Genomic DNA, 56,120 nt, shown 5'->3' on the forward strand with positions numbered 1-56,120 from the left:
AAAGCGCTCGACGCGGGCTATGGCTACACCGCCGATGGCGGCGAGACTTTTCCGTTCCGTGGGCAAGGCGTGGGCGCGATTCCCTCTCTCGAGGAAGCGATGCAGGCCTCGGGCCGGGCGCAGCTGCTCTACAATTTCAAGAGCAAGGATGCGGCGGAGGCCGACCTGCTGGCGGAAAAGGTGAAAGCGGCCGATCGCGATACCGGCCCGCGCGGCGATGCCTTTTACGGCGCGCAAGCGCCGGTGGATCGCATCCGCACGCATTTCCCCGATGCCTGGGCCTTCTCGCTGGAGGAAGGCGAGCAATGCTCGCGCGATTACCTCCTGCTCGGCTGGAGCGGCTATGTGCCCGAAAGCTGCCGCAACGGCACCGCTTTCGTACCGCTGGACTACCAGTGGGCCTTCTGGGGCTGGCCCAACCGCATGATTGCGCGGATGGAATCGGTCGGCGCGCGCATCGTGGTGCTCGGCCCGCAGGGCGAAGGTCGCCCGCGCGGGCTCGACCTGCCCGAACAGCTTGGCGAAATCCCCGCGAGCTTCAACGGCTATGTCATGGTCGACGACAGCCTCGCTGTGATCCCCGCCCTGATCCAGCGCTTCGACGACCGCACGCCCGAGGAATTCGAGCGCTTGCAGGCCGGGCTGGAGCGTAGGCGGGCGCGGCGGGGCGATTGACGCTTCACCCCGGGGGCCAAATCCCCTAACGGCTCGCCTGTATGTCCGAACAGCGCGATTATAGAGACACGGTCTTCCTGCCCAAGACCGATTTCCCCATGAAGGCCGGCCTGCCGCAGAAGGAGCCGGGCATCCAGTCGCGCTGGGAGGACGAGCAGCTCTACACCCAGCTGCGCGAGGCCCGCATCGGGCGCGAGAAATTCATCTTCCACGACGGCCCGCCCTACGCCAATGGCGACATGCATATCGGCCATGCGCTAAACCATGTGCTGAAGGACATGGTCTGCCGAACGCAGAACCTGCTCGGCAAGGATGCGCCCTATGTGCCCGGCTGGGATTGTCACGGCCTGCCGATCGAATGGAAGGTCGAGGAGCAGTACCGCAAGAAGAAGCTCGACAAGAAAGCCGTGCCTCCGGCGGAATTCCGCGCCGAATGCCGCGCCTATGCACAGCACTGGGTCGATGTGCAGCGCGAGCAGCTGAAGCGCCTCGGCGTGATGGCGGACTGGGACAATCCCTATCTCACCATGCAGTTCGACAGCGAGGCGACCATCGTGGCCGAGCTGATGAAATTCGCCGAAGCGGGCAATCTCTATCGCGGCTCGAAGCCGGTGATGTGGAGCCCGGTCGAGGAAACCGCGCTGGCCGAGGCGGAGGTGGAGTATGAGGACATCGTCTCGACCCAGATCGACGTGGCGTTCGAGATCACCGAGAGCCCGATCGAAGAATTGGTCGGCGCGCATGCGGTGATCTGGACGACGACGCCGTGGACGATCCCGGTCAACCAGGCTTTGGCCTATGGGCCTGACGTTGAGTACGTGCTGGTCACTCTCGACATCAACGCGCACGGTTCGAAAGAAGCGCGAGACGCGTTCTTGCAGGATACACCTGATTTTGGTCTGGGCGCTGATCCAAAGGTTCTGATCGCCAAGCCCCTCCTCGAAGATTTTGGCAAGCGGCTCGATGCCGCGCTTAAGGCACTGACCGGTGAAGCCGACTACCGGCTCGATGACTTTGAAGACGCTCAATCCTTCAAAGGCTCCGACCTCGCCGGCACCGTTGCCCGCCATCCGATGCACCATCTCGGCGGGTTCTACGCCAAGCCGCGCCCCTTCCTACCGGGCGATTTCGTCACCACCGACAGCGGCACGGGCCTCGTCCACATGTCGCCCGACCATGGCGAGGACGACTTCCTGCTGTGCCGCGAATACGGGCTGGAGCCGCAATTCGCAGTCATGGCCGACGGGCGCTATCGCGACGACTGGCCGTGGCTGGGCGGGGACGACGATCGCCGCCGCGCGGTGATCAACAAGACGTTCAATTCGCCCGATGGCCCGATCTGCTCCGACCTGCGCGAAGCGGGCGCGCTGCTTTCGGCGAGCGACGACTACCAGCATTCCTACCCGCACAGCTGGCGCTCCAAGGCCAAGGTCATCTACCGCTGCACGCCGCAATGGTTCGTGCCGATGGACAAGCCTCTCGGTGAACCCGATGTGCCTATCCTTCGACAAGCTCAGGATGAGAGGGGAGAGGCGCAAGCGGCCAACACAAAATCCGCTCAGCCTGAGCCTGTCGAAGGCCACGCGCTGCCCTCGACACTCCGTGAGCGTGCCCTCAAAGCCATCGCCGAGACGCGCTTCGTGCCGGAGAAAGGCCGCAACCGCATCGGCTCCATGGTCGAAGGCCGCCCCGACTGGGTGCTCTCCCGCCAGCGCGCCTGGGGCGTGCCGATCACGCTGTTCGTCAAGAACGGCACCGGCGAATATCTACAGGACGCGGCCGTCAACGCGCGCGTCGTCGAGGCGGTGCGCGAGCAGGGCGTCGATGCCTGGGACGAAAGCCGCAAGGCGGAGTTCCTCGGCGCCGACCACAATCCCGACGATTACGAGATGGTTACCGACATTCTCGACGTCTGGTTCGATTCGGGCTGCACCCATGCCTTCGTGCTCGAAAGCGGGCGCTGGCCGGAAATGCAGTGGCCGGCAGACCTCTATCTCGAAGGCAGCGACCAGCATCGCGGCTGGTTCCAGTCTTCCCTGCTCGAAAGCTGCGCCACGCGCGGCCGCGCGCCCTATAACCAGATCCTGACCCACGGCTTCACCATGGATGCCAAGGGCAAGAAGATGTCGAAAAGCCTCGGCAACACCATCGATCCCTTGAAGGTGATGGAGCAATACGGCGCGGACATCATCCGCCTGTGGGCCCTCTCGGTCGATTATACCGAGGATCACCGCATCGGCGACGAGATCCTGAAGGGCGTCGCCGACCAGTATCGCAAGCTGCGCAACACCTTCCGCTATTTGCTCGGCGCGCTCGACGGTTTCGTCGGCGACATGGGTGATGCGGGCGAGGTGCCGGAGCTGGAGCTTTACGTGCTCGCCCTGCTGGCCGATCTCGACGGGAAGCTGCGCAAGGCGGTCGATGATTACGACTTCAACGCCTACACCCGCCTGCTGGTCGATTTCTGCAACGAGGACCTGTCGGCCTTCTTCTTCGATATCCGCAAGGACGTGCTCTATTGCGACGGGCCGGACAGCACGAAGCGCAACGCCTATCGCACCGTGCTCGACCTGCTGTTCCACGCGCTGGTCCGCTATGCCGCGCCGGTGCTGGTGTTCACGGCGGAAGAAGTCTGGAGCACGCGCTATCCGAATGGCGGCAGCGTCCACCTGCTCGAATGGCCGCAGGTTCCGGGCGTCACGGCCGATGGTGCGAAATGGGCCAGGCTGCGCGACTTGCGCGAAGACGTGATGGAAGCGATCGAGCCGCTGCGGCGCGAGAAGGTGATCCGCTCCGGCCTCGAGGCCGATGTCACCGTGCCTGCCGACGCGGTGCCGGACGGTTTCACTGACGAAGATCTCGCCGAACTGTTCATCACCGCGTCAGTCACGCGGGGGCAGGGCGACGCGGTGACCGTGAGCCGGACCAACGAGAACAAGTGCGGGCGCTGCTGGCGCCTGCTGCCGAGCGTGGCCGAGGACGGCGCGCTGTGCGACCGCTGCGAGGACGTCGTGGCCCGGCAGGATGCAGCCGCATGAACCCGGTTATGAAAAACCGCCTGATCGGCTGCGTCGTGGCGCTGGTTTTGTTCGCGGTCGACCAGTGGTCGAAGAATTACGTCACCAAGACGCTCGGTATTAACGAGATCGGCAAGGCGATGGAGCTGCTGCCGATCTTCGACCTGCGCTTCACGCGCAATTTCGGCGTCTCGCTCGGCATGTTCGAGGCGACCAGCCCGGAGATGCGCTGGGGCCTCGTGCTGGTCACCGGCCTCATCGCGCTGGTGGTGACGGTGTGGATGCTGCGCGAGAAGCTGCTCGGCGATATCATCGCGCTGTCCTTCATCCTCGGCGGAGCGCTGGGCAATATCAAGGATCGCTACGAACTCGGCTATGTGGTCGATTTCGCCGATCTGCATTTCGGGGATTTCCGCCCCTTCCTCATCTTCAATGTCGCCGATGCCGCCATTACTATTGGCGTCGTCATCGTCCTTGCGCGCGCCTTCTTCATGCGCGACAATGACGATAAGGAGGTCGACGACCTCATGAACACCAAGGCGGCCGATGCCGCGGAGAGCAAGTGATGACCAAATTCGCCCGTATCGCCCTCATCGCCGGGCTCGGCGCCATGACCGCAGCCTGCGGCAGCGGCGGCCTGCTCAATCGCGACCGGCCCGACGAATTCGCCGTGCAGCGGCAGGCGCCGCTGGTGGTCCCGCCCGATTTCAACCTCGAACCGCCCGCGCCCGGCGCCCCGCGCCCGGCCGAAGGCACTACGGCGGAACAGGCGCTCGACGCCCTGTTCGGCGGCCCGGCCCCGCGCTCCAGCGTGGAAACCAGCGTCCTCGACCGCGCCGGTGCAGCCGCCCCCGGTATCCGCTCCAGCGTGGGCGATCCCGGCACCGCGACGGTCGCCAAGGGCTCGGTCACCCGCGACATCATCGCCGCCCCCGAAGGCGACGGCGCAACGGCGGTCGCGGTAATACCGGGTTGATTTAGCCTCAGGCGCCGGCGGCCGCATCCGCGGCCTTAGGCTATCCTCGCTCATGCGACCTGCGGTCGCGTCGCTGCGGGCGGCCGCCCGCCCGCAGGTGCCTGACCGAGCGAAGCGAGGGAAGATCAGCGCCGAGGACGCACCGACGGATGTCGGTGCGAAAAACCAAAAATCAGAATGCACAGCGAAACCTATGTACTCCGCTCGGCCTTATCCTGCGCATTCGTCCCCTTGATCATGTCGCGCATGGCGCTCCATTCCTCGTCGCCCAGACCGTGCAGCGCGCCCCAGAAGGTGCCGCCGGTCGCCTGGTAGCCTGCTCCGTCGATGGCGATGGTCTGGCCGTTCACCCATTCCGCGCCCGGCCCCATCAGGAAGGTCGCGAGATTGGCGAGTTCGTGCATCTCGCCGTGGCGGCCCATCGGGTTCATTTCGTCGTTCGAATTGCCGCCGCGCCCGCCGGGTGAGAGCCGCGCGCTCATGCCCTTGGTCGGGAAGAGGCCGGGGGCGATCGCGTTGAAGCGCAGGCCGTAGCGGCCCCATTCGACGGCGAGGCTCTGCGTCATCGCGTTGATGCCTGCCTTGCTCATCGCGCTGGGCACCACGAAGGCGCTGCCGTTCCACACCCATGTGGTGAGGATCGCGAGGAAGCTTGCCTTCCGCTTCTCCGCGATCAACCGCTTGCCGACCTCCAGCGTGACGTAGAAGGTGCCGCGAAAAACGATGTCGCTGATCGCATTGAAGCCGTTCACCGACAGGTCTTCGGTGCGGCTCACGAAATTGCCCGCCGCATTGTTGACCACGCCGGTAAGCGGCCCGCGTTCCCAGATGTCATCGACCATCGCCTTGATCGCATCTGCATCGCGAACGTCGCAGGCATGGCCGATTACCGTGCCGCCATGCGCGTCCATCAGCGCCTGTGCGGTTTCGTCCAGCTTGCCTTGCCGCCGCCCGCAAATGTGGACCTCTGCGCCCAGCTTGAGGAAAGCCTCGGTCATGACCTTGCCGAGGCCCGTCCCGCCGCCGGTCACCAGAATGCGCTCCCCGTCCATCAGCCCGTCGCGGAACATCAGTCTGTCGATTTCCATGTCTCTCTCCTTCGCTGTCGGAGCCTAACGAAACGGACAGCGGAAACAATTGAAAGCGTGGGCTGTATTGCGTAGCTATGACGGTATGGACGACCACTCGCTCACGCCGCTCGACCCGGCCTATGCCTCCATGCTCCGCCTTCAGTTCGCGTTTGTCGCGCTCGTGCTGCTTGCCGGAGCGACGGCGGCGGAGGTCGCGATACCGGGCTATACCGGGGCGGTCTGGATCCCGGTCATCGTCTTTTCGCTCTGGCTGCTGATTCGCATGCCGATGCGCCGCTATGCCGCGCGCGGATACTCGCTGGCCGAAGAGCGGCTGCGCGTGGTGCGTGGTATCCTGTTCCGTTCGGACACGGTCGTGCCGTTCGGGCGGGTGCAGCATATCGACGTGAACCAGGGCCCGCTCGAGCGCTTGTTCCACCTCGCCACGCTCACCGTGCATACCGCCGGATCGCACAACGCTTCAGTGTCGCTGCCCGGCCTCGCGCAGGAAGACGCCGCCGCGATGCGCGAGGAAATCCGCGCTGCCATCCGGCGCGACACGCGATGACACCCGAGGCGGCCGGCAAGCCGCAGCGCACCCATCCGAAGACCTTCGCAGTCAAGGCGGCGACCATGCTGACGCAACTGGTCGTGCCCCTGGTGGTCGGTGCATTCACGATCCTGGACGATGGCGATCTGGCGGATCTGCTGACCTATTTCCTGCCGCTGATCGTGGTCGTGATCGGCATGAACTTCGTGATCGCCTACCTGCAATGGACGCGCCTCACCTACGAGGTGCGAGAAAGCGACATCCGGGTCGAAAGCGGCCTGCTGTCGCGCGCGGCGCGCTCCGTCCCCTACGAGCGCATCCAGGACGTCAGCGTCGAACAGAAGCTCATCCCGCGCCTGTTCGGCCTGGTCGAGGTGAAGTTCGAGACCGGTGCGGGCGGAGGCGGCGATCTCAAGCTCGCCTATCTCACCGAGGCCGAAGGCGACCGGCTGCGCGACACCGTCAAGGCACGGCGCGAGGGGCGCGAAGTCTCGGAAGCGGCGGTCGAGGTCGAGCGCGCCGAAGCCGACGTCCTCTTCGCCATGCCACCGCGCCGCGTGCTGACCTTCGGCCTGTTCGAGTTTTCGCTGGCAGTCGTCGCCGTAGTTTTCGGTGCGGTCCAGCAGTTGGACTTCCTGATCGATTTCGACCTGTGGGATATCGACGAATGGCAGCAGCGGCTGGCAGGGCCGGGACAATATCTCGCCGGACTCGGCCCGCTCGCCCAGTTCGTCGGCATCGCGGCAGGGGTCGCGGCGCTCCTCGCGGTGGGAGTCACGACAGGGATAGTGCGCACGGCCCTGCGCGAATGGGACTTCCTGCTGGAGCGCACCGAGACCGGACTGCGGCGCAGGCGTGGCCTCGTCACGCGGACCGATGTCGTCATGCCTATCCACCGCGTGCAGGCCCTGCGGCTGAAAACGGGCTTCGTACGGCGGCTGTTCGGCTGGTACGGGCTGGGCGTCGTCAGCCTTGCCAGCGACAGCGCATCCGCCAATCACGAGGCTGCGCCGTTCGCGAAAATGCAGGAGATCGAGCCGATTGCAGCGACCACGGGTTTCGCCCTGCCGAGCGATGACATGAGCTGGAGCAGGCGCAGCGCCAAGGCGAGCGTCGACGGCGCGCTGATCAACCTTGCCTTCATGGGCGCGATCGCCATGCCGGTGTGGCTGCTCTCTCCGCTGTGGTGGAGCGCGCTGGTGCCGCTCGGCATCGGTGTATTGGGCGCGGTGCGCGAGTATTACCTCTACCGCTTCGACCGTCATTCTCTCGGCGACCGTTTCATCTATTCCCGCCACGGCTGGCTGGCCCCGAAAACCACCATCGGCTCGAGAGTCCGCTTGCAGTCGGTCGAGATCAGGCAGGGCCCGCTCGCGAAACTACGTGGTTATGCAGTCCTGAAGCTCGGCCTTGCGGGCGGCACCTTCGAAGTCGAAGCGATGCCGGTCGAACAGGCGCGGCACTGGCGCAGCGCGATCCTCGACAGCATCGCCACCACCGATTTCTCGCAGATGCTAGAACGCGAACCCTCAGGCGCGCAGGTCTGACCACTCGGGATTGCGGCGGAAGGCGGCTTCGACATAGGAGCAGTCGGGCGCAATCTTGAAGCCTTGCTCGCGCGCATCGGCAATCAGCGCATCGACCAGCTTTCCGGCGATCCCCTTGCCGCGCATCTCGGGCGGGACGAAGGTGTGATTGGCATGGCGCACGCCGTCTTGCGTGACCCAGGTCAGTTCCGCCTGCCGTTCGACGCCCTCGAGGTCGACCGTATAGGCGCCTCGGCTTTCGTCGCCCTGCTTCTCGACGGTGATTTCGCTGCTCTGGCCCATGCATGAATTCCTTTCTGTGCAACCAATGCCTGCCTCGTTATGCGCGTTCCCATGCAGTTCCTGTCCGACAATGCCGCCAGCGTTCACCCTGCCGTGTGGGAGGCGATGCGCGCTGCCGACGAGCCGGACAGCCCCTATGACGGCGATGCGCTGAGTGGCGCGCTCGACGAAAAGCTCTCCGCGCTGTTCGAGCGCGAATGTGCGGGCCTGTGGGTAGCGACCGGTACGGCGGCCAACTGCCTCGCGCTCGCCACCATGGTGCAGCCTCATGGCGGCGTGGTCTGCCACCGCGAAGCGCATATCGAGATGGACGAAGGCGGCGCGCCCGGCTTCTTTCTCCACGGTGCGAAACTGTTGCTGGCGGAAGGCGAAGGCGCGAAGCTGACGCCCGAAAGTATCCGCGCGGTGATCGATCCGATTCGCGACGATGTGCACCAGGTCCAGCCGCACGCGATTTCGATTACGCAGGCCAGCGAATACGGCCGCAGCTACCGCGTGGACGAGGTCGCCGCGATTGCCGCGCTGGCGAAGGAGCGCGGGCTCGGCCTGCATATGGACGGCGCGCGCTTCGGCAATGCCGCGGCTTTCCTCGATTGCAGCGCCGCGGATGCCGCCGGGCCGGTCGACGCGCTCAGCTTCGGCTTCGTGAAGAACGGCGCGATGAGCGCGGAGGCGATCGTGTTCTTCGATCCAGAGGCCGCCGATATCGCGCGCTATCGCCGCAAGCGGGCAGGGCATTTGCAGTCCAAGGGCCGCTTCCTCGCCGCGCAGGTCCATGCGATGCTGCAAGACGACCGCTGGCTCGCCAATGCGCGCTCCGCCAATGCCGCCGCCGCAGAGATCGCCGGGGCGTGCGGCGAGCGCCTGATGCATCCGGTCGAGGCGAACGAACTGTTCGTGCGCTGCTCCGCTGCCGAGCGTGATGCGCTGCGCGAACAGGGCTTCGGTTTCTATGACTGGGGCGCGGATGCCGCCCGCTTCGTGACCGCCTGGAATACGCGCGAAGAAGATGCACGGGCACTGTCGAAAGCTATCGCCGAGCTATGACGCCAAGCGAGAGCCTGTTCACCCCGCGCAACTTCGGGGCCTTCCTGCTCGTCAGCGTGATCTGGGGCGGGACCTGGCTGGTCATCCGCGACCAGATTTCAAGCGTCCCGCCCGCATGGTCGATCACCTATCGCTTCATCGTCGCCGCGCTCGGCATGTTCGCGCTGGCCAAGTTGCGCGGCGAGAGCCTTCGTGTCGCAGCTGGCGGATGGCGCTGGGTTGTCGCTCTGGCGCTGTTCCAGTTCTCGCTCAATTTCGGCTTCGTCTACAATGCGGAGCGGTTCATTACTTCGGGGCTGGTCGCGGTGATGTTTGCGTTGCTGGTGGTGCCGAACGCCGTGCTGGGGCGGCTATTTCTCGGCCAGCCGATCAGCCGCGAATTCGTGCTGGGTTCGGCAATTGCCGCTGTCGGCGTGGCGATGCTGTTCGCGCAGGAATATCGCGCCTCTCCCGCCACGCTCGGCGAAGTGCTGACCGGCGCGGCGCTGACGGTCGGTGGCATCCTCGCCGCGAGCGCTGCCAATATCGTGCAGGCGATGGAGGGGGCGAAACGCCAGCCGCTGCTCACGCTATTGGCTTGGGCCATGCTGGTCGGTGTAGCGATCAATGCAGTGTTTGCGTTGGTCGTGTCGGGCCCGCCGGTGTTCGACGAACGTCCGGCCTATACGCTCGGCATCCTCTATCTCGGCCTCGCCGGATCGGTGGTGACCTTCCCGCTCTATTACGGCCTCGTTCGCAAGGTCGGCGCAGGCAAGGCGGCCTACAGCTCGGTAATCGTGCCGGTTGTGGCAATGATCCTATCGACCTTGTTCGAGGGCTTCGTTTGGGGCCCGCTCCCCGCAGCAGGTGCGGCGATCACTCTGACCGGGATGATCGTGGCCATGAGGGGTCGCGCCGCGCCTCCGCCTCGGCGTGCTACTCCCGAGCTGTAATTTGCTGGGTGCGGTCAGGACATCCGTCCTGACCTTGCTGTTCCATCCCACGCCCCCTCCCGGCCACCCATAGAATACCGTGCCGTGGGTGGCCGGGAGGGGGCGTGGGATGGAACAGGGCGCAGCGGCTGACAAAGTCAGTCGCGACTAGACGCCACAATAGAAGCGAGACCTTCCCGGAAAGTCGGGTATTCCGGCTGCCAACCCAGCACCCGTTTCGCCTTGCCGTTCGCCACCCGGCGGTTCTCGGCATAGAAACCGCGCGCCATTGACGACAGGTCGGCCTCGTCCATCGTCTGAAGCGGCGGTGGATCGACCCCGAGCAGGCGAAATGCTTCCTCGATCACTGCATTCTGGCTGGTCGGCAGATCGTCGGCGAGATTGTAGGCGCCGGGCGGTGCGTGGGTCTCGACGGCAGCGACCACGCCGCTCACGATATCGTCGACGTGTACGCGGCTGAAGACCTGCCCCGGCAGATCGATCCGGTGGGCCTTGCCATCGCCTATGCGATCGAAAGCACTGCGTCCCGGCCCGTAGATCCCCGGCAGGCGGAAGACCCGCGCGTCCATTTCCAGCCAGCGCGCATCGCAGTCGCTGCGCGCGGTTCGCCGCCCGCCGCCGGTCGGGGTTGCCTCGTCCACCCACGCGCCTTGCCAGTCGCCATAAACGCCGGTCGAGGAAAGGTAGCCCAGCCATTTGTCGCCCAGCGCAGAGCCATAGCGGTCCAGCACCGGATCGCTGCCATCGAACGGCGGGACGGAACTCACAACATGGCTCGATGCGGCCAGCGCGGAAAGCACGGCAGGCTCGTCATCGAAGGCGATCGTCCCGTCGCTTCCGGTAGCCTCGACTGACCAGCCGGCGGTGCTCAGCGCTTGCGCGATCCGTTTGGCCGTGTAGCCGAGGCCGAAGATGAACATTTGTGGCATCGGGGCGTATTACCCGAAGACACGCAAAAGCACAGGATTTCCATGGATATCGCCCGCACCCCCGCCACGCCCGAAGGCAATGTCGCAATGGCCGATGCGGCTCCCGAACCGCATGAGCCCGCGACCATCCGGCGCGAGGATTACGCGCCGTTCCCGTGGCTGGTGACCGAAACGCGGCTCGATTTCGAACTCGGGCTCGAGGGGACACGGGTAACCGCGACCCTCTCGGTAGCGCGCAATCCCGACGCCGAAGCCTCGCCCACGATTCGGCTCAACGGCGACGGGCTGGAGCTGGTTTCTCTGACCTGCGACGGTGCCGAATGCGCCGGCCACACGATGGATGGTGACGATCTGGTCGTAACGCTCGAGGGTAGCAAGCACACGATCGAGATCGTCACCGAGATCGATCCTTCGGCCAATTCGCAGCTGATGGGCCTCTACGCCTCGAACGGCATGCTCTGCACGCAATGCGAGGCCGAGGGTTTCCGCCGCATCACCTTCTTCCCCGACCGCCCCGACGTGCTCAGCACTTATACCGTTCGCATGCGCGGCTCGAAGGCGCAGTTCCCGGTGCTTCTGTGCAACGGCAACCGCGTGGACACCGGCGAGGATGGCGAGCAGCACTGGGCCGAATGGCACGATCCCTGGCCCAAGCCTTCCTACCTCTTCGCGCTGGTCGCCGGCGATCTGGTGGCGCGGACCGACAGTTTCACGACCATGGGCGGTCGCGAGGTCGAACTTAACGTCTATGTCCGCGACGGCGATCTGGAACGCACCGCGCATGCCATGGAGAGCCTCAAGCGCTCGATGAAATGGGACGAGGAGGTGTTCGGCCGTGAATACGACCTCGACCTGTTCAACATCGTCGCGGTGAGCGATTTCAACATGGGTGCGATGGAGAACAAAGGCCTCAACGTCTTCAATACGAAATACGTCCTCGCCGACCCGGAGACCGCAACCGACGGCGATTTCGACGGCATCGAAGGCGTGATCGGCCACGAGTACTTTCACAACTGGTCGGGCAATCGCATCACCTGCCGCGACTGGTTCCAGCTGAGCTTGAAGGAAGGCTTCACCGTGTTGCGCGACCAGCTGTTCAGCGCCGACATGGGCAGCGCGCCGGTCAAGCGGATCGAGGATGTGCGCATCCTGCGCAGCGTGCAGTTCCCCGAGGATTCCGGTCCGCTGGCGCACCCGATCCGCCCCGATTCCTATCGCGAGATCAACAACTTCTACACCTCGACCGTCTATAACAAGGGTGCGGAGGTCATCCGCATGATGCGGACGATGGCGGGCGAAGAGCATTTCCGGCAGGGCACCGATCTCTATTTCGAGCGCCACGACGGCGAGGCGGCGACCTGCGAAGATTTTGTCAGCTCGATCGAAGAGGGGGCCGGTCTCGATCTAAAGCAATTTCGCCTGTGGTATTCGCAGGCGGGTACTCCCAAGGTGACGGCCGAGTTGCAGCACGAGGGGCAGACGGCCAAGCTTACGCTCTCGCAGGTTGTGCCGCCGACGCCTGGCCAGCCGGACAAGCAGCCCATGCCGATCCCGCTCAAGGTCGCGCTGTTCGACCGCGAGACGGGCAAGCATTCGGGTGAGGAGCTGGTCGTGCTCGATTCGGCGAAGGCGGAGTTCGAGTTCGAAGGTTTCGAGCACAAGCCAGTGCTTTCGATCAACCGGACTTTCTCTGCGCCGGTAACAGTCGAGCGCGACATCCCGCGCGAAGATCTGGTGTTCCTCGCCGCTCATGACGACGATTCCTTCGCCCGCTACGAGGCGATGCAGGAGCTGATGACTGGCCACCTGGTCGCGGCAGCGGGCGGCGGACTGGAGGAGCAAAATCGCGAGGCGGCCGTGGCCGACATTGCCGAAGCGATGCGTGCTGTGCTGGTGGACGAAAGGCTCGACGACCTGATGCGGGGCGAGCTGATGCTGCTGCCGAGCCAGACCTATCTCGCCGAGCAAATGCTGGTTGCCGATCCGGCTCGCATCCATGCAGAGCGCGAAGAGCTCAAGCGCGAGTTGGGCAAGCGATTGCAAAGCGAAATGCACCGTCTGTACGAGCGGGCGGAGCAACTACCGTATTCGCTCGATCTGGCGGCGAAAGGTGCGCGCAAGGTCAAGACCCAAGTGCTGACCTATGCCGCTGCAAGCGATCCGGCGAAAGCGGTCGAGCTGGCGGCGCACCAGTATGACCGTGCCGACAACATGACCGACCGGCAGGGGGCGCTGATGGTGCTGGCCGGGACCGACAGCGCCGAGCGCACTGCGCGGCTGCTCGATTTCTACAACCGCTTCCAGGGCAATGCGCTGGTGATCGACAAGTGGTTCGCGCTGCAGGCCTCCTCGCTCCATCCCAATGCGATCGAGCATGTGAAGGCGCTGGCCGACCATCCCGATTTCACCCTGAAGAACCCCAACCGCGTCCGCTCGCTCTACATGGCGTTCGCAGCCAATCCACAAGCCTTCCACGCCGAAGATGGCGAAGGTTATCGCATTATCGCCGACCTGATCCTCGCACTCGACCCGATCAATCCGCAGACGGCGGCACGCTTCGTGCCGCCGCTTGGCCGTTGGCGGCGGATCGAGCCCGGACGCGCCGCGCTGATGCGCGAGCAGCTAGAGCGGATCGCCGCTGCACCCAAGTTGTCGCGGGACACATACGAGCAGGTGAGCCGCTCGCTTGGCTGAGGCCCTTCGATCGAACCTGCTGAAGGAGATTCCGCACGCCTTTTCGGCACGCGCGCCGCTCGATCTACAGGAGATTCTGCCGGACAGCGTGCTTGTGCGTGTAAAGCAGGTCCATTCGCCGGAAGCGGTGTTCGCAACGGAGGCCATGGCGGCACCGCTTGAGGCCGATGCGCTCGTCACCGACCGGCCGGGTTTGCTGCTCGGCATCGTCACCGCCGATTGCGCGCCGGTTTTGCTGGTGGACGAACAGGCGGGCATCGTCGGGGCTGCACATGTAGGCTGGCGCGGTGCAGTGTCCGGCGTACTCGAAAATACGGTAGCGGCGATGGCGCGATTGGGAAGCGATCCGGCCGATATCCGCGCTGCGATCGGGCCGACGATCGCGCAGGCCAGCTATGAGGTAGATGAAGTGTTCCGGGCGAAATTCACGGAGGCCGACGACCGATTCTTCGTGTCGGGGCGCAAGGGCCATTGGCAATTCGATCTGCCCGGTTTTGCCGCCCATCGTCTCGCTCTGGCGGGGGTCAAGCAGGTGGATGATCTGAAAGAGGACACCTACGGCCAGCCCGATCGCTTCCACTCGTTCCGCCGGGCCAGCCATCAGGGTGAGAATACGACAGGCCGACAGCTCAGTGTCATCGGCCTGCCACACTGAATGCGCCACGTGCCACGAAGCTTGCCAAAATCGCGGTTGGCAAGGCAGCGCTGACCCGCTAGAGGCCCCTCCAAACCGGCTTGCCGGGGGCTTTCGTGCAGGTATCTCTCAGACGAGCCGATCGAGCTCTCCGCAGCGCCGGAAACAATCGCAAACGCACTGTGCGGGTGACCCGCCGGTGCATCGACAAGGCAGGCAAGGCATAGCGCTGATGGCAGACACGGCTGCAACCGCAACACCCGAAACCGCAGACGAAACCGGCGACGGCATCCGTCGCCGCGATTTCATCGACATCGCTGCCGTGAGCGCCGCCGGCGTCGGCGGTCTGGCGGTGCTCTATCCGCTCATCAGCCAGATGGCGCCGTCGAAGGACGTGCTCGCTGCGAGCACGACCGAGGTCGATGTCTCGGCGATCCAGCCAGGGCAGGCGATCAAGGCCGTGTTCCGCAAGCAGCCGCTGTTCGTGCGCCGCCTGACGCCCGCCGAAGTCCAGGAAGCGAACGCCACGCCCGTCGGTGCGCTGCGTGATCCGCAGACCCTCGCCGAGCGTACGCAGGAAGGGCATCAGGACATGCTCGTGACCATGGGTGTCTGCACCCACCTCGGCTGCGTCCCGCTGGGTGCTGCCGAAGGCGAGGTCAAGGGCGAGTTCGGCGGATATTTCTGCCCCTGCCACGGGTCGCACTACGATACTGCCGGGCGCATCCGGAAGGGACCGGCGCCGACCAACCTCGAAGTGCCGGAATATACCTTCACCTCCGACACCACCATCCAGGTCGGCTGAGCCAAGAGACGAGAGATACGATCATGAGCTTTCCCTGGGCCAAGGAATATACGCCGGCCAACGGCTTCACCAAGTTCCTCGACGAGAAGCTGCCGCTGCCGCGTCTCGTCTACAACGCAGTCGGTGCCGGCTATCCGGTGCCGCGCAACCTCAGCTATTTCTGGAATTTCGGCGTTCTCGCCGGCTTCTTCCTCGTGCTGCAGATCGTCACCGGCATCATCCTCGCGATGCATTATGCCGCAAACGCCCAGGTTGCCTTCGCCACGACCGAGCACATCATGCGCAACGTCAACTGGGGCTGGCTGATGCGCTATGCCCACGCGAACGGGGCGAGCTTCTTCTTCATCGTCGTCTACCTCCATATCTTCCGCGGCTTCTACTACAGTTCGTACAAGGCCCCGCGCGAGATGATCTGGCTGCTCGGCGTCACGATCTTCCTGCTGATGATGGCGACCGCCTTCATGGGCTACGTCCTGCCCTGGGGCCAGATGAGCTTCTGGGGCGCCAAGGTCATCACCGGCTTGTTCGGCGCAATCCCGCTGGTCGGCGAACCGATCCAGATCTGGCTGCTCGGCGGCTACGCGCCCGACAATGCCGCGCTGAACCGCTTCTTCAGCCTTCACTTCCTGCTGCCCTTCGTGATCGCGGGCTGTGTCATCCTGCACATCTGGGCGCTGCATATTCCGGGCTCTTCGAACCCGACCGGCGTCGAGATCAAGAGCGAGAGCGACACGCTGCCCTTCCACCCGTATTATACGGTGAAGGACGGCTTCGGCCTCGGCGTTGCCCTGATCCTGTTCATGACCATGGTCTTCTTCCTCCCGAACGCGCTTGGTCACCCGGACAACTATATCGAGGCGAACCCCCTTTCGACGCCGGCGCATATCGTTCCGGAGTGGTACTTCTGGCCCTTCTACGCGATCCTGCGCGCCTTCACCGTCGACTTCCTGTTCATTCCGGCAAAGCTGCTGGGCGTGATCGCGATGTTCGGCTCGATCCTGCTGTGGTTCATCCTGCCGTGGCTCGACCGGTCGCCGGTGCGCAGCGGCCACTATCGCCCGCTGTTCCGCAAGTTCTTCTGGTTCGGACTGATACCGGCGATGATCGTCCTGTTCATCTGCGGCGGCGCGCCGGCGGAAGAGCCCTATGTCATGCTCAGCCAGCTGGCGACGGCATACTATTTCCTTCACTTCCTCGTGATCCTGCCGATCGTCGGCCAGATCGAGAAGCCCGAACCGCTGCCCTATTCCATCACGGAGGCCGTGCTGGGATCGGACAAGAAGGCAGTGCTCGGCGAAAACGCTTCGCCGGCCGTCTAAGCGAGTAACGAGAAAAGACATGACCAAGCTTCTCAGCATCCGCCTCGTTGCCATTCTCGCAGGGCTCGGCTTCGCACTTGTCGCGCTCTATTCCTTCGTCGTTGGCGCTTTGGCGTTCCTGACCGAAGAGACGGCCCCGCACCTTCCGTACGAGGAACCGCGCGACTTCGCCTTCTCCTTCGACGGTCCTGCCGGCAAGTGGGACGTGCAGCAGCTGCAACGCGGCCTGAAGGTCTATGACGAGGTCTGTTCGGCCTGCCACAGCCTCAAATACGTCGCCTTCCGCAACCTCTCGCAGATCGGTTACGATGAAGGCCAGGTCAAAGCCTATGCCGCCTCCAAGCAGGTCCCGGGCATCGATCCGAACACCGGCGAAGCCACGACGCGTCCGGGTCTGCCGACCGACTATTTCCCGTCGCCCTATCCCAATGCAGTCGCGGCTGCGGCGGCAAACAACAACGCAATTCCGCCCGATCTCTCGCTGATTACAAAGGCGCGTGGCGACGGAACGAACTACGTCGCTTCGCTGCTTGCAGGTTATCAGGAACCGAGTGCAGAGCTTCTGGCCGAGCATCCGGAGGCCGCACCCGGCCCGGGTCTCTACCACAATCCCTATTTCCCCAATCTCAATCTGGCGATGGCTCCGCCTCTGACGTCGACCGGACAGGTCACCTATGACGATGGCACCGAAGCGACCATCGAGCAGATGTCGATCGATGTGGCGGCCTTCCTGACCTGGACGGCAGAGCCGACCCTGGTGCAGCGCAAGCAGACCGGCTGGCCGGTGCTGATCTTCCTGCTGTTCGCCACCGTGCTGGCCTATTTGTCGAAAAACCAGATCTGGGCCGCGGTGAAGCCCAAGAAGAAGTAGGCCGACCGATCATCGCAAATATCGCAAAGCGGGCGCCCCTCCATCCAGCCGGATGCGAGGGGCGCTTTCGATTGCGGGAGAAAGAAAATGACCCCGGCTGAGTTGAAAGCGCTGGTGCGCACCATTCCGGATTTTCCCAAGCAGGGCATCCAGTTCCGCGACATAACGACCCTCATCGGGCACGGGCGGGGTTTTTCCGCGTCGGTGGACTGGCTGGCCGAGCAAGTGGAGGGAAGCGAGGCGGTTGCCGGCATGGAGGCGCGAGGCTTTATCTTCGGAGCGGCCGTGGCAGCGCGCCTCGGCCTTCCGTTCCTGCCGATCCGCAAGCCCGGGAAACTCCCCTGCCAAGTGATCGGTGTCGATTACGAACTCGAATACGGCATGGACCGGCTCGAATTCGATCCCCAATCGGTGAGCGACGGACAATCCGTTGCGATTGTCGATGACCTCTTGGCGACGGGAGGGACTGCGCGGGCCGCGACGAAGCTGTTGCGCCAGGCCGGGGCTACGGTCACCACCGCGGCATTCGTGATCGACCTTCCCGATCTGGGCGGCAGCAACAAACTGCAGGCAGAAGGCGTAGCCGTCCGCGCGCTGATAGAATTCGAAGGCGACTGATCCTCGCCGGAAATTTGGAAATATCCTCGGCTTAGGGCATTGACGTAGGAACGCAGCTGCGAAGTCCTTTCGCAGGCTCAGCCATAAATGCGAGGGGCATGGAACAGACATTAGTCATTGCGATGGTCGGCATACTGGGCATTGGCGCCCAATGGCTTGCCTGGCGGACCGGCTGGCCGGCCATCGTCCTCATGCTCGCTGCAGGTTTTCTTGCCGGGCCGGTTTTGGGGGTATTCGATCCAGAACATGCTTTCGGCAGCCTGCTTGAACCGATGGTCGCTATCGGCGTGGCCCTCATCCTTTTCGAAGGCGGGCTGAGCCTCGATTTCCGAGAACTCCGCCATACCGGCAGCGCCGTCATGCGCCTTGCGACAATCGGCGTCGTTCTCGGCTGGCTCTTCGGCGCCCTAGCCGGGATCTATATCGCCGGTCTCGCTCCCGAAGTCGCGATCCTGTTCGGCGGCATTCTGGTGGTCACCGGCCCGACCGTGGTCATTCCGCTGCTCCGGCAAAGTTCGGTCAAGTCGCGCCCCGCATCGATCCTCAAATGGGAGGCGATCGTCAACGATCCCACCGGCGCGCTCTGCGCCGTGATCGCTTACGAATACTTCCGCAAGGTCGCCGAATCGCCAGGTGCCAGCCTCTTCGAAGTCGTCCCGCCGCTCATCATCGCAGCCATCATCGCAGGGCTCATCGGTTATGTCGCGGCCGTAGCCATAGCTTGGGCCTTCCCGCGCGGGGCGGTGCCGGAATACCTCAAGGTCCCAGTGCTTCTGACGACGGTAATCTGCGTCTTCGTGATCTCGAACCTGATCGAGCATGAGGCCGGCCTCGTCGCCGTTACTGTCATGGGCGTTGCCTTGGCAAATATGAACGTCTCCAGCCTACGCAGCATTCATCCCTTCAAGGAAAATGTCGCGGTCCTGCTGGTGTCGGGCATATTCATCCTGCTTTCGGCCTCGCTTGAGCCGGCCGATGTCCGCTATTTCAACTGGTCGATCGCTGCATTCCTGCTGGCGCTGCTCTTCGTCGTGCGGCCGGCGACCATCATCCTGAGCCTGTTGGGCAGCTCGATCCCATGGAACGAGCGCCTCTTCCTCGCCTGGATCGCGCCGCGCGGGATCGTGTTGGTCGCCATTTCCGGCCTGTTCGCGCTGCGCCTGTCTGAACTGGGCTTCAGCGACGGCAATCTGCTGATCGGGCTGAGCTTCGCCGTCGTCGTGGTGACCATCGTGGCCCATGGATTCACAGTCGACATCGTTGCGCGATGGCTCGGCGTGAAGGGAGCCAGCCGCCCCGGCATCCTGTTCGTCGGCAGCACGCCTTGGACGATCGCCTTGGCCGAACAGATCCGCGACCTTAAGGCACCGGTACTGGTCGTCGATGCCAGCTGGCAACGCCTCGGCCTTGCGCGCCAGAAGGGCCTGCCGTTCTATCACGGCGAGATTCTCAACGAGGCGACCGAGCACAATCTCGAGTTGGCGCCGTACCAGAACCTCGTCGCGGCAACTGAGAACGAGGCGTACAACACGCTTGTTTGCAACGAATTCGCGCATGAAATCGGGCGCGACAAGGTCTTCCAGCTCGGTGAATCCGCCGACGAGGACGACAAGCATGCGCTTCCGATCGGTCTGCGCGGGCGTGCGCTGTTCGAATCCGGTTTCGGCGTCGAGGACGTAAACGAACGGCAGGCGCAGGGCTGGGTCTTCCGCAAGACCAAATTGTCCGACGAATTCGATTTCGAGGCAGCTCAGGAGCGTTTGCCCGAAGCGGCCAATATGCTGCTGTTGATGCGGGAGAACGGGACGATCCGTTTCTTCACCCATGCCGCGCGCCCCGAACCGCGCGCCGGCGATACCATCATCAGTTTCTCCCCGCCGCAGGAGCGCAGCCCGGAGGGCGTCGCGGCGAAACGTGCAAGCAAGAAGAAGCCGCGTGAAGGTGGCAAGGAGGCACCGGCGTGAGGCCGATAACCACTCTTAAAGCAATGTTCTCGCTGGCCGCCGGCTCGGCTCTGCTTGCCGCGTGCGGCGACCGTGAAAGCGAACCGCCCCCGCCGCCGCAACCGAGCGAGGAGCCGCGCTCCATCTTTACCGATGGCGAAACCGGCGAGGGTGCCGAGTCAGCGCCGCTCATCGCCCCGCTCGAGACGACGATCGCCTTTCCCGACGGGGCCGAGCTGACCGAAGCGGCCCGAGCCGAACTCGCGACCATCCTGCGCTCGCCCCAGATCGCGCAAGGCGGGGAAATCGTCCTGCGCGGGCATTCGGACGCAGGTGGCAGCGACGAGGCGAACATGCGCGCTTCGCAGGAGCGAGCCGAAGCGATTGCGGCGTTCCTGGTCGATGGCGGTGTGGCTGAAGACCGGATCGAGATCATCGCGTTCGGCGAGCAAAATCCAATAGCACCGAACGCGCTGCCGGATGGAACTCCCAACGAAGAGGGGCGCCGCCGAAACCGGCGCGTCGAAATCTACGTCGCCGCGCCCGATGGCCAGGAAACGTCTGCCGCACCGGAAGAGCCGACCATTGCGGAAACGCTGGCCGGCGAACTGGAAGCCGAGACCGCCGAGGCGGACGATTCTCCGCAATAGCAGTCCGACGTAGAAGCCTTGTTGACGAAAGGGCCGAAGCAGTGGCAAGGGCGCTGCTGTCGCACAGGTCATGCGCGCCGAGATCGGGCGGGTATAGCATAGTGGTAATGCTCCAGCCTTCCAAGCTGGCTAGAGGGGTTCGATTCCCCTTACCCGCTCCAGCCTCTCCTCACTCCACCGCCATATTGTCGATCAGGCGCGTGCCGCCCATGCGCGCCGCGACGAACAGCCGGGCGTTGCCATTATCGCTGTTCAGCGGCACCAAGCTGTCCGCATCGCGTAGCTCGGCATAGTCCACAGAATCGAAGCCGGAAACGCTCAGCACTTCACGCAGATTGCCGAGCGGTCTTTCGGCATCCCCACCCTCCGCCAAGACGGCAATCGCGTCTCGCATCGCTCTGGGCAGGGCCGCAGCGGCCTCCCGCTGTTCCACCGAAAGATAGGCGTTGCGGCTGCTCATCGCGAGCCCATCGCTCTCGCGCACGATGGCAACGCCATGGATCGCATCGACGTGCGGCCGGACGAGGTCGAGGTCGCGCGCCATTCGCCGGATCACGGCCAGTTGCTGCCAATCCTTTTCGCCGAAAAAGGCCATGTCGGGCCGGACCTGGTTGAACAGCTTGCACACCACCGTCGCCACGCCGTCGAAATGACCCGGGCGGTTGCCGCCGCACAGCCCCTCGCTCACGCCCGCCACCGTGATATTGGTCGCATAGCCCGGGGGATAGACTTCACCGGGAGGCGGTGCCCACAGCAGCGCTACGCCCTCGCGTTCGAGCAGTTCGGAATCTCGGGCGAGCTGGCGTGGATAGGCGTCCAGATCCTCGCCTTCCCCGAATTGCCGCGGATTGACGAAGATCGATACCGCCACATGATCCGCCGCCGCCTTAGCCGCGCGCACCAGAGTGAGGTGGCCCTCGTGGAGCGCGCCCATCGTCGGCACCAGCGCCAGCGTGCCCTCGCTTCGCAGCGTATCGGTCGCAGGGCGCAACTGGGCGAGCGTCGTAACGGTATCCAAGGCAAACTCTCCGGCGGATAGGCAGCGGATAAAGAAAGGGCGGGGCGACCGTAGCCGCACCGCCCCTCTATCGCGTCTTGGCCTGCTGGACTAGCGGGCCTCTGGCGCCGCAGCAGCCGCATCTTCCGGCAAGCCGCCCAGCTGGTAGACGAGGTCGCTATAGGCGTTGAGATAGGCAAGGACGATGATCTGCCCGATTGCCGTATTCTCGTAGCTTCCGAAACCGCCAGCAGCTCCGCCGCCACCGCCGAACAGGCCGCCGCCGGCCGCCCAGCCGAGGTCCTTCTTGCGGAAATAGCCTTCGACCAGCGCTTCCTCGACCGTGGTGCGCGCGTTAACGATCGAGAGCGTAACATTCGCCTCGCCCTTCTTGACCCGAATGCCGCCGGCCAGCGCGCCTGCGGTGCGCCCGAACAGGCCGCCGACCACGCCGCCAAGGACGCCGCCGCCACCGCCGGAGTTCGAATTGGCAGAAACGATGTCGGGCTGGAGGAAGTAATCGGCTGCCTTCACCTGGCCGCGGCCGAGGTTCGAGCCTTCCTGCAATTCGCCCTGGTCGGCCAGCGCCCGCTCCATCGCGCGGCTCTGCATGGACCGGCCGCGATTTACGAGCGTGAAGCATCCCGACCTTTGTACGAACACACGGATGATCGCTTCGGGGCTGCCGAGATTGAACTCGCGCCACCATTGATTGTCGGGCTCGACGATCGCGACCGTGCCCAGGTTGCGCGTGCAACGCGGAATCTCCATCGTGGCGCGATCCTGCGCCTTGCGCCCCGACGAGCGGCCCTGCGCATTGACCGGCTCGGCTGCCATGCTGAAGGACGCGACCACGGCCAGCGCCGCCACTGCGAACTTGTTCATTGTAAGGTTTCCCCATTCCAACTTTACGGCAGCCGGCTCTTGCCGCGACCACCGATCCATTGCGCCCCTGATGCTCGAGATACGCCAGACTTCTGCAGAAGGCTTGTATAGCAACGCCAAATCCCGATTATTCCTCGGTCGGCCGACTTCGGTGCGTTGCGGCCCGGCGGCGGGTTGGATAGGGGAAGGGCCGACAACTCGTTTTACAGGTATTCTCGCTCGATGACGTCCGCCCCCCACCGTATTGTTTTCGCCAATGAAAAGGGCGGTACGGGTAAGTCGACGACCGCCGTCCATGTCGCCGTCGCTCTGGCGTTTCGCGGCGCCCGCGTGGTCGCTTTCGACCTCGACCACCGTCAGCGCACGATGTGCCGTTATTTCGAAAACCGCGCCGATACGATGGCACGGCGGGGCATCGAGTTGCCTACCGCCGAATGTCACGTCGCCGAAGGGATGGACGAAAGCCAGTTCGAGGCTTTCGTCGGCGAGCATTCCGCGGGTGCCGACGTCGTCGTGATCGACACGCCCGGCCGCGACGATCCGCTGGCGCGCCATGCCGCGACCACGGCCGATACGCTCGTGACCCCGATGAACGACAGCTTCGTCGATTTCGACCTCATCGGCCAGGTCGAGGGCGAAAGCTTCAAGGTCAAGAAACTGTCCTTCTACGCCGAGTTGATCTGGGAAGCGCGGATCAAGCGCAGCCGCGCAGGCCTCGAACAGAACCGGCGCGAGATGGACTGGGTCATCGTGCGCAACCGCACCGGCTATACCGAGGCGCGCAACATGGCGCGCATCGAACAGGCTCTGTCAGAGATGTCGAAACGCGTGGGCTTCCGCGTCGCGAAGGGACTGTCCGAGCGTGTGATCTATCGCGAGTTGTTCCCCTCGGGCCTGACGTTGCTGGACAAGGGGCACCTGGGCGATCTCGGCACCAGCCACCTCGTCGCACGGCAGGAACTGCGCACGTTGATCGCCAATCTCCGCTTGCCCGGTGCGTCGAGTGCCCAGCCTGCCGAAAGCGCCGCCTGATGCTTCGCCTGATCGCCCTGGCCGTGCTGCTGTCGGTCGCCTGCCGGTGGATTTTCGGGCGCTGGCCATGGGAATATCTTCGCGCCCCGTACACCCGCTCACAAGCGCTGTTCAAGGCACGCAAATTGCTGGGAGTGGGCAAGCGCGCCGATGCGCGGGAAATCCGTGACGCCCATAGAAGAATGACCGCCATGATCCATCCGGATCGCGGCGGAACGAATGCCGCAATGCAGGACCTCAACGCCGCGCGCGACCTGCTTCTGGGCGACTTGCCCCACGAACCACCGGAGCAACCCGAATGAGCCATGAATTCGACCCCACCATGCTGCGCGAATACGACATTCGCGGAATCATCGGCGAAACCCTTAGCCCGGACGATGCGCGCGCCATCGGGCGGACCTTCGGATCGATGCTGCGCGAAGCGGGCGGCTCTCGCGTTGCAGTAGGTTACGACGGACGCGTGTCTTCGCCGATCCTGGAACATGCGCTTGTCGAAGGGCTGACGGCGGCGGGCTGCGATGCGGTCCGCGTCGGCATGGGGCCGACACCGATGCTATATTATGCCGAAGCATCGGACGAGGAGATCGATGGCGGCATCCAGATAACCGGCAGCCATAACCCCGCCAATTACAATGGCTTCAAGATGGTATTCCAGGGGCGTCCGTTCTTCGGCGCGGACATTCAGGAGCTGGGCCGCCGGTCTGCCGCCGGCGAATGGGTCGACGGGAGAGGCGAGGTCGAAACCCGCGACGTAATGGACGCCTATATCGCCAAGATGGTCGATGCGCTGGCCGATATCGACGGAAGGGCGCTCGAAAAACTGCGCGTCGGGTGGGACGCAGGCAATGGCGCTGCCGGGCCCGCGCTCGAGCAACTGGTCGAGCGGCTGCCGGGCGAGCATCACCTGCTGTTTACCGAAGTCGATGGCAATTTCCCCAATCATCATCCCGATCCGACCGTGGAGGCCAATCTCGAAGACCTGCGCGCGCTTGTCGCGGACAAGTCGCTCGATTTCGGTGTCGCTTTCGACGGGGACGGGGACAGGATCGGGGCGATCGACGGTAAGGGCCGGGTCATCTGGGGTGACCAACTGCTGATGATCTATGCCGAGGACCTGCTGGTGCGGCGCGATGATTCGCCCGTGATCATCGCCGATGTGAAGGCCAGCCGTGCGCTTTACGACCACGTCGCCGCCTGCGGTGGCAAGCCGCTGATGTGGAAGACCGGCCACTCGCTGATCAAGTCCAAAATGAAGGAAACGGGCTCGCCGCTGGCCGGCGAAATGAGCGGTCACGTGTTCTTCGCCGACGAATACTACGGCTTCGACGATGCGCTCTATGCCGGGGTGCGGTTGCTCGCGGCATCGGCGCGGCTCGGCAAGTCGGTCACCGACCTGCGCAGCGCAATGCCGGACATGATCAACACGCCCGAAATGCGCTTCCAGGTCGACGAGAGCCGCAAGTTCGCCGCCATCGAGGAGGTCAAGGAGCGCCTCAAGGACAGCCCGGACGAGGTCGATGGGACCGACGGCGTGCGCGTGACGAATGACGATGGCTGGTGGCTGCTACGCGCCTCGAACACGCAGGACGTGCTGGTCGCCCGCGCCGAAAGCGAAACGCAGGCGGGGCTGACCCGCCTGGTGGCCCAGATCGACGAGCAACTGGCGCTCAGCGGGCTGGAGCGCGGCGAAAGCGTAGGGCACTGATAGTCAACCAGGGGGATTGACGATGCGTAATGTTCTTAAAACTGCAAGCTTCAGCCTGGCTCTTGCCATGACGACGCCGGCATGGGCGCAGGACGAAGTCGAGGCCACGACCGAGATTCCGGCTGGCGACAGCATGGCAGAGATAGCCCAGATGATGGGCGCTATTTTTCAGACAGAGCCGCTGACTGCCGAGCAGGAGGAACGGCTGCCGCAAGCCGAGGCGCTGGTCGGCACCATGATGCCGGAAGGGTTCTACGGCACCATGATGAGCGAAATGATGGACAAGATGATGCGTCCGATGATGTCGATGTTCACCCAGCCGAAGTTCGTCCTCGCGGGCCGCTTGGAGATTGACCAAGAGCGGCTCGACGCGCTGGACGAGGAGCAGCGTGCCGAACTCGCTGGCCTGCTCGATCCCGGTTATGCCGAACGCGCCGATGCGATCATCAACGTGATGACCGACAAGATGGGCGGGGCCTTCTCGGTGATGGAAAAACCGATGCGGGAAGGCTTGTCGAAGGCCTATGCGGTGCGTTTCGACGAGAACCAATTGGCAGACATTGCGGCGTTTTTCGCGACCCCGACGGGTGAGATCTACGCGCGCGAGCAAATGGCGCTGTTCGCCGATCCGCAGGTCATGCAATCGAGCATGCAGGCACTGCCCGCGATGATGGGCAGTTTCGGCGACATGGAGACCGCAATGGCGGAGGCCATGGCAACATTACCGGCCGAGCGTAGCTATGCCGATCTTACCGAAGCAGAGCGAGCGAGGATGGCCGAATTGCTAGGCGTCGATGCAGCGGCATTGGAAGACGTGGTCAAGCCACCCAAGCCGATGGAGAAAGAGACAATTTCCTCTGGGCTTTAGTATCCCGGGCCCACCTGCATTCAAAGGAAACGGAATCGCGCCTGCATCGCTTGTTTAGCAATGGTGTCTTCCGTCCCTCCCGAGATTGCCGAATGGTTTGCGGCCCGCAACTGGCGCGTTCGGCGACACCAGGCGGAGATGCTGGACGCGAGCGACGCAGGGCGGCACGCATTGCTGGTGGCCGATACGGGGGCGGGCAAGACTCTGGCCGGTTTCCTGCCGACTCTTGCTGATTTCGCGCCTTCACGGCTGAATGGCGCCGCGCCTCCGGATGGCCTTCACACGCTCTATGTCTCGCCGCTCAAGGCGCTGGCGCATGATGTCCAGCGCAACCTGCTGACGCCGATCGAGGAAATCGGCCTCCCGATCCGCGTCGAGACGCGCAGCGGCGATACCCCGTCGGATCGCAAGAAGCGCCAGCGCACGAAGCCACCGCATGTGCTGCTGACCACGCCGGAAAGCCTGTCGCTGCTGCTCAGCTACCCCGACAGTTTCGACCTGTTCGCCGGCCTCAAGCGCATCGTGATCGACGAGGTGCATGCCTTCGCCACCGGCAAGCGCGGCGACCTGCTGGCGCTCGCGCTTTCGCGCCTGCAGGGCATCGCGCCGGACCTGCAGCGTGCCGCGCTTTCGGCCACGGTGGCCGAGCCGGAAAAGTTTCGCGAATGGCTCGCGCCCTGGGGCGACATCGACATGGTCGAACTGGTCGAAGGCGAGGCCGGCGCGCCCGCCGAGGTCGAAATCCTCCTGCCCGACGAGGAGCGCGTGCCTTGGGGCGGGCATGCCGCGACTTGGGCGATCCCGCAGCTATACGAGCAGATCAAGACCAACCGCACCTCGCTGATCTTCACCAACACCCGCTTCCTTGCTGAGTATATTTTCCAGCATCTGTGGGACGTCAACGAGGACAACCTCCCCATCGGCGTCCATCACGGCTCCCTCTCGAAAGAGGCGCGGCGCAAGGTGGAGGGCGCGATGGCGCGCGGCGAACTGCGTGCGCTTGTGGCGACGGCCAGCCTGGACCTCGGCGTGGATTGGGGCGATATCGACCTCGTCGTGCAGATGGGCGCCCCGAAAGGATCGAGCCGCCTTCTGCAGCGCATCGGCCGCGCCAATCACCGGCTCGACCAGCCAAGCCGCGCGCTGCTGGTCCCGGGCAACCGCTTCGAATTTCTCGAGGCGACAGCAGCGCGCGAGGCGGTGGACGAGGGGCAACGGGACGGCGAGGATTTTCGCCCCGGCGGGTTAGACGTGCTGGCCCAGCACGTGATGGCCTGCGCCTGCGCGGCGCCGTTTCAGGAAGACGCGCTGCTCGCAGAAATCCGCTCCTGCCTCGCCTATGCTTGGGTCGACGAAGAAGCGTGGAAGCGGGTGCTCTCCTTCGTCGAGACCGGCGGATATTCGCTCAAGGCCTATGACAAGTTCAAGCGCATCGTGCGCGACAGGCAGGGCGTGTGGCGGCTCACTCATCCCGAGCAGGCCCAGCGGCACCGGATGAACGCCGGGATCATCATCGATAGCGAGATGCTGGAGGTGCGGATCAATTCGGGGCGTGGGCGGGGCGGGCGCAGCCTCGGCAAGATCGAGGAGCGCTTTGCCGCCTCGCTATCCCCCGGCGATACCTTCGCCTTCGCCGGGATGAGCCTGGAGGTCGTGAAGCTGCAGGACATGGAAGTGCTGGTGAAGGCTGCGACGTCCAATGCGATGATCCCGAGCTATGGCGGCCAGCGCATGCCGCTGACCACGCACCTTGCCGAGCGGGTGCGCGAAATGCTGGTCGATCGCGCTGGCTGGGCGCGTTTTCCGGACGACGTGCGCGAATGGCTGGAGGTGCAGGATTGGCGCAGCCGGATGCCGGGGCCGGGCCAGTTGCTGGTAGAAAGCTTCCCGCACGCCAAGCGTCACTACAGCGTCTATTACACCTTCGAAGGCTGGAACGCGAACCAGAGCCTCGGGATGCTGATCACGCGGCGCATGGAAGACATGGGGCTGATGCCGGGCGGCTTTGTGGCCAACGATTACTCGCTGGCGGTGTGGGGCTTGAAGCCGGTAACCGACCCGGCGCCGCTGCTGTCGCCGGATATCCTGCAGGACGAATTCATCGAGTGGGTACAGAACTCGCACCTGCTGCGCCGGGCCTTTCGCGAGGTCGCGGTAATCGGTGGTTTGGTCGAGCGGCAGCATCCGGGCAAGCGCAAGACAGGCAAGCAGGTCACCTTTTCGACCGACCTGATCTACGATGTCCTCCGCAAATATGAGCCTGACCACGTGCTGCTGGAGGCTGCCTGGGCCGACGCGCGCACGAGGATGACCGATGTCGGAAGGCTGGGCGACTTGCTCGATCGCTCGGCCGAGCAACTGGTGCATGTCGAGCTCGACCGTGTGAGCCCGCTGGCGGTTCCGGTGATGGTCATGATCGGCCGCGAGGCGACACCGCAGGGCTCGGTGGACGATGAATTGCTGTTGGAGGCGGAGAGCCTGGCAGGTGCGGCGATGCGGGTGGACGAACTGCCTTACTCGTAAGAGGGAAAGCACTCGACGGCTTCGGCAGGGACCAGGTCATCGAAAGTTTCGGGCCTGTCATATCGCGCGAAGCGGGCGTTGCCGGAAAAACGGAAGCAACGGTCGTTCAGGCCGGTAGCTGTGATGAGGCGGAGTATCTCTAGAACGCGCGGATAGGGAGCGTGCCCGTCCGGCGTCAGAAGCAGGCTATGCTGCAGCGGACGCATTGCGGACTGATCGAGGATCGCGTGAAGTTGCTCATCACTCAGCGGGACCGAATTCCATCGGGCAGCACCGTTCGCATCGATCACGATCCGGTCATAGCTAGGCGTCAGAACCTCGGAATATCCTGGGGAATACGGCGCCGGCAAGTCCATCTTTAGGATGTGCGTGGCGCGCGGGGACATCGCGAGCAGGCCCGCAATGAGGGCGAAGACGAAGAGCAGGATCGGCAGGCTATCGGGCCTGCCGATCGGCTCGCCGTGGCGATAGCGGTGCCGTGGCCGTTTCACCCTTTTAGTGGGCACCGAAAGCCCGATACCGTTCATTTCCGACGAAGGCGAATTTCTCGATCCCCGAGTCCTTGATGAGAGCGATCGTGCGTGCGCTACGGTCGTAGCTGGCGCGGGGATCGGGATCGAAGCGGATTTGCGGTTGCTCGGTGAGGGCCGCGGCTCCAGCGAGCTGGTTGAGGAGTTGCTGCCTGTCGAGCGACTGCCCGTTCCAGTACAGCCGGTCGCGCGCATCGATATGGACCGTGTTGATGACTTCGGTTCTGAAGATGCCCTTGCCATTGGGCAGCGGCATGGCGAGCGCATGCGTTGCGATCGGGATCACGATAATGAACATTATCAGCAGGACGAGCATGACATCGATCAGCGGCGTGATGTTCATCTCGGACATTGGCTGGCCGACTCTACTGCGAGGGGAGTGAGGGTACGGCATGGAAGCTCTCCTTATTTGCAATGAGATAACATCACAAATACGGCAGGATGGCAAGCGCCGGTGGTGTCTGCTGCGGACTCCGACGATGAGCGATCGGGTCAAAGGCAGCGGTTTGGCGTTTGTCTCACTCTGAGGGCTCCCACCTGCCGGGCTCCGATCACCGCACGCAAAAGAAAAGGGGCGGATCGCTCCGCCCCTTTCCCGATTTTCGATGATTATTCGGATTAACCGGCGGAGCCGAAAGTCCGGTACCGTTCGTTACCGACGAAGCCGAACTTGGTCACGCCGCTGGCCTTGATGATCTGCAGCACGCGCGCTGCCAGATCGTAGCTGGCGAGCGCTTCGGGCTCGAACTGCAGTTCGGGCTCGACGGCCATCTGCGTCGACTGGGCCAGGAGCGTGCGCAATTGGCCGTCGTTTATCGTATTGCCGTTCCACAGGATCTCGTCGGTCGCGGTGAGGACGAGCTTGTTCTTCTCCGGCTCGACGATCACGTCGGGCGGGGTCGGGCTCGGCGCCGGGAGGTCGATATTGACCGCGTGGGTCGCAACCGGAATCGTGATGATGAACATGATGAGGAGCACGAGCAGGACGTCGATCAACGGCGTCATGTTCATTTCCATCATCGGGGCGCCATCATCCTTGCCGCCTGACATTGCCATAGTGGGTTACTCCTAGTTCTTCTCTGCCGGACCCGGTTTTACGCGTTCGGGTCGACCGGGTTCGAGATGAAGCCGACGGTCGGATAGCCGGCCGCCTGGACGTTGTAGATGGCACCGGCCACGCAGGACCACGGCGCATTGACATCACCACGGATGTGTACCTGCGGAATGGCATCCGGATCGTCCATGATGGCTTCCGGGCCGCCTGCGCGCTGCACGATTGCATCGAGACGTTCGAAAGCCTGGTCGTAGAGTTCTTCCGAGGTGACCGGCGAGATATTGTTGAAATACACGCGGCAATCGCCGTTGCGCGAGGCACCTTCGAAACCAGGCTCCCCAGCACTGCGGCCGGCACCATCGGTAGTGCTGACGGTCAGAAGCAGATTCTCGACCTTGTCTTTCGATTCCACCGATTCGAAAACCGGGATCTCGAGCTTTTCGATCGTCTGGATCGCGACCGGGACCGCGATGAGGAAGATGATGAGAAGCACCAGCATCACGTCCACGAGCGGCGTGGTGTTGATGTCCGACATCGGCGTATTAGCGCCCCCTCCTGTCGAAATCGCCATGGTTTAAATCCTATCGTTCTAGCTTGGGTTCACTCGGCGGATGGGCGGAAACGCTAAGCGCTCCCGCCCGATACCGAATTACTTCTTGATCGCGCCGGTGGTGCCCGGGTTGGTCGTGGCCGGCTTCGCGCCAGTGGTCGTCGTCGTCTTGGTTGCCGAGGCCGCCTTGGCCGTTGCGGGACGAGCCGCTGCAGTCGTGGTGACAGGCTTGACGGTGCCGTTCGAGTTGATGTTCGCCAGCAGGTCGGTCGAGAAGCCGTTGAGCATCTCGGCGATCCGGCGGTTGCGGCTCTGCAGCCAGTTGTAGGCGAACACGGCGGGAACCGCGACCAGCAGGCCGATGGCGGTCATGATGAGTGCCTCACCGACGGGGCCGGCAACCTTGTCGATCGAGGCCGAACCGGCGATGCCGATGTTGATCAGCGCGCGATAGATCCCGATCACGGTGCCGAGCAGGCCGACGAACGGTGCAGTCGCGCCGACGGTGGCGAGGAACGGCAGGCCGCTGGCGAGCTTCGCGTTGATCGCATCTTCCGAACGCGCGAGCGAGCCGTGCATCCAGTCGTGCGCTTCGAGCTTGTCGGTCATCTTGGCGTGCTGGTCTTCTGCCATCATGGCATCGTCGACGAGCTGGCGCCATGCGCTGTTCTTTTCCAGCTTGGTCGCGCCTTCCTTGAGGCTGTTCTGCTTCCAGAACTGGTTACGGACGGCGCCATACTGGTTCATCACCTTGCGCTGTTCGAACAGCTTGGTGAACAGGATGTAGAACGAGCCGACCGACATGATGACCATGACGCCGAGGATGAACCAGGCGACGAAGCCGCCCTGTTCCATTGCCTCGAGGAAGCCGAAGGAGTTCTGCGGGGCCGCTTCGCCGGCGGCAGCAAGGATTTCAAAGGTCATAGCGAGTAGTCCTCTTGAGTAATTGGGTTCCGTCGCGGAGGACGGGAAAGCCTAGTTGAGCTGGTAGACGATCGTCGTCCGGTAGGTATCCGTGATCGGGTTGCCCGCCCGGTCGAGTGCCGGGTTGAACCGCGCATAGCGGGTCATGCCGTCGCAGGCGGCCGAATCGAGATCGCTCGATCCGCTCGAACTGGTGACGGAACAGCTGGCTACGCGGCCATCGGTGCCGACTGTTACCGAAACGCCGACGTTGCCTTCGGTGCCTTCGCGTTCCGCACGGCGCGGATAGTTCGACTGGATACGGCGTGCCCAGCCGGCCTGGCCGCGGGGCGTCGCGCCCTGGGCCTTGGACGGGGGAGGCGGAGCCGGCGGCGGCGGCGGCGGTGCCGGGGGCGCAGGCGGCGGTATGCGCAGCGCGGGCGGGGCCGGCGGCGGGATCGTCTGCTGCGTACGGATCGGCGGCGGTGCCGGCGCGATACTGATCGGCGGCGGGGGTGCCACCGGCGGCGGCGGTGCCGTATCGGGCTCAGGCGGCGGCGGAGGCTCATCCTCCGGCTCGGGCGGCGGCGGCTCCTCGATATCGATCGTGGTCACGCGTTCCACCACCTGCTGCACCGCATTGTATGCGAGGCCGGTGATGAGAGCGTAACCTAGAGCGATATGGATGAGAGCAACGATGATAATCGCGACAATGCGATTGCCGCTCATCTCCTGGTCAGCATATGCCATTCGGTCGCTTCACTCCATCGGTCATCCCGGTGCGAGGCCGGGATTGAGAGGCTTGTTGCGGGGGGTGCAAAATGCATGCGACCCGCTGCCTCGTTTTTCATTCAGAACATCGAACGGACTCTCAAGTCCAGAGCGATGCAGAAGACCCGAAGTTCCCCAAAGAACCCCAAGACCTCTCCCCCAAGCAACAATGTATCATCGCTTGGGCCCGCCAACCCCTTACCCACGATGCCCGCGCACCGCAAACGCTTTGTCGGTTAAGGGCCGATTCAGTGCGCTACCTCGAACCTGTCGGGGAACCTCAGGCCCTCGCCTGCCATTGACCGAATCGCCCGCTCGAACAATTGGCATTCCCCAGCTGGAAGCATCATGATCCGATCTACCTTATTTACCCCGATAGCGCTCGCTGCCGCTTTGGCAGTAACTCCGCTTGCTGCGCAGGAACCTGCGCCGCAAACGCAGCTGACCTATGCTGACATTGTGGATCTGGCGGACAAGTCGCCCTTGGTCCTTCGTGTCAAAATCCGCGATCAGGCGACGGTCGAGCCGGAGCGCTCGCCGGGCCTCGCCCCGGGCCATGTCCGGCTTTACATCGAAGCGGAGACTACAGCTCTGATCGCCGGGAATGTTCCGGTTGGCGAATCGCTGCGCTACCTCGTTGATCTTCCGCTGGACGAGAAAGGCAAGGCGCCGAAACTGAAGAAGCAGGACGTCGTCCTGTTCGCGCGCACCGTGCCCGGCCGACCAGCCGAAATCCAGCTGGTCGAGGCCGATGCACAGTTCCCCTATACTGACGCGTTTGCCGACAGCCTGCGGTCGGTCCTGGCTTCGTTGCTTGCGCCAAGCGCCCCGCCACGCGTGACCGGCGTCCGTGATGCGCTCGCAGTCGAAGGGACGTTGGTCGGCGAATCCGAAACCCAGCTGTTCCTCGATACCGAGAACGACGGGCCGGTTTCCGTGACCGTCGTGCGGCGGCCGAACCAGGCACCGCGCTGGGGCGTTTCGTGGACCGAAATCGTCGACCAGGCCGCCCGTCCGCCGCGCCGGGACACGCTCGAATGGTATCGCCTCGCCTGTTTCCTGCCGACGGGGCTGCCGGACGAAGCCAATATCTCGCGCGATCCCCGCGCCCGCGAATTGGCGGAGCGCGACTACGCGCTGGTTATAGAGGAATTGGGCGCTTGTCCGCGCACACGTTCGCCGAGCTGAGGGCCCACAGCTTCGCCTTGGCGCGGGGCAAGACAAACTGGTTCCAAAGCGCCCCGCTGTTGCGCTAGTCGCCAGCGCATGAGCTTCTACTCCGATTTTCCACTCCCGACCGTGGCGCACCCGACCAATGGCTGAGCCGCTGCGCCTTGCGATCGCCGGCCTCGGTACGGTCGGCACCGGCGTCATCCGCCTGCTCGAAGCCAATCGCGACGTCGTGGAGCGCCGCGCGGGGCGGCCGATCGAAGTCGTCGCAGTCAATGCGCGCGAGCGCGGCAAGGATCGCGGCGTCGATCTGTCTCGCTTCGCTTGGGTCGACGACATGCAAGCGATGGCGACCCGCGCCGATGTCGATGTCGTGGTCGAGCTGGTCGGCGGATCGGACGGACCCGCGCTGACGCTTGCCCGCTCCGCGCTCGATGCGGGCAAAGGCTTCGTCACCGCGAACAAGGCGATGGTGGCGCATCACGGGATGGAGCTGGCCGAACTGGCCGCGATCAAATCCGCGCCCTTCGCTTTCGAGGCGGCGGTCGCGGGCGGCATTCCGGTGGTGAAGGGCCTGCGCGAAGGGACGGCCGCCAATGCGCTCACCCGGATCTACGGCATCCTCAATGGCACCTGCAATTACATCCTGTCGGAGATGGAGCGGACCGGTGCCGATTTCGGCGAGATGCTGAGTGCGGCACAGGAAAAGGGCTATGCCGAGGCCGATCCGACCTTCGATATCGAAGGCGTTGACGCTGCGCACAAGCTGGCGATCCTCGCCGCAATCGGCTTCGGCACGCGCATCGATTTCGAAGCGGTGCGGTGCAGTGGCATCACCCAGGTCAGCGCGACCGATATCGCGCAGGCCGATGCCCTGGGCTATGTCGTGCGGCTTGTCGGGATCGCCAGTATGGAGAACGGCGACGAGGCGACCGGACGGTTGCTCCAGCGCGTGCGCCCGTGTCTCGTCCCCTTCCGCCACCCGCTTGCCGCGGTGACCGGACCGACCAATGCCGTCGTGGCAGAGGGCGATTTTTCAGGACGCCTGCTGTTTCAGGGAGCCGGTGCGGGCGACAAGCCCACGGCCAGCGCCGTAGTTGCCGACCTGATCGACATCGCACGCGGGCAGGCCGGAGCGCCGTTCTCGGTGCCCGTCAGCCAGCTGGTTACGGCAGAGCAGGGCGATTCCGGCGAGCGCGTGGGGCGCGACTATATCCGCTTTACCGTGGCCGACCGGCCGGGCGTGCTCGCAGAAATCACTGCCGCGATGCGCGATGCGGGAGTATCCATCGAAAGCCTCATCCAGCGCGGCCGTGATCATGACGGCGGCGAGGTACAGGTCGCAATGGTTACGCACGAGGGGCCGGAGCGCTGCGTGACCGGCGCGCTCGAATTGCTCGAAGGATCGCCTAGTCTTGCGGCAGATCCTCTGGTGATGCCGATTCTGGGGGACTGACCTCACCAATCTCCGGCTCCGGAAGACCGAGTTGCTCTGCCCGCGCCCTCGCCGCGGCTTCGGGTGTCGCGACGTCGCGCCCCAGCGGCGGCAATCCCCGCGCGATGCGATCGGCGTCGGATCCTGGCGGCGCGTCCGGCAGGCTCTCGAAATCGATGATATAGGCCGGTGGGGGCGGGCATGGCGGGATAAAGCAGCCGCGGGCCGCGACCACGCCATGATCGGGTATGCCGAAGACATCGGGCGCGCTTGGGTTGCCCTTGTTCATCGTCTCACGGGCGTAGCGACGTTCGGCCCGCTCCTTGTCATAGCCATACTCATCGAGGTCGCTGCGGCTGCGGCAGACGATGATCTCGCCGGACAGAAGCGCAGCTTCCTGCTCCTCGCTACAGTCCTCGAGCGGTTCATCGGCCTCGCGCGCTGCGGCAAGCAAATCGATCCGTTCAGGAGGGGAGCCTCGCTGCGGTGGCAGCGCCTCTTCACTGTCTTGCGCCGCGAGCGGTGTGGCCATGAGGAAAGCCAAGGCGGAGGCGATGCACATACCCCTCATTGCCGCAACTCTCCTTTTGCGATCCGGTCCGCGTCCGATCCTTCTGGTGCTTCGGGCAGGGAGTCGAAATCGACGAGGACCGGGCGTTCTCCTGCGCCACCGAGTTCGGGGCAAAACGTAAAGAGGCTCGGTCGGCAGGGAGGTGGTTTGAAATCGGGGGCCAAGCCGAGGCCGCGATCCATGGTCTCTTCTGCATAGCGTTTGCGCGCCTCGCCCGGCGGGTCGAGCCGATATCGGTCATTTTCCGACCGGTCGCCGCAGACCACGATTTCGCCGGAGATAAGCGCCGCTTCCTGTTTGCGTTGGCAGTCGCGTTCGTCTGCCGAGAGGCTTTTTGATTGTGTGCCCTGCGCAAGGGCGGCTCCGGGAGCGAATGCGACCAGGACCGGTGTCAGCACGACCAGTCGTCTCGACAATGCATGGCTCCCTGTCTATCGGGCGCTCGCGCATACGATTGCATGATCGAAGCTCCGCCCGACTTCCGGGTCCGATACACCTATCAGGGACTGAACCGCTTATGAACTCGCCCGCCGACAACCCGCTCGACCGCATCCTCGTGCTCGAAATGGTCCGCGTCACCGAAGCGGCCGCGGTCGCGGCTTCGAAGCTGATCGGTCGCGGCGACGAAAAGGCCGCCGATGCTGCCGCTGTCGAAGCGATGCGCAAAGCCTTCGACACGCTCTATATGGACGGCACCGTGGTGATCGGCGAGGGCGAGCGCGACGAAGCGCCCATGCTTTATATCGGCGAAAAGGTCGGCGGTGCGCCGGGCGAGGGCCCGAAGATCGACATCGCGCTCGATCCGCTCGAAGGCACGACGATTACCGCCAAGGCCGGCCCCAATTCGCTGGCCGTGCTGGCTGCCAGTGCTCAGGGCTGCCTGCTGAACGCGCCGGACGTCTACATGGACAAGATCGCGGTCGGGCCGGGCTATCCCGACGGCATCATTGACCTCGCCAAGACCCCGACCGAGAACGTCACGGCGGTAGCCGACGCCAAGGGCGTGAAGCCAGCCGACATCATCGTCTGCGTGCTCGACCGCCCGCGTCATGCGGACCTTATCGCGGAACTGCGTTCGATCGGCTGCGGTGTCGTGCTTATCGGTGATGGCGACGTCGCAGGCGTAATTGCGGTGACCGACGAGGACACCACGATCGACATGTATATGGGCCAGGGCGGCGCGCCGGAGGGCGTGCTGGCAGCGGCCGCGCTGCGCTGCGTCGGCGGGCAGTTCAACGGCCGCCTCGTCTTCCGTAACGAGGACGAGAAGGCTCGCGCCCGCAAATGGGGCATCGAGGATTTCGACCGCATCTACACGCGCGACGACCTCGTCAAAGGCGACTGCATCTTCGCCGCGACCGGCGTGACCAGCGGCAGCCTGCTCGAAGGTGTGAAATATCGCCGGGGCGGAACGATGACGACCGAAAGCGTGGTGATGCGCGCCAGCAGCGGTACGGTGCGCTGGATCAAGGGCGAGCATAAGGTGAGTTAATCTTGTTGGATGCGGTCAGGACATCCGTCCTGACCTCGCTGTGCCGGCCCGCTCCCCCACCCGACCACCCACGGCACGGTATTCTATGGGTGGTCGGGTGGGGGAGCGAGCCGGTGCCGCAAGCCTTCGACGGATGTCGAAGGCGCACGCAACGAAAATCCCGCACCAAACAAATACAAAACCCAGCACTCAGCAAACCCTGGCCTCTTCAAAACCCTCCTTCCCATGTTGCAATCCCATGACGGACCGCTAGGCGAGTGGCACTGCCAGCCGACGGGGATTCGTATCGCATGAAGATCATGGCCGCCAACTCGAACCTGCCGCTTGCGCGTGCGATTGCAGCCTATCTCGAGATGCCGCTCGTCGATGCGCAAGTGCGCCGCTTTGCGGACGAGGAAATCTTCGTCGAAATTCACGAGAACGTGCGCGGCGAGGATGTCTTCGTCGTCCAGTCGACCAGCTATCCAGCGAACGACAATCTCATGGAATTGCTAATCTGCATCGATGCGCTGAAGCGCGCCTCGGCGCGGCGGATCACGGCGGTGGTGCCCTATTTCGGCTATGCGCGGCAGGACAGGAAACCCGGCCCCCGCACGCCGATTTCGGCCAAGCTGGTAGCGAACCTCATCACCGAGGCAGGCGCCGACCGCGTCCTTTCGGTCGACCTGCACGCGGGCCAGATCCAGGGTTTCTTCGATATCCCGACCGACAACCTCTATGCCGCGCCCGTCATGGCTGCCGATATTCAGGCGCGCTATGGCGACCAGACGCTGATGGTGGTCTCTCCCGATGTCGGCGGCGTGGTGCGCGCACGGGCGCTGGCCAAGCGGCTCGATAATGCGCCGCTCGCCATCGTCGACAAGCGCCGCGACCGCCCCGGCGAGAGCGAGGTGATGAACATCATCGGCGACGTGAAGGGCAATCACTGCATCCTGATCGACGACATCATCGACTCGGGCGGCACGCTCTGCAACGCGGCACAGGCGCTGCTCGACCAGGGGGCCAGCTCGGTCGCGGCCTATATCACGCACGGGGTCCTCTCGGGCGGGGCCGTGGCGCGCGTCGACGGTTCGGCGCTGAAGGAACTGGTCATCACCGACACCATCCGCGCGACCGACGCGGCGCAGGATTCCAGCCGGATCCGTATCCTCACCATCGCGCCGCTGATCGGCGAGGCGGTGCGCCGGATCGCCGACGAAAGTTCGGTCAGCTCACTGTTCGACTGACGCCGAACGCGCCGCTTGACCGCCGTGGCGGGCATTGCGAAGGCGCGGCATGGACATGCAAGAAGACATAACGCTCGCGCAGCGTCTCGCCGACGCCGCCGGGGACGCGATCCGGCCCCTGTTCCGCGGCGACTGGCAGGCGGAGCAGAAGGAAGATCACTCCGCCGTTACCGAAGCGGACCGCGCCGCCGAGGCCGCCATGCGTTCCCTGCTGGAAGCCGAACGCGCGGATGACGGCATTATCGGCGAGGAATACGGCAGCGTGCGCGAAGGCGCGGCGCGGCAATGGGTGCTCGACCCGATCGACGGGACGCAAAGCTTCGTCGCCGGCCGGCCGATTTTCGGGACGCTGATTGCGCTGTTGCAGGACGGGTGGCCGGTCCTTGGAATCATCGACCAGCCGATCTTGGGGGAGCGCTGGGTAGGCGCTATCGGACAGCCGACGACGTTCAACGGCAAACCTGTAAGCACACGCCGATGCCGCGCGCTGGAAGGCGCGTCGATCGCCACCACCAGCCCGCATGCCTTCGCTGAGGACGACGTGGACGCCTATCTGCGGGTGGTGGCCAAAGCCTATCCGCAGCGTCCCTGGCCGGTATATGGCGGGGACTGCTACAATTACGGCCTGCTTGCAGCGGGCCATCTCGACATCGTCATCGAAAGCGGGCTCAAGCTGTATGATTTCGCCGCCCTGGTGCCCGTCGTCGAGGGCGCCGGCGGAACGATGAGCGACTGGCAGGGCAATCCGCTCGACGCGAACAGCGATGGTCGCGTGCTGGCGCTTGGCGAACCCGCCCGCCTGGAGGATGTGCTCGAAGCGATGGGCGGGATTGATAGCAACCACGGGCACTGAGCGAGGCGCGGCACGTTCCGCCACAATGAAAACGATTTGCGTAACCGGAGCGGGCGCGGGCATCGGCCGGGCGACCCTGATGCATTTTCACGGAGCTGGCTGGCATGTCATCGGCCTCGACAAGGATGCCGAAGCTCTGGCCGAACTGCGGTCGGCCCTGCCGCGCGAATCTGCGCTGCTGCTGACGTGCGATGTCGGCAAGGAAGGCGATGTGACGCGCAGTTTCGCGCGGATCGAGGATTGGCTCGATGGCGCAGCGCTCGATTGCCTCGTCAACAATGCTGGGATCGCCGATCCCTATTGCGGGCCGCTGGAGGGCCTCGCCCTCTCCGACTGGCAAGCCTGGATAGATGCGAGCCTGACGGCCGCTTTCCTTTGTAGCCGCGCCGCCGTGCAACTGCTCCGCCGCGCCGAGACCGGGGCGAGCATCGTCAATATCTCCAGCACGCGCGCGGTGATGAGCGAGCCGGAATGTTTCGCCTACGCCTCGGCCAAGGGCGGGCTGGATGCGCTGACCCATGCAATGGCAGTCTCGCTCGGCCCCGAAATCCGCATCAATGCCATCCGGCCCGGCTGGATCGAGACGGGACCATGGCAGAAGACAGGCGAACGACGCGAAGCGAACCACCGCGAAAAGGACTGCGACCAGCATCCTGCTGGACGAGTCGGCACGCCGCAGGACATCGCGGAGGCCGTCGAATATTTGCATGGCGCGGGCTTCATCACCGGCCAGCACCTTAATGTCGATGGTGGCATGACACGCAAGATGATCTACGAAGACTGACATGGACTTGGGGGGCAGACTTCGCGGCAGGGTCGCGCTGGTGACCGGCGCGGCACGGGGCATGGGGCTGGAGATCGCGCGACGGCTGGCGGCCGAGGGTGCGACTGTCTGGCTGGGCGGTCGAGATCGGACGGCGCTCCAAGAGGCGACAGACAACATCGATGGGGATGCGCGGGTGCTTGCCTTCGATCTCGACGATGAAGCCGCCTGCATCGCCGCTCTGGCAGAGATAGAGCATGCCACCGGCCTCGACATCCTCGTCAACAATGCCGGAGCACGCGACCGGCGCGGGTTCGCCGAGATCGAACGCGCCGACATGGAGCGGCTGCTGCGTACCAATCTCGTCGCGCCGTTCGATCTGGCGCGGCGCGTAGCGCCGCTGATGCGCGCGCGCGGATATGGGCGGATCGTGAACGTGACCTCCATCGCCAGCGAGATCGCGCGCGGCGATGCGTCCTATACAGCGAGCAAGGCGGGGCTGGACGGCGTCACCCGCTCGCTCGCGGCGGAACTCGGGCCGGACGGCATCACGGTCAACGCTGTCGCCCCCGGCTTCGTGCTGACCGAGGCGAATGCGGAGTGGTTCGAGGGATCGAGCGAGATCGCCGACCACCTGGCGCGCCGCACGTCGCTCGGCCGCTGGGCCAAGCCCGAAGAGATTGCCGGTGCAGTGGCATTCCTGGTTTCACAGGACGGGTCCTACGTGACCGGCCACACGCTCATCGTCGATGGCGGCTACGTCACGCACTTCTGACTGCGCTTGCATTTCCGCCCAGAATCGCTATCTGCGCGCCCTTCACCGACACGTGAATCACCGCCGGTCTGGCCGAAAGGGCTGCCAGGGCTGGTCGGACGTGTCTCTGCAAAGGAGATAAAAATGCCCAAGCTGAAGACCAAGAGCGGTGTGAAGAAGCGCTTCAAGATCACCGCGACCGGCAAGGTAAAGCACGGCGTGGCCGGCAAGCGCCACCGCCTGATGAGCCACAATGCCAAGTACATCCGCCAGAACCGCGGCACCACCGTCCTGTCCGAAAACGACTGGAAAGCGGTGAAGAAGTGGGCCCCCTACGGCCTCGACTAAAGCCCGTCTGCGTTTTTTAGGAGTACAACAGCATGCCACGTATCAAGCGCGGGGTTACCACCCGCACCAAGCACAAGCGGCTTCTGGACCAGGCCAAGGGCTATCGCGGTCGCCGCAAGAACACCATCCGCGTCGCGCGCCAGGCCGTCGAAAAGGCCGGCCAGTATGCCTATCGCGACCGTAAGGTTAAGAAGCGCAACTTCCGCGCCCTGTGGATCCAGCGTATCAACGCCGCGGTCCGCGCCGAAGGCTTGACCTATTCGCAGTTCATGCACGGCACGAAGCTGGCCGGTATCGAGCTCGACCGTAAAGTCATGGCCGATCTCGCCATGAACGAAGGCGCGGCCTTCAAGGCGATCATCGAACAGGCCAAAAAAGCGCTGCCGGCGTAAACTTCGCCTCAAGCGATTGTTTATATGAGAAAGGGCGTCCGGTCGGGCGCCCTTTTTTGTTCCAACTTGTCGAATGCTTCCGCGGCGCTACAATGATACAGGGAGGGAGGTGTCGAGTGGCCAGCGATTGCCTGATCGACGTGCAATTCTTTGCCGCACCGGCGGATCTCGCTCCCTGCTTTACCACTATCTATCTCATGACTGTCGATCTTCCGCCCGGCGAGCGAGTGGTCGACATGTTGCTGCCCGAGTGGGCGAACATGCGCTTTTTCAGCGATACGGTCGCGGGACCGGACTCGGCTGCGCTGCGGTCCGCCGGGGCGCAACGCTTCCAGGCAACCGGGCCCAGTGCACAGCCGACCCGCTTCGAGATCGGGCGGAGCCGAGTGTGGGGCATGGGTCTCAGTCCGCTGGGCTGGGCGCGCTATGTGGGCGCGGAGGCGGCCGATTTTGTGAACCTGGTTTTCGACGGAGAGGCCGAAGAGGCGTTCGCCAAGCTCAGCACGCTTTGCGAAATGCTATGCGGCGCCGAGCGAGACCTCGATCGGCAATTCGAGTCAGTGTGCGAACACCTGCGAACGGCGGCGCCCATGCCGAAAGACGCCAACAGGATTATCGCCATACAGGAGGCGATGGCCGATCCCTACCTTACCCATGTCGAAGATTTCGCCGACAGGCTGAACCTGTCGAAGCGAACGCTGGAGCGACTGTGTAAACGCCATTGCGGCTTTAGTCCGCGCGTGCTGCTGCGGCGGCAGCGTTTGGTACGCACATTGGGTGCCTTCCTGACCGAACCCGGAAGATGGACCTCGGTGATCGATCGGCACTATCACGATCAGGCGCATTTCGTTCACGAATTCAAGTCCTTCATTGGTATGAGCCCGAGCGAGTATGCGGCGATGCCGCATCCCGTGCTCGGTGCCTTCGCTGCCGAACGGCGCAGGGTCTGGGGATCACCCGTCCAGTCCTTGGACAGGCGAGGATAGTTTTTCGCAAAGCGGTCGCATTTTGCTACTGCCCGTACCGATGCTGATCCGAACGCCATCGATACAGCACGCAGACGGACCCCGTGCATGAGCGGCTCTGCGCTCGGCAGCGCGGTCAAAGTGCGCTTTTACCTGCCGCCCGAAGACCTGCGCCCTTTCGTAACTACCATCTACCGGCTCGATGTGAGCCCGGATCCGGCTGGGCCCATCGAGGATGCCCTGCATCCCGAGTGGGCCAATATCCGCTTGATCACGCAAGGCGACATCGAAGCCTCGGTCGGTGACGCGCGGCTGGAACGCGTGCCGCGAGCGATCCTGGTCGGACCGACCAGCCGCGCAACCCGCTTCCGCGCGGAGTCGGCGCAGAGCTGGGGCATCGGACTGTTGCCGCTCGGTTGGGCGCGGGTCCTCGACCAGCCGGCAGACGAATATGCCGATCGTTTCGCCGATCTATCGCAGGAGCGCGCACTCGAACGGCTGGCACCGATTACTGCATGTCTCGCGATCGAGCCGGCCGATCCGCAGACGTTCAAGGATTGCCTGGCCGACGCGATCCGCGCGCTGTTGCTCTCCCCACAGTCCCGCGACACCGACATCGTCGGGTTGGAACGTGCCTTGGTGGACAAGAGCGTTCACACGGTTTCGCATCTTGCAGCGAAGACCGGCATGAGCCTTCGGACGCTCGAGCGTCTGTCCAAATCCGTCTTCGGTTTCACTCCACAGCTCCTATTGCGGCGTCAGCGGTTCCTGCGCAGCCTCGCGCAGTTCATGCTCGACCCTTCGCTTAAATGGATCGAAACGCTCGACAGCCACTATCACGATCAGGCGCATTTCGTGCGGGACTTCAAGCGTTTCATGGGCATGAGCCCGAGCGCCTATGCCAAACAGCCTCACCCCGTGCTCGGAGCCGCCGCGCATGCCCGCAAGGCGATCGCGGGGGAAGCGATGCAGGTGTTGCACAAACCGCCGGAAGGTTGACCCGCCCGGCGCAAAGCAGCCACCGCCAACAAGTCCTTGCAAAGCTTGAAAATACTTGGCAGGCAGCCGGCCTTCGAGGCGCCCATGCATGACCGTCCCACGAGAATTGTCGAGACAGCAACCGATCAGGTCGCGATGCTCGTTGCCGGACCTCCACCTGACCTGGCGCCATTCCTTTCGGGCTATTACTGCACGCGCATCGAGGCCGACGGCATCCTGGAAGAATGGATGCCGCCGGAGGAGGCGAACCTGCGCACCGGCGTTGCCGATCACTATTGCGCCGTTATCGGACCGGGCGAGCCCCAACCGGTCCCTCCGATCATCCTGAGCGGCTCGACCGACCGCGGCACTTATGTCCAGGTGTCGTCGGGAGAATATTGGGGGGTCGGCCTCACGCCTGCAGGGTGGGCCCGCTTCATCGGCATGCCGGCCAGCGATTTTGCCAATCGCTTCGACGATCTTGGCTGCTACCCTCACCTGGACGCATTGCGTGCCGTGTTCCAGACAGTCCTGTCCGGGACGCTGGACGATAGCGGCGTGATCACCTTGTTCGACACGACGTTTCGCGCGCTTCTGGGTGACAGGATTGACGGCGAGGGCACGATCCACGCAATCCACCTAGCGATTGCTTCCGGAAGACCGATTCCGACCGAACAGCTGGCCAGCATGGCGGGGATGAACGTGCGGGCGATCGAACGGTTCTGCAAACGCCATTTCGGCTTCCCGCCGGGGGTGCTCCGGCGACGCCAGCGTTTCTTGCGCAGCCTGGGTCGCTATATGATGGATCCATCTATGCGCTGGATCGAAAGCCTCGACAGCCACTATACCGATCAGGCGCATTTCATTCGCGACTTCCGCAACATCATGGGCATGACCCCGGGACAATACGCCAAACGTCCTCATCCTGTCGTGTCGGCCGCGGTGCGGGTGACGAGCAAGGCTGCGGGGGTTGCGATGCAGGCGCTCCACACCCCTCGCACCGGCTAGGGTAGTGCGGCAATCGGGGCTTGGGAACGGTGCCCGAAGGCGCTAGAGGGCGCGTTCATCGTTATTGCCGGGGCCTTTTCGCACTACCCATGACCGATCTCGAAACTCTCAAAACCGAAGCGCTCGGCAGGATTGCGGACGCCCAGAATGCCGCTGCGCTGGAGGCTTTGCGGGTCGAATTCCTCGGCAAGCAAGGCTCCATTTCGGGCCTGATGAAAACGCTCGGCAAGATGACTCCGGAGGAGCGCCAGACCGAAGCGCCCAAGATCCAGGGCCTGCGCGGCGAGGTAGCCGATGCGCTGGCTGCGAAGAAGGAGCGGCTCGACGACGCTGAACTGGAAGCAAGGCTGGCGAGCGAGGTGCTCGACCTGACGCTGCCTGCACCCGCAACGCCGAAGGGTTCGGTCCACCCCGTGAGCCAGGTGATGGACGAGCTGGCGGAGATTTTTGCGGACCTCGGCTTTACCGTCGCCACCGGGCCGGAGATCGAGGACGACTGGCACAATTTCACCGCGCTTAACATGGCGGAAACGCATCCCGCGCGTGCGATGCACGATACGTTCTATTTCCCAGATATGGATGCGGAGGGACGGCGGATGCTTCTCCGCACGCATACCTCGCCCGTCCAGATCCGCTCCATGGCCGAGCAGGGTGCGCCGATCCGCATCATCGCACCGGGCCGCGTCTACCGCAGTGACAGCGACGCGACGCACACGCCGATGTTCCATCAGGTCGAAGGTCTCGTGATCGACAAGGGCATCCACCTGGGCCACTTGAAGTGGACGCTGGAGACTTTTCTCAAGGCCTTCTTCGAGCGCGACGATATCGTGCTGCGCCTGCGCCCGAGCTACTTCCCCTTCACCGAACCGTCGGTCGAAGTCGATGTCGGCTGGCAGGATGTGAATGGTCGCCGCGTTCTGGGCGGTGATGGCGATGCTCCCGGCCACGGCTGGATGGAGCTGCTCGGCAGCGGCATGGTCAATCGCCGTGTGCTGGAGTTCGCGGGCGTCGATCCGGACGTCTATTCGGGCTTCGCCTGGGGCCTCGGCGTCGATCGCTTGGCGATGCTCAAATACGGCATGGACGACCTGCGCGCCTTCTTCGACGGCGATTATCGCTGGGCGGAGCATTACGGCTTCTCGCCCTTCGACCAGCCTACCCTGTCCGCCGGCGTAGGAGCGCGCGCATGAAGTTCTCGCTCGGATGGCTGAAGCACTTCCTCGACACCGATGCTTCGGTGGCGGAGATCGCGGCTGCGCTGAACCGGATCGGCCATGAGGTCGAAGGGATCGAAGACCCCGCCGACAAGCTCGCCGGTTTCCGTGTCGCGAAGGTTCTGACGGCGGAAAAGCATCCCGATGCCGACAAGCTGCAGGTGCTCAGCGTCGACACTGGTGACGGCGAGCCGCTCCAGGTCGTCTGCGGCGCGCCCAATGCGCGCAGCGGTATGAAGGGCGTGCTCGGCCTGCCCGGCGCGGTTGTCCCCGCGAACGGCATGGAATTGCGCAAGAGCGCGATCCGCGGCGTCGAAAGCAATGGCATGATGTGCTCGGTGCGCGAACTCGAGCTCGGCGACGAGCATGACGGCATCATCGAACTGCCCGACGATGCGCCAGTCGGGGATAGCTTCGCCGATTACAGCGACGCCTCGCCCGTGTTCGACGTCGCGATCACGCCCAACCGGCCCGATTGCATGGGCGTGATGGGCATCGCGCGCGATCTCGCTGCCGGGGGGCTCGGCACGTTCAAACCTGTCGAGGTCCCGACCATCGACGGCGAGGGCCCGTGCCCGGTCGAGATCCGCACCGACGATCCCGAGGGCTGCCCGGCGTTTTATGGCCGCGTCATCCGCGGAGTCGACAACACCAAGCCGTCGCCGGAATGGATGCAGCGCCGCCTGAAGGCAGCGGGTCAGCGCCCGATCAGCGCTCTGGTGGATTGCACGAATTATCTCATGCTCGCCTGCGGCCGTCCGGCGCATGTCTACGATGTCGCCAGGCTGTCCGGCCCTATCGTCGCGCGTCGCGCCCAAGATGGCGAGACGATGGAGGCACTGAACGAGAAGACCTACACGCTCGATGACACGATGACGGTTATCGCCGATGATGCCGGCGTGCACGACATCGGCGGGATCATGGGCGGCGAGCATTCGGGCGCGACCGAAGGCACGACCGACGTATTGCTCGAGATCGCCTATTTCGATCCCGAGCGCATCGGTGTGACGGGTCGCAAGCTGGGCCTCGCGTCCGACGCGCGTACGCGGTTCGAGCGCGGCGTCGATCCCGCTTTTCTCGACGATGGCCTTGCGCTGCTGACAGACCTGATCGCGCAAACCTGCGGCGGCACGCCGACCGAGGCGACGCGCGCCGGAAAGCCGCCGGTCGAGTCGATGGTGGTGCCGTTCGATCCCGCACTGACGAGCCGCTTGGGCGGCGTCGACGTGGCCGAGGACGAGCAGCGTCGCATCCTGACCGAACTCGACTTCGTCGTCTCGAGCGACTGGCAGGTTACCTGCCCGCCGCGTCGCCATGACATCGAAGGCCCGGCCGATCTGGTCGAGGAAGTGGTCCGTATCCATGGCCTCGACAAGGTCGCCAGCGTGCCCCTGCCGCGTGCCGACGGGGTCGCGCAACCGACCGCTTCGCCGCTGCAGAAGCTTGAGCGCAAGCTGCGCCGCGCAGCGGCTGCGCGCGGGCTGAACGAGGCGGTGACCTGGTCTTTCCTCCCCACCGCCGACGCCGAGCATTTCGCGGACGGCGCGCAATTGTGGGTGCTCGAGAATCCGATTAGCGAGGAAATGAAGGCCATGCGCCCCTCGCTTATCCCCGGCCTGCTCGCCGCGGCCAAGCGCAATGCCGATCGCGGCGCGCCGGGTACGCGCCTGTTCGAAATCGGAAGGCGCTATTTCCGGGGGCCGGACGGCGCGAGCGATGAGAAGCCGACGCTCGGCGTTGTGCTCGCAGGCGAGAAGACACCGCGGGGATGGGCGCAGGGCAAGGCAAGTCAGTTCGACGCTTTTGATGCCAAGGCCGAAGCGCTCGCCCTGCTCGAAGCTGCCGGTGCGCCGGTCGACAATCTGATGGTCATGGCTGAGGCTGGTGACCAGTTCCACCCTGGCCAGTCCGCCACGCTGCGGCTCGGCCCGAAGAACGTGTTGGCTCGTTTCGGCGCGCTGCATCCGAAGACGCTCAAGGGCTTCGACGTGGACGGCCCGGTGGTCGCCGTTGAGATTTTCCTCGATTCGATCCCGACGAAGAAGGGCGGAAGCGGTTTCGCGCGTCCGACCTATACGCCGCCCGCACTGCAGGCGATCACGCGCGACTTCGCGTTCCTTGTCCCCGCCGATCTCGCCGCCGCCGACCTCGTGCGTGCGGTGAAGAGCGCGGACAAGCAGGCGATCGTATCAGCGCGCGTGTTCGACGTCTTCGCCGGGCAGGGTGTGCCCGAAGGCAGGAAATCGGTCGCGGTCGAAGTCGTGCTCCAGCCGGGCGAGAAGAGCTTCACCGACGAGGAGATCAAGGCAATCTCGGACAAGGTGGTGAACGCCGCCGCCAAGCAGGGCGCGGAGCTACGCGGATGACCAAGACGGCTTTCGTTACCGGCGCTACCGCGGGCATTGGCGAGGCCACCGTTCGTGCACTGGTCGCCAGGGGCTGGCGTTGTGTGGCGACGGGACGCCGCAAGGAACGACTCGATGCGCTGGTTGCGGAACTGGGGGCGGACACAATCCACCCCTGCGTCTTCGATGTGCGCGACGAGACAGCAATGGATGCCGCCATCGCTGACCTGCCCGAAGACTTCGCCGGCATCGACCTGCTGGTGAACAACGCCGGTCTTGCGCAGGGCCTCTCGCCCGCGCAGGAGGCGAACCTCGACGACTGGCAGACCATGATCGACACCAATGTGACGGCCATGGTCAAGCTGACGCGCAAGCTGCTGCCCGTGCTGATCGAGCGCAAGGGCGCGATCATCGCGATCGGCTCGGTCGCGGGGAGCTATGTCTATCCGGGCGGCAATGTCTATGCCGGGTCCAAGGCCTTCGCGAACCATTTCACGCTGGCCCTGCGCGCCGACCTCCATGGCACCGGCGTGCGCGTGACGAGCATCGAGCCGGGCATGGTCGAGACCGAGTTCACGCTCGTTCGCACCGGCAGCCAGCAGGCCAGCGACGATCTCTATCGCGGCTCCGACCCGATGACGGGCGAGGACATCGCGAACACCATCCTATGGGTCACCGAGCTGCCGCCGCACCTCAATATCAACCGTATCGAGCTGATGCCAGTGAGCCAGGATTTCGCCGGCTTCCGCGTGGCGCGGGAGAGTTAGCCACCAAGGCCCGCTCACCCTGAGCCTGTCGAGGGGTTTGGTGCAACGCTGCGACTATGCTTCGACAGGCTCAGCATGAGCAGTTCGGGGTTCGATTTTGACAAGTAAGAAAAGCCGATGACCTCAAATCGCCGCACCTTTGCGATCATTTCGCACCCCGACGCGGGTAAGACAACGCTCACCGAAAAGCTGCTGCTGCAGGGCGGGGCGATCCATCTCGCGGGCGAGGTCAAGGCGCGCGGTGCGGCGCGGCGGGCGCGGTCGGACTGGATGAAGATCGAGCAGCAGCGCGGCATCTCGGTCACTTCCAGCGTGATGACCTTCGAGAAGGAGATCGACGGCGAAGTCATCACCTTCAACCTGCTCGACACGCCGGGGCACGAGGATTTCTCCGAAGACACCTATCGCACGCTGACGGCAGTCGATTCCGCCATCATGGTGATCGACGTCGCGAAGGGGATCGAGAGCCAGACGCGCAAGCTGTTCGAAGTCTGCCGCCTGCGCAACGTCCCGATCATCACCTTTGTCAACAAGGTCGACCGGGAAGGGCGGCCGCTGTTCGAAATCCTCGACGAGGTGGCCGATGCGCTCGCGCTCGATGTCAGCCCGCAGAACGCGCCGCTCGGCATGGGCGGGCTGTTCACCGGTGTGCTCGATTTCGAAACCGACATGGTCACGCGTCCGGAAGGCGGCAGCAAGGAGTTCCTCGGCAAGCGCGAGCCGCTGGGCGATCTGCCTGAGGAGCTCGAGGAAGAGATCGAGCTGACGAAGATCGGCTACCCCGAATTCGACCTCGAAGCCTATCGCAATGGCGATCTGACACCGGTGTTCTTCGGCTCCGCGCTCAAGAATTTCGGGGTCGAGGAGCTGATCGAGGCGATCGCCAAATGGGCCCCGCCGCCGCGCCCTCAGCCGGCTGGTGAGGAGCAGATTAGCCCCGAACGCGACGAGGTCACCGGCTTCATCTTCAAGGTGCAGGCAAACATGGACCCCAACCACCGCGACCGGATCGCTTTTATGCGGCAGGTTTCGGGCACATTCAAACGCGGCATGAAGCTGACGCCGAGCGGGCTTGGCAAGCCGATCGCGGTTCACTCGCCGATCCTGTTCTTCGCGCAGGATCGCGAGATCGCGGACACGGCCTTCGCGGGCGACATCATCGGTATTCCGAACCACGGCACGCTGCGCGTCGGCGATACGCTGTCCGAGAAGAACGACGTGCGCTTCACCGGCCTGCCGAACTTCGCGCCGGAAATCCTGCGCCGCGTGGTGCTGGCCGATCCCACCAAGACCAAGCAGCTACGCAAAGCGCTCGACGATCTTTCCGAGGAAGGCGTGATCCAGGTCTTCTATCCCGAGCTGGGCGCACAGCACATCGTCGGCGTGGTCGGCCAGCTGCAGCTGGAGGTGCTGATCTCGCGCATGGAGGCGGAGTACAAGGTAAAGGCCAATCTCGAGCCCTCGCCCTTCGCCACGGCACGCTGGGTCAAGGGCGACGACAAGGCGATGGACGAATTCGAGAAATTCAACCGCGCCAATCTTGCCCGCGACCGGGATGGCGATCTGGTCTTCATGGCCAAGAGCCCGTGGGACGTGAATTATCAGGAAGAGAAGAACCCGGACCTGACCTTCTCCGCCACGAAGGAGCGTTGAGGTTGAAACTGTGCGGGGCTTGTCGCAAAGCCCGCACATGACCATTCCCGGCCCGACCTCCCAGACCTTCATTTCGCAGCGCCTGCGCCTCAACTATCTCGACTGGGGCAATCGGGGGAAGCCGCCGCTGGTGCTGGTCCATGGCGGGCGAGACCATGCGCGCAGCTGGGACTGGGTGGCGGAAGAACTGTGCCAGGATTGGCACGTCGTGGCGATGGACCACCGCGGGCACGGCGATTCCGACTGGGTTTCCGACGGCAACTATTCCGCCGGTGACATGGTCTATGATCTTGCCCAGCTAATCCATCAGCTCGGGGTCGGTCCGGTGACCATCGTCAGCCACTCGATGGGCGGGAACGTCTCGCTGCGCTATGCGGGTACCTTTCCCGACATGGTCACAAAGATCGTTGCCATCGAAGGCCTCGGCCCCAGCCCCAAGCGGCAGGAGGAGATGCGTGCAAAGCCCTATCCCGAGCGGCTGAACGAGTGGATCGGCAAGAAGCGCGCTGCGTCCGGACGCTCCCCGCGCAAATACGAAAGTATCGAAGCCGCCTTCGCGCGGATGATCGAGGAGAACAGCTACCTCACAGAGAGCCAGGCCCGGCACCTCACCATCCACGGCGTCAATCGCAACGAGGACGGTACCTATAGCTGGAAGTTCGATCCGCACCTCAATGTCTGGCCGGTCGAGGACATTGCCGACGAGTTTCTCCACCAGACCTGGGCCGCGATCACTGCGCCTACCCTGCTGCTCTACGGCGCCGACAGCTGGGCCTCCAATCCAGAAGGCGACGGGCGGCTCGACCATTTCGCCCATGCCGAGGTGATCGAGTTCGCAAATGCCGGACACTGGCTCCACCACGACCAGTTCGACCGGTTCATGGCGACGCTCAAGGATTTCCTCTGACGATGGCACCATCGCAGCACCGTTTGCGTTGATCGATGGTGCACCTCACTTTCGCCAGCTACAATATCCATAAAGCGGTCGGCCTCGATCGCAGGCGCGATCCCGAGCGTATTCTCTCGGTACTGCACGAGATGGACGCCGATATCATCGCGTTGCAGGAAGCGGACCGGCGCATCGGCGACCGGGCGACAGTGCTGCCGCGCGCAGCCCTCGACGATACCAGATGGCGGGTGGTCGAGGTTGCGCGACGGCCGCGCAGCATCGGATGGCACGGCAACGCGCTGCTGGTCAGGCGGGATGTGGAGATCGTTGCCAGTCACGCGCTCGACATTCCGACCCTCGAGCCGCGGGGCGCGGCGTGCGGAGAAATCGCGGTGGACGGCAAGCTGCTGCGCGTGATCGGCACGCATCTAGACCTTTCCGGCCTGCGCCGCCGCGACCAGATCCGCTCGCTCCTGACCTATGTCGAGGCCTGCAAGCGCGATTTGCCCTCGGTCATCCTCGGCGATTTCAACCAGTGGGGCCGCAATACCGGCGCCATGCGGGAATTCGGCAAGAACTGGCAGCTGGTCACGCCGGGCCGAAGCTACCCGAGCCGACAGCCGATCGCGACGCTCGACCGGATCGCCGCCACGCGCCACTGGGAATGCGTCGACACGAAGGTGCATCACACTTCCCTGGCTGCGATAGCATCGGATCACCTCCCGATCATTGCGCGGCTGAAACTGCACACAAAATAATCAGCCGATTATAATTTAGGCAGACCAGCTGTTTTTGGGCCTCGCACCTGCGGCCCGTGGCCTTCACAATTCTGTTTGGCACGCTTCATGCTGCACCTGCGAGAGCCGGCATCGGGGCCGGTGGATAGCCAGCAGGGGGTGAACGCGTGAAATTCATCATCGCCGTCATCAAGCCATACAAGCTCGACGAAGTGCGCGAAGCGCTCGGCGCGGTGGGTGTGGCCGGAATGACCGTGTCCGAAGTCAAGGGCTTCGGGCGCCAGAAGGGGCAGACCGAGATTTATCGCGGCGCCGAATATTCGACCAACATGCTGCCCAAAGTGAAGCTGGAAATTGCGACCAGCGACGACCTCGCGCCGCAAGTGGTCGAAACCATCCAGCAAACCGCCAGCAGCGAGGCGATCGGCGACGGGAAGATCTTCGTCTTCGACCTTGCCAGCGCCACCCGCATCCGCACCGGCGAAACCGGCGATACCGCGCTGTGACGACGATGAAGGAACCAACCATGCTTCGCACTCTTTCCCGCGTGGGCGCCATCGGCCTCGCGCTTCTCGCGCCGGTTGCGGCATTCGCGCAAGATCCGGGGCTTCAGGCACCCGTCGCGGTCGCGGAGGCCGCTGCAGCCGTGCCCAATCCCGGCAACAATGCCTGGATGATGACCGCGACCGTCTTGGTCATGCTGATGATCCTGCCAGGCCTCGCGCTGTTCTACGGCGGCCTCACCCGCTCCAAGAACATGCTCTCTACCATGACCCAGATCGGCGCGACCGCCTCGCTGGCGATGCTCGCCTGGGTGATATGGGGCTATTCCACGGCCTTCGGTCCGGAAGGCAATGCGTTCTTCAGCTGGGGCAATCTCTTCCTGGCGCAGACCGACGCATCGAGCACGGCCGCGACCTTCACCGACGAGGTGATCAGCGAATTCGTGTTCATCAGCTTCCAGATGACCTTCGCGGCCATTACTGCAGCGCTCATCCTGGGCGCGACGGCAGAGCGGATGAAGTTCAGCGCCGTCATGCTGTTCGTGCCGCTGTGGCTGACGATCGTCTATTTCCCGATCGCCCACATGGTCTGGGCCGGTGGCGGGCTGCTGTTCGAAGACGGCGCGCTCGACTTTGCGGGCGGTACCGTGGTCCACATCAACGCCGGCGTTTCGGGTCTCGTGCTCGCCTACCTTCTCGGCAAGCGCCGCGGCTATCCCGCAGAACCGATGCCCCCGCACAGCCTGACGCTGACCATGGTCGGCACGGGCCTCCTGTGGGTGGGCTGGTTCGGTTTCAACGCCGGCTCGGCGCTCGAGGCGGATGCTTCGGCTGGCCTCGCCATGATCAACACCTTCGTCGCCACGGCGGCTGGTGCGCTGACGTGGATGGTGATCGAGAAGCTGGCAGGGCACAAGGGCTCGGCTCTCGGCTTCTGCTCGGGCGTCATCGCCGGCCTCGTCGCCGTGACGCCTGCAGCGGGTAACAGCGGTCCCTTCGGCGCGATCCTGCTCGGCATCGTCAGCTCGGCCGTCTGCTACGTCTTCGTGGCGAAGATCAAGGCCAAGCTCGGCTATGACGACAGCCTCGACGCCTTCGGCATCCACGGTATTGGCGGCATCGTCGGCGCGATCGGCACGGCTGTAGTCTACCAGCCGTTCCTCGCCGGTCCGGGCGACGGCTCGACCGCACTCGGCGTCCAGCTCTGGGTCCAGATCTACAGCGTACTCGTGACGATTGTATGGGCCGGTATCGGGACCCTGGTCGTCGGACTGGTCGTCAAGATGCTGCTCGGCCTCAGGGTCACCGAAGAAGCCGAAGTCGACGGCCTCGACATCTCCGAACACGGGGAGCGGGCCTACAATTGATACCAAGTTAGGCGGGGCCGCCTCTTCTCTCTCCTCTCCTCTCGGAGGTGGCCCCGCCAAACGATGTTCCTCCTGCGAACATGAGCCTTCAAGGGCCGGAGATCATTCTCCGGCCTCTTTTTTTCGCGCCACGCCGATGTGACTCGATTGCTACGCAGTATTCGCGAAATGGGTGCTCGCACATTGTAACTATTGATAAGTCTCCCTCCCGGATTCATCCCGCTTGTTGTTGCAGGGCCGAAAACGCCCGCACGCAGGAGGAGACGGATTATGCAAGCTATCTTCACGCACAGGTTCAGCCGCGCTGCGTCGCTGCTCGCAGGCTGCGGCCTCGTCGCGATCGCGAGCCCGGCGACCGCACAGGTCGCGGAGCAAGTCGAAGGCGACGAAGACGTCATCATCGTGACCGCGACGAAGCGCGATTCGACGATCCAGGACGTCCCGTTCTCGATCAATGCGCAGACGCAGGAAGACATCCAGAAATCGGGCGCGGGCAATCTGGAAGATCTGTCACGCAACGTTGCCGGCCTTTCGGTTTAGAACCTCGGACCGGGCCAGAGCCAGGTTTCGGTGCGCGGCGTTTCCGCCGGGCAGGTCGTGCGCGACCAGCCGGGCGTGAAGGAGCAGGTCGGCGTCTATCTCGATGAAAGCGTGATTTCGCTCTCGCTGTTCACGCCCGATCTCGACCTCTTCGACCTCAATCGCGTCGAAACGCTGCGCGGTCCGCAAGGCACGCTGTTCGGCTCGGGCAGCGTCGGCGGCACGATCCGTTACATCACCAACCAGCCGCTGGTCGGAGTGACCGAAGGCCTTGTCGAGGGCAATGTGAACCTCGTCGACGGGGACGATCTCGGCTGGCACGCCAAGGGGATGGTCAACCTCCCGCTCGGCGAACGCGCGGCCATCCGCGCCGTCGGCTATTACACGCAGTACGGCGGCTTCATCGATGCGATCGGCCCGGCGGGCGGCGAGGACATCAATGGCGGCGAACGCTATGGCGGCCGCCTCGCGCTGACCATCGACACCGGAGAAGGCTTCAGCATCACCCCGCGCTTCATATATCAGAAGATCGCCGCGGACGGCTTCAACCGGCAGGAGATCTGGAATCTCTACGCCAACCCCGACCAGGCCGATCCGACCGTCTTCGACGAGCGCGAGCAGTATCTGAAACTGCGCGAGGCGTTCGAGGACGAAACACTGATCGCTGACCTCGTGGTCGAGGCGGAACTCGGCGCGGTCACGTTGACCTCGGTCAGCTCGTACACCAATCGCGATATCCTGGTGAGCCGCGATGCCAGCGCGCTGAGCGGATCGGTTTCGGTCGATCTCGGCTATCCCACCGCTGCGATCAACCTGCCGTCGAACTTGCGCGATACGACCGATGTGAACGCGATCACGCAGGAGCTGCGGCTGTCGTCCAATGGTAACGGACCTTTCCAATGGGTTGTCGGCGGGTTCTATTCGAGCACCGACCGCTTCTACCGCCAGCGCCTGCCGACACCGGGCTACGCGGCGGCTACCGATGCTACGCTTGGCGCGGGAACCTCGGCAGCAGTCGCCAATGGTTTCCCGAACCTCGATTCGCCCTACAATGCGGACATTCCCTACGAACTGGAGCAGATCGCCATTTTCGGCGAAGCGACCTACGCCATCACCGATGCTTTCGATGTGACGGTCGGGGCGCGTTATTACGATTTCGAGGAAAGCCGCCGCTTCGTCTCGGGCGGCCTGTTCGCCAATGGCGACAATGCGGCAGATACGACGAAATCGGACGGTGTAAGCCCGCGTGTTCTGCTCAGCTACGACGTCAACGACACGCTGACGCTCAACGCACAGGCATCGAAGGGCTTCCGCCTCGGTGGCGTGAACGATCCGCTCAACGTTACGCTCTGTTCGCCGGACGATGAAGCGCTGTTCGGCTCCTTCCAGAGCTATGACGACGAGAGCCTGTGGAACTACGAAGTCGGTGCGAAGGCGCAGGGGCGCGGGTTCTATGCCAATGTCGCGGGTTTCTATAACGACATCAGCGACCTGCAGGTCACGCTCGATGCGGGCAGCTGCTCTTCACGCGTCGTCTTCAACGTGCCGGATGCCCACTCGATGGGTGTGGAGGCGGAAGTCGGCTTCTCGCCCACTCCGGGGCTGGACTTCGTCTTCTCCGGCAGCCTGATCGAAGCGGAATTCGATTCCACATTGCCCGAACCGCTGGCCACCGCCACCGGCATTCGCGAGGGCAATCGTCTGCCGTCGGTTCCGGAATTCCAGCTTTCGGTCTCGGGCAGCTACGAATTCCCGGTTTCGGCCACGGCGGAT

At 64.1% G+C, this 56,120-nt stretch carries 54 protein-coding genes, 1 tRNA gene and 1 pseudogene (2 of these 56 only partly in view); 43 read left to right on the top strand and 13 right to left on the bottom strand.

Going from position 1 to position 56,120, the window contains the following annotated elements:
- The 4 genes in view from P8R33_RS13545 to P8R33_RS13560 are tightly spaced (at most 41 nt apart) and all read left to right on the top strand, a layout consistent with a single transcriptional unit that may run on beyond the window.
- Nucleotides 1-675, top strand: the 3' portion of a protein-coding gene (locus P8R33_RS13545) for a glycerophosphodiester phosphodiesterase family protein (RefSeq protein ID WP_278329495.1). 378 nt of this gene lie to the left of the window's left edge; only the last 675 of its 1,053 coding nucleotides appear in the window; the start codon falls outside the window, past its left edge; it ends in the stop codon at nucleotides 673-675.
- Nucleotides 676-716: 41 nt separating this feature from the next.
- A complete protein-coding gene (gene ileS, locus P8R33_RS13550) occupies nucleotides 717-3,713 on the top strand; it encodes an isoleucine--tRNA ligase (protein WP_278329496.1) in 2,997 nt (998 codons plus the stop codon).
- Nucleotides 3,710-4,258, top strand: coding sequence for a signal peptidase II (gene lspA, locus P8R33_RS13555; protein WP_278329497.1), 549 nt, complete (start codon nucleotides 3,710-3,712; stop codon nucleotides 4,256-4,258). The genes ileS and lspA overlap by 4 nt, the downstream gene beginning before the upstream one ends.
- Nucleotides 4,258-4,668, top strand: coding sequence for a DUF3035 domain-containing protein (locus tag P8R33_RS13560; protein WP_278329498.1), 411 nt, complete (start codon nucleotides 4,258-4,260; stop codon nucleotides 4,666-4,668). The genes lspA and P8R33_RS13560 overlap by 1 nt, the downstream gene beginning before the upstream one ends.
- A gap of 191 nt (nucleotides 4,669-4,859) precedes the next feature.
- On the opposite strand, the gene P8R33_RS13565 is transcribed toward P8R33_RS13560, so the two are convergent.
- Entirely contained in the window at nucleotides 4,860-5,756 is an 897-nt protein-coding gene (locus P8R33_RS13565; RefSeq protein WP_278329499.1) for an SDR family oxidoreductase, read from the bottom strand.
- 85 nt (nucleotides 5,757-5,841) lie between these two features.
- Between P8R33_RS13565 and P8R33_RS13570 the strand changes: the two genes are divergently transcribed.
- Together P8R33_RS13570 and P8R33_RS13575 are read left to right on the top strand one after the other, a co-directional pair.
- Entirely contained in the window at nucleotides 5,842-6,306 is a 465-nt protein-coding gene (locus P8R33_RS13570) for a PH domain-containing protein (RefSeq protein WP_278329500.1), read from the top strand.
- Complete coding sequence (locus P8R33_RS13575) at nucleotides 6,303-7,835, top strand: PH domain-containing protein (RefSeq protein WP_278329501.1); 1,533 nt, start codon at nucleotides 6,303-6,305, stop codon at nucleotides 7,833-7,835. The genes P8R33_RS13570 and P8R33_RS13575 overlap by 4 nt, the downstream gene beginning before the upstream one ends.
- On the opposite strand, the gene P8R33_RS13580 is transcribed toward P8R33_RS13575, so the two are convergent.
- Entirely contained in the window at nucleotides 7,818-8,117 is a 300-nt protein-coding gene (locus tag P8R33_RS13580; protein WP_278329502.1) for a GNAT family N-acetyltransferase, read from the bottom strand. The genes P8R33_RS13575 and P8R33_RS13580 overlap by 18 nt on opposite strands.
- Nucleotides 8,118-8,168: 51 nt before the next feature.
- Here P8R33_RS13580 and P8R33_RS13585 point away from each other — a divergent pair, with 51 nt between their 5' ends.
- On the top strand, nucleotides 8,169-9,164 hold the full coding sequence (locus P8R33_RS13585; RefSeq protein ID WP_278329572.1) for a threonine aldolase family protein: 996 nt from the start codon (nucleotides 8,169-8,171) through the stop codon (nucleotides 9,162-9,164).
- On the top strand, nucleotides 9,161-10,096 hold the full coding sequence (locus P8R33_RS13590; protein ID WP_278329503.1) for a DMT family transporter: 936 nt from the start codon (nucleotides 9,161-9,163) through the stop codon (nucleotides 10,094-10,096). The genes P8R33_RS13585 and P8R33_RS13590 overlap by 4 nt, the downstream gene beginning before the upstream one ends.
- A gap of 137 nt (nucleotides 10,097-10,233) precedes the next feature.
- Here the strand turns inward: P8R33_RS13590 and P8R33_RS13595 are convergent, their stop codons facing one another.
- On the bottom strand, nucleotides 10,234-11,025 hold the full coding sequence (locus P8R33_RS13595) for a Rossmann-fold NAD(P)-binding domain-containing protein (RefSeq protein WP_278329504.1): 792 nt from the start codon (nucleotides 11,023-11,025) through the stop codon (nucleotides 10,234-10,236).
- Between the two features lie 42 nt (nucleotides 11,026-11,067).
- Between P8R33_RS13595 and pepN the strand changes: the two genes are divergently transcribed.
- The 9 genes from pepN (at nucleotide 11,068) to P8R33_RS13640 (ending at nucleotide 20,720) form a co-directional block, all read left to right on the top strand.
- Nucleotides 11,068-13,719: an aminopeptidase N gene (gene pepN, locus P8R33_RS13600; protein WP_278329505.1), complete on the top strand. Its 2,652-nt coding sequence runs from the start codon at nucleotides 11,068-11,070 to the stop codon at nucleotides 13,717-13,719.
- Nucleotides 13,712-14,374: a peptidoglycan editing factor PgeF gene (pgeF, locus tag P8R33_RS13605; protein WP_278329506.1), complete on the top strand. Its 663-nt coding sequence runs from the start codon at nucleotides 13,712-13,714 to the stop codon at nucleotides 14,372-14,374. Before pepN ends, pgeF begins: the two co-directional genes overlap by 8 nt.
- A gap of 211 nt (nucleotides 14,375-14,585) precedes the next feature.
- The gene (gene petA, locus P8R33_RS13610) at nucleotides 14,586-15,158 is read left to right on the top strand and encodes a ubiquinol-cytochrome c reductase iron-sulfur subunit (RefSeq protein ID WP_278329507.1); all 573 of its coding nucleotides are present in this window, start codon (nucleotides 14,586-14,588) and stop codon (nucleotides 15,156-15,158) included.
- 23 nt (nucleotides 15,159-15,181) lie between these two features.
- The gene (locus P8R33_RS13615) at nucleotides 15,182-16,477 is read left to right on the top strand and encodes a cytochrome b (protein ID WP_278329508.1); all 1,296 of its coding nucleotides are present in this window, start codon (nucleotides 15,182-15,184) and stop codon (nucleotides 16,475-16,477) included.
- Between the two features lie 19 nt (nucleotides 16,478-16,496).
- Nucleotides 16,497-17,348 (top strand): cytochrome c1, encoded by an 852-nt coding sequence (locus P8R33_RS13620; RefSeq protein ID WP_278329509.1) that lies wholly within the window; start codon nucleotides 16,497-16,499, stop codon nucleotides 17,346-17,348.
- Between the two features lie 87 nt (nucleotides 17,349-17,435).
- On the top strand, nucleotides 17,436-17,966 hold the full coding sequence (locus P8R33_RS13625; RefSeq protein WP_278329510.1) for an adenine phosphoribosyltransferase: 531 nt from the start codon (nucleotides 17,436-17,438) through the stop codon (nucleotides 17,964-17,966).
- A gap of 98 nt (nucleotides 17,967-18,064) precedes the next feature.
- Nucleotides 18,065-19,930, top strand: coding sequence for a cation:proton antiporter (locus P8R33_RS13630; RefSeq protein ID WP_278329511.1), 1,866 nt, complete (start codon nucleotides 18,065-18,067; stop codon nucleotides 19,928-19,930).
- Nucleotides 19,927-20,559, top strand: coding sequence for an OmpA family protein (locus P8R33_RS13635; protein ID WP_278329513.1), 633 nt, complete (start codon nucleotides 19,927-19,929; stop codon nucleotides 20,557-20,559). Before P8R33_RS13630 ends, P8R33_RS13635 begins: the two co-directional genes overlap by 4 nt.
- A gap of 87 nt (nucleotides 20,560-20,646) precedes the next feature.
- Nucleotides 20,647-20,720: transfer RNA gene (locus P8R33_RS13640), tRNA-Gly, on the top strand.
- Nucleotides 20,721-20,728: 8 nt separating this feature from the next.
- Here the strand turns inward: P8R33_RS13640 and panC are convergent.
- Together panC and P8R33_RS13650 are read right to left on the bottom strand one after the other, a co-directional pair.
- Complete coding sequence (panC, locus tag P8R33_RS13645) at nucleotides 20,729-21,577, bottom strand: pantoate--beta-alanine ligase (protein WP_278329514.1); 849 nt, start codon at nucleotides 21,575-21,577, stop codon at nucleotides 20,729-20,731.
- 90 nt (nucleotides 21,578-21,667) lie between these two features.
- Nucleotides 21,668-22,441, bottom strand: coding sequence for a CsgG/HfaB family protein (locus P8R33_RS13650; protein WP_278329515.1), 774 nt, complete (start codon nucleotides 22,439-22,441; stop codon nucleotides 21,668-21,670).
- A gap of 222 nt (nucleotides 22,442-22,663) precedes the next feature.
- On the opposite strand from P8R33_RS13650, the gene P8R33_RS13655 reads away from it, so the two are divergent.
- From P8R33_RS13655 to P8R33_RS13675, 5 genes are read left to right on the top strand one after another with little or no spacing between them, the layout of a single operon-like run.
- Complete coding sequence (locus P8R33_RS13655) at nucleotides 22,664-23,473, top strand: division plane positioning ATPase MipZ (protein WP_278329516.1); 810 nt, start codon at nucleotides 22,664-22,666, stop codon at nucleotides 23,471-23,473.
- Entirely contained in the window at nucleotides 23,473-23,775 is a 303-nt protein-coding gene (locus P8R33_RS13660) for a J domain-containing protein (protein WP_278329517.1), read from the top strand. The genes P8R33_RS13655 and P8R33_RS13660 overlap by 1 nt, the downstream gene beginning before the upstream one ends.
- A complete protein-coding gene (gene pgmG / locus P8R33_RS13665) occupies nucleotides 23,772-25,178 on the top strand; it encodes a phosphoglucomutase/phosphomannomutase PgmG (protein ID WP_278329518.1) in 1,407 nt (468 codons plus the stop codon). Before P8R33_RS13660 ends, pgmG begins: the two co-directional genes overlap by 4 nt.
- Before the next feature lie 22 nt (nucleotides 25,179-25,200).
- Entirely contained in the window at nucleotides 25,201-26,046 is an 846-nt protein-coding gene (locus tag P8R33_RS13670; RefSeq protein ID WP_278329519.1) for a DUF2059 domain-containing protein, read from the top strand.
- Between the two features lie 60 nt (nucleotides 26,047-26,106).
- Nucleotides 26,107-28,569 (top strand): ligase-associated DNA damage response DEXH box helicase, encoded by a 2,463-nt coding sequence (locus tag P8R33_RS13675; protein ID WP_278329520.1) that lies wholly within the window; start codon nucleotides 26,107-26,109, stop codon nucleotides 28,567-28,569.
- On the opposite strand, the gene P8R33_RS13680 is transcribed toward P8R33_RS13675, so the two are convergent.
- The 6 genes from P8R33_RS13680 to P8R33_RS13705 all read right to left on the bottom strand — a co-directional run bounded on the left by P8R33_RS13680 (nucleotide 28,560) and on the right by P8R33_RS13705 (nucleotide 32,356).
- Nucleotides 28,560-29,060: an ExbD/TolR family protein gene (locus P8R33_RS13680; RefSeq protein WP_278329521.1), complete on the bottom strand. Its 501-nt coding sequence runs from the start codon at nucleotides 29,058-29,060 to the stop codon at nucleotides 28,560-28,562. The genes P8R33_RS13675 and P8R33_RS13680 overlap by 10 nt on opposite strands.
- A 4-nt stretch (nucleotides 29,061-29,064) precedes the next feature.
- Entirely contained in the window at nucleotides 29,065-29,451 is a 387-nt protein-coding gene (locus P8R33_RS13685) for an ExbD/TolR family protein (RefSeq protein ID WP_278329522.1), read from the bottom strand.
- Nucleotides 29,452-29,717: 266 nt separating this feature from the next.
- A complete protein-coding gene (locus P8R33_RS13690; RefSeq protein ID WP_278329523.1) occupies nucleotides 29,718-30,155 on the bottom strand; it encodes an ExbD/TolR family protein in 438 nt (145 codons plus the stop codon).
- Between the two features lie 38 nt (nucleotides 30,156-30,193).
- Nucleotides 30,194-30,724 carry an ExbD/TolR family protein gene (locus P8R33_RS13695; RefSeq protein ID WP_278329524.1) on the bottom strand — a complete coding sequence of 177 codons (531 nt, stop codon included), beginning with the start codon at nucleotides 30,722-30,724 and terminating at the stop codon, nucleotides 30,194-30,196.
- A 78-nt stretch (nucleotides 30,725-30,802) separates the two neighbouring features.
- Nucleotides 30,803-31,627 (bottom strand): MotA/TolQ/ExbB proton channel family protein, encoded by an 825-nt coding sequence (locus tag P8R33_RS13700; protein WP_278329525.1) that lies wholly within the window; start codon nucleotides 31,625-31,627, stop codon nucleotides 30,803-30,805.
- Between the two features lie 51 nt (nucleotides 31,628-31,678).
- Nucleotides 31,679-32,356 (bottom strand): TonB family protein, encoded by a 678-nt coding sequence (locus P8R33_RS13705; protein ID WP_278329526.1) that lies wholly within the window; start codon nucleotides 32,354-32,356, stop codon nucleotides 31,679-31,681.
- A gap of 369 nt (nucleotides 32,357-32,725) precedes the next feature.
- On the opposite strand from P8R33_RS13705, the gene P8R33_RS13710 reads away from it, so the two are divergent.
- Nucleotides 32,726-33,565: a hypothetical protein gene (locus P8R33_RS13710; RefSeq protein WP_278329527.1), complete on the top strand. Its 840-nt coding sequence runs from the start codon at nucleotides 32,726-32,728 to the stop codon at nucleotides 33,563-33,565.
- A gap of 127 nt (nucleotides 33,566-33,692) precedes the next feature.
- The gene (locus P8R33_RS13715) at nucleotides 33,693-35,003 is read left to right on the top strand and encodes a homoserine dehydrogenase (protein WP_278329528.1); all 1,311 of its coding nucleotides are present in this window, start codon (nucleotides 33,693-33,695) and stop codon (nucleotides 35,001-35,003) included.
- Here P8R33_RS13715 and P8R33_RS13720 read toward each other — a convergent pair.
- Nucleotides 34,957-35,553 carry a hypothetical protein gene (locus P8R33_RS13720; protein WP_278329529.1) on the bottom strand — a complete coding sequence of 199 codons (597 nt, stop codon included), beginning with the start codon at nucleotides 35,551-35,553 and terminating at the stop codon, nucleotides 34,957-34,959. The two genes, P8R33_RS13715 and P8R33_RS13720, sit on opposite strands and share 47 nt — an antisense overlap.
- Complete coding sequence (locus P8R33_RS13725) at nucleotides 35,550-35,969, bottom strand: hypothetical protein (RefSeq protein WP_278329530.1); 420 nt, start codon at nucleotides 35,967-35,969, stop codon at nucleotides 35,550-35,552. The genes P8R33_RS13720 and P8R33_RS13725 overlap by 4 nt, the downstream gene beginning before the upstream one ends.
- Nucleotides 35,970-36,070: 101 nt before the next feature.
- Here P8R33_RS13725 and glpX point away from each other — a divergent pair, with 101 nt between their 5' ends.
- The 19 genes and pseudogenes from glpX to P8R33_RS13820 form a co-directional block, all read left to right on the top strand.
- Nucleotides 36,071-37,045: a class II fructose-bisphosphatase gene (gene glpX, locus P8R33_RS13730; RefSeq protein WP_278329531.1), complete on the top strand. Its 975-nt coding sequence runs from the start codon at nucleotides 36,071-36,073 to the stop codon at nucleotides 37,043-37,045.
- A gap of 290 nt (nucleotides 37,046-37,335) precedes the next feature.
- Nucleotides 37,336-38,271: a ribose-phosphate pyrophosphokinase gene (locus P8R33_RS13735; RefSeq protein ID WP_278329532.1), complete on the top strand. Its 936-nt coding sequence runs from the start codon at nucleotides 37,336-37,338 to the stop codon at nucleotides 38,269-38,271.
- Nucleotides 38,272-38,320: 49 nt separating this feature from the next.
- On the top strand, nucleotides 38,321-39,124 hold the full coding sequence (hisN, locus tag P8R33_RS13740; RefSeq protein ID WP_278329533.1) for a histidinol-phosphatase: 804 nt from the start codon (nucleotides 38,321-38,323) through the stop codon (nucleotides 39,122-39,124).
- Nucleotides 39,125-39,149: 25 nt separating this feature from the next.
- Entirely contained in the window at nucleotides 39,150-39,908 is a 759-nt protein-coding gene (locus P8R33_RS13745; protein ID WP_278329534.1) for an SDR family NAD(P)-dependent oxidoreductase, read from the top strand.
- A 1-nt stretch (nucleotide 39,909) separates the two neighbouring features.
- On the top strand, nucleotides 39,910-40,662 hold the full coding sequence (locus P8R33_RS13750; protein WP_278329535.1) for an SDR family oxidoreductase: 753 nt from the start codon (nucleotides 39,910-39,912) through the stop codon (nucleotides 40,660-40,662).
- Nucleotides 40,663-40,785: 123 nt separating this feature from the next.
- Nucleotides 40,786-40,989: a 50S ribosomal protein L35 gene (gene rpmI / locus P8R33_RS13755; protein ID WP_278329536.1), complete on the top strand. Its 204-nt coding sequence runs from the start codon at nucleotides 40,786-40,788 to the stop codon at nucleotides 40,987-40,989.
- A 32-nt stretch (nucleotides 40,990-41,021) separates the two neighbouring features.
- On the top strand, nucleotides 41,022-41,381 hold the full coding sequence (gene rplT / locus P8R33_RS13760; RefSeq protein ID WP_278329537.1) for a 50S ribosomal protein L20: 360 nt from the start codon (nucleotides 41,022-41,024) through the stop codon (nucleotides 41,379-41,381).
- A 116-nt stretch (nucleotides 41,382-41,497) separates the two neighbouring features.
- Nucleotides 41,498-42,367, top strand: a complete 870-nt coding sequence (locus tag P8R33_RS13765; protein WP_278329538.1) for an AraC family transcriptional regulator — start codon at nucleotides 41,498-41,500, stop codon at nucleotides 42,365-42,367.
- An 87-nt stretch (nucleotides 42,368-42,454) separates the two neighbouring features.
- Nucleotides 42,455-43,345: a helix-turn-helix domain-containing protein gene (locus P8R33_RS13770; RefSeq protein WP_278329539.1), complete on the top strand. Its 891-nt coding sequence runs from the start codon at nucleotides 42,455-42,457 to the stop codon at nucleotides 43,343-43,345.
- 84 nt (nucleotides 43,346-43,429) lie between these two features.
- Nucleotides 43,430-44,332 carry a helix-turn-helix domain-containing protein gene (locus P8R33_RS13775; RefSeq protein ID WP_278329540.1) on the top strand — a complete coding sequence of 301 codons (903 nt, stop codon included), beginning with the start codon at nucleotides 43,430-43,432 and terminating at the stop codon, nucleotides 44,330-44,332.
- A gap of 89 nt (nucleotides 44,333-44,421) precedes the next feature.
- Nucleotides 44,422-45,522, top strand: coding sequence for a phenylalanine--tRNA ligase subunit alpha (gene pheS / locus P8R33_RS13780; RefSeq protein ID WP_278329541.1), 1,101 nt, complete (start codon nucleotides 44,422-44,424; stop codon nucleotides 45,520-45,522).
- Nucleotides 45,519-47,912 (top strand): phenylalanine--tRNA ligase subunit beta, encoded by a 2,394-nt coding sequence (pheT, locus tag P8R33_RS13785; protein ID WP_278329542.1) that lies wholly within the window; start codon nucleotides 45,519-45,521, stop codon nucleotides 47,910-47,912. Before pheS ends, pheT begins: the two co-directional genes overlap by 4 nt.
- Nucleotides 47,909-48,658, top strand: a complete 750-nt coding sequence (locus tag P8R33_RS13790; protein ID WP_278329543.1) for an SDR family NAD(P)-dependent oxidoreductase — start codon at nucleotides 47,909-47,911, stop codon at nucleotides 48,656-48,658. Before pheT ends, P8R33_RS13790 begins: the two co-directional genes overlap by 4 nt.
- Nucleotides 48,659-48,775: 117 nt before the next feature.
- Nucleotides 48,776-50,311, top strand: a complete 1,536-nt coding sequence (locus tag P8R33_RS13795) for a peptide chain release factor 3 (RefSeq protein ID WP_278329544.1) — start codon at nucleotides 48,776-48,778, stop codon at nucleotides 50,309-50,311.
- 37 nt (nucleotides 50,312-50,348) lie between these two features.
- Nucleotides 50,349-51,218, top strand: coding sequence for an alpha/beta fold hydrolase (locus P8R33_RS13800; protein WP_278329545.1), 870 nt, complete (start codon nucleotides 50,349-50,351; stop codon nucleotides 51,216-51,218).
- A 35-nt stretch (nucleotides 51,219-51,253) separates the two neighbouring features.
- Nucleotides 51,254-51,958 carry an endonuclease/exonuclease/phosphatase family protein gene (locus P8R33_RS13805; RefSeq protein ID WP_347569053.1) on the top strand — a complete coding sequence of 235 codons (705 nt, stop codon included), beginning with the start codon at nucleotides 51,254-51,256 and terminating at the stop codon, nucleotides 51,956-51,958.
- Between the two features lie 146 nt (nucleotides 51,959-52,104).
- Complete coding sequence (locus tag P8R33_RS13810; RefSeq protein ID WP_278329546.1) at nucleotides 52,105-52,443, top strand: P-II family nitrogen regulator; 339 nt, start codon at nucleotides 52,105-52,107, stop codon at nucleotides 52,441-52,443.
- A 20-nt stretch (nucleotides 52,444-52,463) separates the two neighbouring features.
- Complete coding sequence (locus tag P8R33_RS13815; RefSeq protein ID WP_278329547.1) at nucleotides 52,464-53,807, top strand: ammonium transporter; 1,344 nt, start codon at nucleotides 52,464-52,466, stop codon at nucleotides 53,805-53,807.
- A 270-nt stretch (nucleotides 53,808-54,077) separates the two neighbouring features.
- Nucleotides 54,078-56,120, top strand: a pseudogene (locus tag P8R33_RS13820) (TonB-dependent receptor) (it continues 339 nt past the right edge of the window).

Source organism: Qipengyuania flavescens (genome assembly GCF_029688735.1).
Classification (GTDB): Bacteria; Pseudomonadota; Alphaproteobacteria; order Sphingomonadales; family Sphingomonadaceae; genus Qipengyuania.

Excerpts from the sequence above, each read along its gene's own strand:
- ileS (WP_278329496.1), top strand. The coding sequence starts at position 717 with ATGTCCGAACAGCGCGATTATAGAGACACGGTCTTCCTGCCCAAGACC.
- lspA (WP_278329497.1), top strand. The coding sequence starts at position 3,710 with ATGAACCCGGTTATGAAAAACCGCCTGATCGGCTGCGTCGTGGCGCTG.
- P8R33_RS13560 (WP_278329498.1), top strand. The coding sequence starts at position 4,258 with ATGACCAAATTCGCCCGTATCGCCCTCATCGCCGGGCTCGGCGCCATG.
- P8R33_RS13565 (WP_278329499.1), bottom strand. The coding sequence starts at position 5,756 with ATGGAAATCGACAGACTGATGTTCCGCGACGGGCTGATGGACGGGGAG.
- P8R33_RS13570 (WP_278329500.1), top strand. The coding sequence starts at position 5,842 with ATGGACGACCACTCGCTCACGCCGCTCGACCCGGCCTATGCCTCCATG.
- P8R33_RS13575 (WP_278329501.1), top strand. The coding sequence starts at position 6,303 with ATGACACCCGAGGCGGCCGGCAAGCCGCAGCGCACCCATCCGAAGACC.
- P8R33_RS13580 (WP_278329502.1), bottom strand. The coding sequence starts at position 8,117 with ATGGGCCAGAGCAGCGAAATCACCGTCGAGAAGCAGGGCGACGAAAGC.
- P8R33_RS13585 (WP_278329572.1), top strand. The coding sequence starts at position 8,169 with ATGCAGTTCCTGTCCGACAATGCCGCCAGCGTTCACCCTGCCGTGTGG.
- P8R33_RS13590 (WP_278329503.1), top strand. The coding sequence starts at position 9,161 with ATGACGCCAAGCGAGAGCCTGTTCACCCCGCGCAACTTCGGGGCCTTC.
- P8R33_RS13595 (WP_278329504.1), bottom strand. The coding sequence starts at position 11,025 with ATGCCACAAATGTTCATCTTCGGCCTCGGCTACACGGCCAAACGGATC.
- pepN (WP_278329505.1), top strand. The coding sequence starts at position 11,068 with ATGGATATCGCCCGCACCCCCGCCACGCCCGAAGGCAATGTCGCAATG.
- petA (WP_278329507.1), top strand. The coding sequence starts at position 14,586 with ATGGCAGACACGGCTGCAACCGCAACACCCGAAACCGCAGACGAAACC.
- P8R33_RS13615 (WP_278329508.1), top strand. The coding sequence starts at position 15,182 with ATGAGCTTTCCCTGGGCCAAGGAATATACGCCGGCCAACGGCTTCACC.
- P8R33_RS13620 (WP_278329509.1), top strand. The coding sequence starts at position 16,497 with ATGACCAAGCTTCTCAGCATCCGCCTCGTTGCCATTCTCGCAGGGCTC.
- P8R33_RS13625 (WP_278329510.1), top strand. The coding sequence starts at position 17,436 with ATGACCCCGGCTGAGTTGAAAGCGCTGGTGCGCACCATTCCGGATTTT.
- P8R33_RS13630 (WP_278329511.1), top strand. The coding sequence starts at position 18,065 with ATGGAACAGACATTAGTCATTGCGATGGTCGGCATACTGGGCATTGGC.
- P8R33_RS13650 (WP_278329515.1), bottom strand. The coding sequence starts at position 22,441 with ATGAACAAGTTCGCAGTGGCGGCGCTGGCCGTGGTCGCGTCCTTCAGC.
- P8R33_RS13655 (WP_278329516.1), top strand. The coding sequence starts at position 22,664 with ATGACGTCCGCCCCCCACCGTATTGTTTTCGCCAATGAAAAGGGCGGT.
- P8R33_RS13660 (WP_278329517.1), top strand. The coding sequence starts at position 23,473 with ATGCTTCGCCTGATCGCCCTGGCCGTGCTGCTGTCGGTCGCCTGCCGG.
- pgmG (WP_278329518.1), top strand. The coding sequence starts at position 23,772 with ATGAGCCATGAATTCGACCCCACCATGCTGCGCGAATACGACATTCGC.
- P8R33_RS13670 (WP_278329519.1), top strand. The coding sequence starts at position 25,201 with ATGCGTAATGTTCTTAAAACTGCAAGCTTCAGCCTGGCTCTTGCCATG.
- P8R33_RS13675 (WP_278329520.1), top strand. The coding sequence starts at position 26,107 with ATGGTGTCTTCCGTCCCTCCCGAGATTGCCGAATGGTTTGCGGCCCGC.
- P8R33_RS13685 (WP_278329522.1), bottom strand. The coding sequence starts at position 29,451 with ATGTCCGAGATGAACATCACGCCGCTGATCGATGTCATGCTCGTCCTG.
- P8R33_RS13690 (WP_278329523.1), bottom strand. The coding sequence starts at position 30,155 with ATGGCAATGTCAGGCGGCAAGGATGATGGCGCCCCGATGATGGAAATG.
- P8R33_RS13695 (WP_278329524.1), bottom strand. The coding sequence starts at position 30,724 with ATGGCGATTTCGACAGGAGGGGGCGCTAATACGCCGATGTCGGACATC.
- P8R33_RS13700 (WP_278329525.1), bottom strand. The coding sequence starts at position 31,627 with ATGACCTTTGAAATCCTTGCTGCCGCCGGCGAAGCGGCCCCGCAGAAC.
- P8R33_RS13705 (WP_278329526.1), bottom strand. The coding sequence starts at position 32,356 with ATGGCATATGCTGACCAGGAGATGAGCGGCAATCGCATTGTCGCGATT.
- P8R33_RS13710 (WP_278329527.1), top strand. The coding sequence starts at position 32,726 with ATGATCCGATCTACCTTATTTACCCCGATAGCGCTCGCTGCCGCTTTG.
- P8R33_RS13715 (WP_278329528.1), top strand. The coding sequence starts at position 33,693 with ATGGCTGAGCCGCTGCGCCTTGCGATCGCCGGCCTCGGTACGGTCGGC.
- P8R33_RS13720 (WP_278329529.1), bottom strand. The coding sequence starts at position 35,553 with ATGAGGGGTATGTGCATCGCCTCCGCCTTGGCTTTCCTCATGGCCACA.
- glpX (WP_278329531.1), top strand. The coding sequence starts at position 36,071 with ATGAACTCGCCCGCCGACAACCCGCTCGACCGCATCCTCGTGCTCGAA.
- P8R33_RS13735 (WP_278329532.1), top strand. The coding sequence starts at position 37,336 with ATGAAGATCATGGCCGCCAACTCGAACCTGCCGCTTGCGCGTGCGATT.
- hisN (WP_278329533.1), top strand. The coding sequence starts at position 38,321 with ATGGACATGCAAGAAGACATAACGCTCGCGCAGCGTCTCGCCGACGCC.
- P8R33_RS13745 (WP_278329534.1), top strand. The coding sequence starts at position 39,150 with ATGAAAACGATTTGCGTAACCGGAGCGGGCGCGGGCATCGGCCGGGCG.
- P8R33_RS13750 (WP_278329535.1), top strand. The coding sequence starts at position 39,910 with ATGGACTTGGGGGGCAGACTTCGCGGCAGGGTCGCGCTGGTGACCGGC.
- rpmI (WP_278329536.1), top strand. The coding sequence starts at position 40,786 with ATGCCCAAGCTGAAGACCAAGAGCGGTGTGAAGAAGCGCTTCAAGATC.
- rplT (WP_278329537.1), top strand. The coding sequence starts at position 41,022 with ATGCCACGTATCAAGCGCGGGGTTACCACCCGCACCAAGCACAAGCGG.
- P8R33_RS13770 (WP_278329539.1), top strand. The coding sequence starts at position 42,455 with ATGAGCGGCTCTGCGCTCGGCAGCGCGGTCAAAGTGCGCTTTTACCTG.
- P8R33_RS13775 (WP_278329540.1), top strand. The coding sequence starts at position 43,430 with ATGCATGACCGTCCCACGAGAATTGTCGAGACAGCAACCGATCAGGTC.
- pheS (WP_278329541.1), top strand. The coding sequence starts at position 44,422 with ATGACCGATCTCGAAACTCTCAAAACCGAAGCGCTCGGCAGGATTGCG.
- pheT (WP_278329542.1), top strand. The coding sequence starts at position 45,519 with ATGAAGTTCTCGCTCGGATGGCTGAAGCACTTCCTCGACACCGATGCT.
- P8R33_RS13790 (WP_278329543.1), top strand. The coding sequence starts at position 47,909 with ATGACCAAGACGGCTTTCGTTACCGGCGCTACCGCGGGCATTGGCGAG.
- P8R33_RS13795 (WP_278329544.1), top strand. The coding sequence starts at position 48,776 with ATGACCTCAAATCGCCGCACCTTTGCGATCATTTCGCACCCCGACGCG.
- P8R33_RS13800 (WP_278329545.1), top strand. The coding sequence starts at position 50,349 with ATGACCATTCCCGGCCCGACCTCCCAGACCTTCATTTCGCAGCGCCTG.
- P8R33_RS13805 (WP_347569053.1), top strand. The coding sequence starts at position 51,254 with ATGGTGCACCTCACTTTCGCCAGCTACAATATCCATAAAGCGGTCGGC.
- P8R33_RS13815 (WP_278329547.1), top strand. The coding sequence starts at position 52,464 with ATGCTTCGCACTCTTTCCCGCGTGGGCGCCATCGGCCTCGCGCTTCTC.